Raw genomic sequence first — 55,008 nt, forward strand, 5'->3', positions numbered from 1 at the left:
GCACCCTGGTCGAGGGCGACCAGCCGGCCTTGGAAATTCCAGTTGAAGGGTTGCGCCGTCATGGTTCGATGGTCCCCATGGAATTCGGTTGAAAAGACTAGGGTAGGGCGGTTGGGCCCTCGGCGATGCGTGAAGAACAGGCCCCGGGTGGGGCCTGTTCCGCTTACCGCGGTTACTGCAGCAGCGACAGCATTTGCTGCGGGGTGGAGTTCGCCTGGGCCAGTACCGAGGTACCTGCCTGTTGCAGGATCTGGGCGCTGGTCATGGCCGATACTTCAGTGGCGTAGTCCACGTCTTCGATGCCCGAACGTGCCGAGGTCAGGTTGGTTTCGGTGGTGGAAATGTTGGAGATCGCCGAGTCGAACCGGTTTTGCACCGCACCCAGGTCCGAACGCATCGAGTCCACGGTGTTCAGGGCCGAGTCCAGAGTGGTCAGCGTGTTGGTAGACTTCTTGGTCACTTCGTTTTCGGTATCGACGCTCACCGCCACAGTGGCAGTGGAGCCGCTGCCGGTGACTGTTACGTCGGCGGCGTAGTAGGTGGCGCTCGAACCGCTGCCCACTTGCAGGAAGTAGTCGCCGTCCTCGTCCTGTACCAGCGTGCCACCGGTGCTACCGCTGCCGTAGCTGATGGCGGTGCCCGACTTGTCAGTGATGGTTGTGTTGGTGCTCGACAGCGACAGGGAGCTGCCGGCTTCGTCTTCTACCGAGGCTGCGCTGACGGAACCGTCGTAGCCGTTGACGTTGAAGCCGCTCAGGCCCAGGGTCGAGCTGTTGATTTCGCTTAGCTTGATGTCGATGGTCTCGCCATCGTTGGCGCCCACCTGAATGGTGATGGTCTGGTCGGAGTCCAGTACGCTCACGCCGTTGAACGCGGTTTGCGAAGAGATACGGTCGATTTCGTCCAGGCGCTGGGTGATTTCATCCTGGATCGACTGCAGGTCGGACTGCGAGTTGGTGCCGTTGGCAGCCTGTACCGACAGCTCACGAATACGCTGCAAGTTGTCGTTCACTTCGTCCAGCGCGCCTTCAGTGGTCTGCGCCAGGGAGATACCGTCGCTGGCGTTGCTGCTGGCCTGGTCCAGGCCAGTGATCTGCGAGCTCATGCGGTTAGCGATGGCTTCGCCAGCGGCGTCGTCCGACGCGCTGTTGATTTTCAGGCCCGAGGACAGGCGCTCGATGGAGGTGCTCAGGGAGCTTTCCGACGAGCTCAGGTTCTTCTGAGCGATCATGGACGTAATGTTGGTATTGATGACGGACATGCTGCACTTCCTTCTTGGTGGTGGCCTGGGGCCCAGGTCTTTGGCGGCCTGGGCCTTTTAACCGCGAAGATCGGCAACACCCTGGTCAGCTTTAGAAAACCACCGGATTTTTTTCAGGTGTCGCGGCGGTCGGCGGATTTCGATAGGGAAACGCCTTGTGTTAGGGCCTTTGAAACGCCCGCGCGCGCGTTATAAAACCCGCTGCCGCTGTTCACTTCCCGGAGCCTGTGATGAATCCCTCGACCCTGATCGGCCTGCTCTCTGGCCTGGTCCTGCTGGCCTTGCTGCTGTTGTTCTCGGCGCAGCACCCCCTGATGTTCATCGACCTGCCAAGCCTTGGCATCGTGCTGATCGGCACGTTTGCCGCCACCTGCCTGAGTTACCCGCTGGCCGAAGTGCGCCGGGTGCTGGGGCTGTTTGCCACGGTGATGCGCAAGGAGTCGGCACACGCCCATGACGATATCGAGCAATTGGTGACCATGGCACGGTTGTGGCTGGACGATGACTTGCGTGCGGTGGAAAAGGCCCTGGAAACTACCCGCAACCCCTTCCTGCGCTCCGGCGTGCAACTGGTGATCGACAAGACCGCGGAGGCCGAGATCATCGAGCTGCTGCAATGGCGCATCGTGCGCATGCGTGCCAAGGAGCGCGCCGAGGCGCAGCTGTTTCGGGTCATGGCCAGCTACGCGCCAGCGTTCGGCATGCTCGGCACGCTCGTGGGGCTGGTGAACTTGATGTTCGTGCTGGGCGACGGCGACATGGTCACTATTGGCCACCAGATGTCGGTGGGCCTGATGACTACCCTTTACGGCGTGCTGCTCGCCAACCTCGTGCTCAAGCCGGTGGCGGTGAAACTGGAGCGTCGTACCGAACAGCGAGTGCTGCAGATGAACATGCTGATCCAGGGCGTTTCGATGATGTGCAACAAGCGCGGCCCGGGCCTGATTCGCGAAACCCTGAGCACGTTCGTCGCTCACCACGCCGACGAGATCCGTGAGCCGCTGCGCATTACCCCGCGCCTGAACGGGCGCGTCGGGCCATGAGCCGGCCCCTGGAAGCCCTGGGCCGCCTGGCCGTGGAAGGCGACGAAGACAGCTGGATGATGACCTACCTGGACATGATGACCCTGCTGCTGGTGGTGACCATGGCGATGCTTGCCATCAGCACTCGCCTGCACAGCACCGTGCCGCCGCCACCGCCACCATCTTTGCCCTTCATGGGCCAGGGCCTGTTGCCCCACGGGCTGGCCCTGCTGGGTCGGCCCCAGGTGGTGAAACCGGTGGTGGCCACGACGGCTGCGGTCGAGCCACCAGCGCCCACCCCGCCGACACCGCCAGCCCCACCGGGCCCGGATGAGTTGGCGAAAAATCTGGGCCTGGATGCCTTGGGCAAGGACATCGAAGTGGATATCTCGCAGAAGACCGTGAGTTTTCGCCTGAGCAGCGAATTGCTGTTCGAATCGGGGCAGGCTGACCTGAGCCTTGCGGGCATCAATGCGCTGAAGCCGTTGCTGGCGGTGCTGGGCAAGAACAGCCAGCCGATCCTGGTGCAAGGCCATACCGATGCCGAGAAGATCCAGAACCCGCGCTTCCCGTCCAACTGGGAGCTGTCCAGTGCCCGAGCGGCGACCGTGGTGCGCTACCTGCAAGCCAATGGCGTCGATGGCCAGCGCTTGCGAGCGGTCGGGTTCGGCGATACCCACCCGCTGGCTGGCAACGAGTCGGCCACCGGGCGGGCGAAGAACCGCCGGGTGGAAGTGGTGCTGGAGGCTGTCGCCAGCCCTCTGCCTCAGTGACCGTGGCTGCGGCCCACGTGGGAGTGTTCAGCTTCCGGGGCCGTGACCGCGCCATTGACCTCAAGGCGCTGAAGGATGCCGCACTGGTCGTTGCTGCCCGCCGTGCCGCAGCGCTGGCGCAGCTCCAGCAGTTGTGCCTGCAACGCTACCAGGCCGTCGATGCGCGCACGCACGTGGTGGATATGCTCGTCGATCAGGGCATTGACGCTTTCACACTGGTCGCGCGGACTGTCGCGCAGGGTCAGCAGGCTGCGGATTTCGTCCAGGGTCATGTCCAGGGTACGGCAGTTGCGGATGAACGTCAGGCGCTCCACGTGGGCCTGCGTGTACAGCCGGTAATTACTGTCGGTGCGGGCCGGTGGCGGCAATAACTGCTCACGCTCGTAGTAACGGATAGTCTCGACCTGGCAGTCGGTGGCCTTGGCCAATTCCCCGATTTTCATGCTGCGCCCTCCAAAGGTGCTTGACCCTATAGTGGCTACAGGGTGTTCACTTGGCAATAGGCACTTCTACGGACCTGACCAATGAGCCAGCCCACACACAGCCACAAGCACGACCACAAACACGACCATGAGCATGAGCATGAACACGCCCATGCTGCCGTGAGCCTTCACGCCAGCCATGACCATGGTGGCTGTTGCGCCAGCGAGGCGCCGGCCACTGTGCGCCTGGGCGCCAAGGCCAGCGCCGATGCGCGGCTCAGCCGGTTCCGCATCGAGCAGATGGACTGCCCTACCGAGCAGACACTGATCCAGAACCGCCTGGGCAAGCTGGCCGGGGTCGAGGAACTGCAGTTCAACCTGATCAACCGGGTGCTGGGTGTGCGCCATGCCCTGGCCGATGACAAAGCGATCGTCGCGGCTATCGCCGACCTGGGCATGCAGGCCGAACCATTGGACGGCGAAAGGGCCGGCGCTGCCAGCATCCCCGTTCGCAAGCCCTGGTGGCCGCTGGCCTTGTCCGGGGTGGCGGCGGTTGCGGCCGAGGCTGCCCATTTCAGCGGCATGGTGCCGCAATGGGGGATCGCCGGGCTGGCCTTGCTGGCCATCGTCAGCGGTGGCCTGGGTACCTACAAGAAGGGCTGGATTGCCCTGAAGAACCGCAACCTGAACATCAACGCCCTGATGAGCATCGCCGTGACGGGTGCATTGCTGATCGGCCAGTGGCCCGAGGCGGCCATGGTGATGTTCCTGTTCACCGTGGCCGAATTGATCGAAGCTCGCTCCCTGAGCCGGGCGCGCAACGCCATCGGCAGCCTGCTGCAACTGACCCCCGAGCGGGCCACGGTGCGCCAGGCGGACGGTCAATGGGCCGAACAGCAAGCCAAGGATATCGCGCTGGACGCCGTGGTGCGGGTACGCCCCGGCGAGCGCATCGCCCTGGATGGCGAGGTGGTGACGGGGCAATCCAGTGTCGATCAGGCCGCCATCACCGGTGAAAGTCTGCCGGTGGAGAAAACCGTGGGCGACAAGGTGTTCGCCGGTACCATCAACCAGGCGGGCGCCTTGGAGTACCGGGTAACCGCGTTGGCGGATAATTCGACCCTGGCGCGCATCATTCACGCCGTGGAACAGGCCCAGGGTGCCCGGGCGCCGACCCAGCGCTTTGTGGATAACTTCTCCCGCTACTACACGCCCGCGGTATTCGCCCTGGCGTTGGCCGTGGCGGTGCTGCCACCGTTGTTTATGGCCGGTACCTGGTTCGACTGGATCTACCGCGCGCTGGTGCTGCTGGTGGTCGCGTGCCCGTGCGCCCTGGTCATCTCGACGCCGGTGACCATCGTCAGCGGCCTGGCCGCGGCGGCGCGCAAGGGCATCCTGATCAAAGGGGGGGTGCACCTGGAAGGGGGGCACCGTCTGGACTACCTGGCGCTGGACAAGACTGGCACCTTGACCCATGGCAAGCCCGTGCAGACCGATTTCGTACCCCTGAAGGCTGCATTCGCCACGCATGCCGAGCAGATCGCCGCCAGCCTGGCCGCGCGCTCCGACCATCCGGTGTCCCAGGCCATAGCCCGGCCGGCGCTGGAGGCGGGTGACGCGTTGCTGGAAGTGGCCGACTTGCAGGCCCTGACTGGCCGCGGCGTGCGGGGCAGCATCGAGGGCCAGGTCTACCACCTGGGCAACCATCGCCTGGTGGAAGAGTTGGGCCTTTGCTCGCCGGCACTGGAAACGCAGCTCGACAGCCTGGAGCGTCAGGGCAAGAGCGTGGTGGTGCTGCTGGACGCCAGCGGCCCACTGGCCTTCTTCGCCGTGGCCGATACCGTGCGCGACACCAGCCGTGAGGCCATAGCCCAGCTGCATGCCCTGGGCATCAAGACGGTGATGCTGACCGGGGACAACCCGCACACGGCCGAGGCAATCGCCGCCCAGGTGGGCATCGACGAAGCCCGGGGCAACCTGTTGCCAGCCGACAAGCTGCAGGCCATCGAAGCCCTTTATGCCCAAGGCCACCGCGTGGGCATGGTTGGCGATGGCATCAATGACGCGCCGGCCCTGGCCCGTGCCGAACTGGGCTTTGCCATGGCCGCGGCGGGCACCGACACCGCCATCGAGACGGCCGACGTGGCGCTGATGGACGACGACTTGCGTAAAATACCCGCGTTCGTCAGGCTCTCGCGCCAGACTCGGGCGATACTGATGCAGAATATCGTGCTCGCCCTGGTGATCAAAGCCGTGTTTCTGGGCATGACCTTCGCGGGTCTGGCGACGATGTGGATGGCGGTGTTCGCCGACATGGGCGTCAGTCTGCTGGTGGTTTTCAACGGTTTGAGGCTGTTGCGCAAGTAAGAGGGTGGTGATGCTCAGTGCCGAGCTGAAGGCGTTCTACATGGTGGCCCGGCTGGGCAGCATTACCCTGGCGGCGAAGAAGCTGGGGCTCAGCCAGCCGACGGTGACCACCCAGATCCGCCATCTGGAGAGCCAGTACGCGGTAGAGCTGTTCTACCGCGGTGGCAGGCGCCTGACCCTCAGCGACGACGGCGTCCGGCTGTTGCCGATGGTCAAGACACTGTTGCAGCAGGAAGCCGACATCGAGTTCTTCCTGCGCAACAGTGGGCAGGCCGAAGGCGCGCTGCGCATCGCTGCCACGGCGCCGTACTACATCCTCGACCTGGTGAAGATATTCCGTCAGCGCCTGCCGCAGGTGGAGGTGTCCATGGAAATCGGCAACTCCCAGCAGGTGCTGGAGATGCTGGAAGACTACCGGGTCGATATCGCCGCCTCGTCCCAATTGCTGGAAGACACCCGCCTGGTGCGCCGGGTGCTTGGCACCGACCCGCTGGTGCTGGCCGTGCACCGCAGCCACCCACTGGCCGTGCACGGCCAGGTGCCCCTGAGCGCCCTGGCCGGGCAGTGCCTGCTGGTGCGTGAGCGCGGCTCGACCACCCGGAGCCTGACCGAGGCGTGGTTGAAAAACGAACAGGTCAACTACGGCACCTTGCTGGAGATCGGTAGCCGCGAGTCCATTCGTGAAGCGGTGCTGCGCAACATCGGCATCAGCCTGATTGCCCGCCACGAAGTGCCGCACAACCCCGACCTCAAGGTGTTGACCATCGACAATGCGCCGGTGATGCACGAGTACCTGTACTGCCTGAAGGAACGCCGTCAGGCGCGCTTGCCTGCGGCCTTTCTGGGTTTGGCGCAGGAAGTATCGGCGCTCTGATCCGCACGCAGCTGCTTCACTCGCGGGGGACAGCGCCCGGTCACGGCTACAACCCAAATCCGCCAATACCACTATCGGCAGCTTTTGCCTTACTGCCACAGCAGGTTAGCAATCGCTGCCTAGGATGAGCCCATCTGCTCGATGAGGTCCGTCCATGAACACTATCAACACCCCCGGCGCCCGCATGGCCGTGCGCGGCATTCACAAGCGTTTCGGGGCTTTCACGGCGCTCGACGACGTGTCCCTGGACGTCGCCGCCGGTGAACTGGTGTGCCTGCTGGGGCCCTCGGGTTGTGGCAAGACCACGCTGCTGCGCTGCATCGCCGGCCTGGAGCGCCAGGACCGAGGCCAGTTGTTCATCGGCGACCGCGACGTCTCCCTGTTGCCGCCCCAGGCCCGGGACTACGGCATTCTGTTCCAGTCCTACGCACTGTTTCCCAACCTCAGCGTGGAAGCCAACATCGCCTATGGCCTGGCGGGGCTGAGCCGTGAGGAAACCCGCAAGCGCGTGGGCGATATGCTGGAACTGGTGGGCCTGCTGGGCAGCGAAAGGAAATTCCCCGGCCAGTTGTCCGGCGGCCAGCAACAGCGCGTGGCGCTGGCTCGCGCCTTGGCGCCGGCACCATCGTTGCTGCTGCTGGATGAACCGATGTCGGCGCTGGACGCTCGAGTCCGCGAGCACCTGTGCACCGAGCTGCGCCAGTTGCAGCGCCAGTTGGGTATCACCACGCTGATGGTTACCCACAATCAGGACGAGGCCATGCTGATGGCCGACCGCATTGCCGTGATGAACAATGGTCAGGTCGAGCAATACGCCAGCGCCCAGGAAATCTACGACAAACCCGCCACCCCGTTCGTCGCCGAGTTCGTCGGGCAGGGCAACTGGCTGCCATTCCAGCGCAGCAGCGACAGCCATGCACGTGTCGGCGGCATGGACATGCGCCTGGCCCCGGATGCCAGCCGCGCCCATAGCGGCCGGCTGTTCTGTCGCCCGGAAGCCATCAGCGTGAACCCCACCGTGCACGAGGAAAACCTGTTCCCGGCCCGCGTGCGGGAAATCACTTTCCTGGGCAACCGCTGCCGCATGAGCTTTGAGTTCAACCAGTTCCCCGGCCATGCGCTGCTGGCCGAAGTGGCGCCCGAATCAATGCCGCGCCTGGGTAGCCCCGACATCTGGGTAGCCTTGCCACCGCGCAGCCTTCAGGTGTTTGCCTGAGATGGCCGCGCCAATGAGCCTGCCAGTGGCCAATGCCAAGGTGCCGGCGCAGTCGTCCTCGGGCGCGCTGGGTGACCGGTTGTTCGTGGTCGGCGGCAAGTTGCTGTTGCTGGCCTTCCTCTGCGTCGCGGTTCTGATGCCGTTGCTGGCCATTTTCTGGCGTGGGTTTACGCCGGTCGCTGGCGGCGGATGGATGGCGGCGAAGGAACTGCTGGCCAGTGATAATTTCCACTGGTTGTTGGGCAACAGCCTCAAGGTTTCTTTCAGTGTGGCTGGCATTGTGGTGCCGGTCGCCTACCTGTTCGCCTACGCCCTGCAGCGCACATTGATCCCCGGCAAGGCCGTATGGCGCGGCATCTCCCTACTGCCGCTGCTGGCCCCATCGATGCTCCCGGGCATCGCGCTGGTCTACCTGTTCGGCAACCAGGGCTGGCTGCGCGGGCTGGTAGCCGACAACATCTACGGGTTCTGGGGGATTGTGCTGGGGGAGGCGATCTACACCTTTCCCCATGCGCTGATGATCCTGCTGTCGGCGCTGTCACTGGCCGATGCCCGGCTGTTCGATGCCGCTTCCAGCATGGGGGCCAGCCCGTGGCGTGCCTACCGCAGCATTACCTGGCCGGCCACCCGCCAGGCAGTGTTCGCAGCGTTCTGCCTGGTGTTTACCCTGACCATCACTGACTTTGGTGTGCCGGTAGTGGTGGGGGGCGACTACCAGGTGCTGGCACTGGAGGCCTACAAGGCCGTGGTCGGGCAGCAGCAGTTCGGCCGCGGTGCGCTGATCGGTATGGTCCTGCTGTTGCCCGCGCTGTTGAGCTTTGCGGTTGACGCCTGGCTGCGCCGCCGCCATGGCGAGGCCATGAGCGGCCGCGCCCAGGTGTTTCGCCCGGCGCCATCGAGGCTGCGCGACGGCTGCTACCTGGCCTTGGTGTTGCTGGTCTGCGCTGCCTTGCTGCTGGTGGTGGGCATGGCGGTGTACTCGTCGCTGGTGAAGTTCTGGCCCTACAACCTGTCGCTGTCGCTGGTGCATTACCGGTTCGATACCACCGCCGGCGGTGGCTGGCTGGCCTACAGCAACAGCGTGAAGATGGCCCTTGGCACAGCCTTGATCGGCAGCGCGGTGATCTTCACCGGCGCCTACCTGATGGAAAAAACCCAGGGCCTGCGCCGCCTGAACCTGCTGCTGCGCCTGCTCAGTTTCGTGCCGATGGCCGTGCCGGGCCTGGTACTGGGGCTGGGCTACGTCTTCTTCTTCAACCTGGGCGGCAACCCGCTGCACGTGTTCTACGGGACCATGACCCTGCTGGTGGTGTGCACCATCGCCCATTACATGACCACCGCGCAGATGACCGCCACCACTGCCCTGCGCCAGCTGGACGGCGAATTCGAAGCGGCGGCGCTGTCGCTCAAGGCGCCGCTGTACCGGCACTACCTGCGGGTGACGGTGCCGATCTGCCTGCCGGCGCTGCTGGACATCATCCGCTACCTGTTCGTGTCGGCGATGACCACGGTGTCGGCGGCCATCTTCCTCTACAGCCCCGACACCATCCTGGCAGCGGTGGCGGTACTGAACATGGACGACGCCGGCAATGTCGGCGGCGCGGCGGCCATGTCCACTTTGATCCTGCTGACCTCGGCGGCGGTGTCCGTGCTGCTGGCCTGGGCCTCACGCGGCCTGTTGCGCCGCTCCCAGGCCTGGCGCCAGGGCGCACCTGGCCACTGATCGATTGCTGCAAACCACACTGACCTCCACTGACTCAGGAAACGCACCATGTTCAAGCCACTTGCTCTTGTCGCTGCCGTTGTTGCCGCTTTCAGCCTGCAGGCCAGCGCAGCCAATACCCAACTGACCGTATACACGGCCCTGGAGCCAGAGCAACTGACCACCTACAAAGAGGCATTCGAGAAGGCCAACCCGGACATCGAGATCAAGTGGGTGCGTGACTCCACCGGCATCGTCACTGCCAAACTGCTGGCTGAAAAGGACCGGCCGCAGGCTGATGCCGTGTGGGGCCTGGCGGCTTCCAGCCTGGCGATTCTCGACCAGCAGGGCATGCTCCAGGCTTATTCGCCCCGGGACCTGGGCAAGATCGGCGCGAACTACCGCGACGCCGCCAACCCGCCGAAGTGGGTGGGCATGGACGTATGGGCCGCCACCATCTGCTTCAACACCGTGGAAGCCGAGAAGCAGGGCCTGCCCAGGCCGGTGAGCTGGCAGGACCTGACCAAACCCGAGTACAAGGGCAAGATCGTGATGCCCAACCCGGCGTCCTCGGGCACCGGTTTCCTGGACGTGAGCGCCTGGTTGCAGACCTACGGCGAGCAGCAGGGCTGGGCATACATGGATGGGCTGCACCAGAACATCGGCCAGTACGTTCATTCCGGCTCCAAGCCATGCAAGCTGGCGGCTTCGGGTGAGTTTCCGATTGGCATCTCGTTCGAATACCCCGCCGTGCAGCTCAAGCGCCAGGGCGCGCCGCTGGACATCATCCTGCCCAAAGAAGGCCTGGGGTGGGAGATCGAAGCCACGGCGGTGATCAAGGGGACGCCGCATGAAGAGGCGGCAAAGAAGCTGGCCGACTTCTCCGCCAGCCCCGCGGCCATGGCGCTGTACAAGGAAAACTTCGCCGTGCTGGCCCAGCCGGGCATCGCCAAGCCGCAGACCGAACTGCCCGCCGACTATGAGCAACGCCTGATCAAGAACGACTTTGGCTGGGCCTCGAAAAACCGCGACAGCATCCTCGCTGAATGGCGCAAGCGCTACGACGGCAAGTCCGAGAAGGTTGCCGCCCAATAACTCGCCTTGTGGGCCGGCACACAGGTGATCCCTGTGTGCCGTACATGCGGTACGTCTTCATGCAAGGAAAGGACATGACTCAACACAGCGACATGCTCATCGTCGGTGCCGGCATCCTGGGCCTGTCCCATGCCTACGCCGCCGTCAGGCGCGGCCTGAAGGTGCGGGTATTCGAGCGCAGTTCGACGCCCCTGGGCGCTTCGGTGCGCAACTTCGGCCAGGCGCTGGTCACCGGCCAACCCGTGGGCCAGATGCACCAGTTGGCCAAGGCCAGCCGTGGCCTGTGGGCGCACTGGGCCGAACAGGCCGGGTTTGCCTTGAAGCGCCACGGCTCGCTGCTGTTTGCCCGCAACGCGCTCGAACACCAACTGCTGGAAAGCTTCTGCGCCGAACGTGCCGAGCAGCACGGTTACAGGGTCGAGCTGCTGCAAGGTGAGGCGCTGAACAAGCTGTACGGCGGGCAATTCCGCCACCACCACGCGGCGCTGCTAGGGCTGGACGACCAGCAGCTGTATTCGCGCGAAGCCATCCCTGCACTGGTGGCGTTCCTGCGCGGGCAAGGCGTGGAGTTTCACTTTTCCACCCTGGTGCGCGATGTGGAGCCGGGGCGTCTGCGCAGTACCGCCGGCACCTTCACCGGTACGCACATCGTGGTGTGTTCGGGGCACGACTACCAGACCCTGCTCAGTGACGCCATGGCCGCCCTTGAACCCCAGGTGTGCCGCCTGCAGATGCTGCGCGTACGCCCGCAGTTCGAGCTGGACCTGCAACAGTCCGTGCTCACCGGCCTGAGCTGCCTGCATTACGGCGCTTTCGACGGCCTGCCGGAGACCGAAGCGCTGCGGGCGCAGGTCCGCAGGGACACGCCTCACCTGGTCGAGCAAGGTATCCACCTGTTGGTCAGCCCCACGCCATACCGCGAATTGATCATCGGCGACTCGCACCACTATGGCCGTGACGCCTCGCCCTTCAACGCCGAACAGGTAGACGACTGGATGATTGAACTGGCCGAACAGACCCTGGGCGGCAGACTCAAGGTGGTCGAGCGTTGGCAGGGCGTGTACGGCGCCAAGGGCCGCCGACCGTTTTCGCTGCTGCGGGTAGCGCCGGGCCTGAGTTCGGCCCTGATGCACACTGGCGTGGGCATGAGCGTGGGCCCGGCGCTGGGCGAGCGGAACGTCGCCGACCTGCTGGGCGAAGCGCCCCATGGCCTGCAGGTACTGGAATGACCCGTGCCGAACAGCGAGTACGGGACGTGTTCGCACTGTATGAGCGCCATGGTGACAGCGACTACATTGGCGAACCGGTGTCGCAGCTCGAACACATGTCCCAGGCGGCGCAGCTGGCCATGGCCGAAGGCTTCGATGATGAAGTGGTGCTAGCGGCTTTTTTTCACGATATAGGGCATATCTGCGCCGATCAGGTGGAGAACATGGGCGGTTACGGCGTGGTCAGCCACGAGCGCCTGGGCGCTGATTATCTGCGCCGCCAAGGCTTCAGTGAGCGCCTGGCGAAGCTGGTGGAGTACCACGTCCAGGCCAAGCGTTACCTGACCCTGCGTGAATCGGGCTATTACCAGCGCCTGAGCGAAGCCAGCCGGCGTACCCTGGAGTATCAGGGTGGTGTAATGAGCACTGAAGAGGCCGACGCCTTCGAACGCGACCCGCTGTGCCAGGCCAGCCTGCGCTTGCGACACTGGGACGAAGCAGCCAAGCGCCCCGATGTACCGGTGCTGGACCTGGAGCTGCTGAAGGCCAAGGCCACCACCCTGCTCAATGGCCCGTAGCAGCGGACTTGGCCGCGTCACGAACGCCGCGCAGCATCAGGCCTACCTCCGTACCGCCGACATGGCCCGGAATGGCCCGGACCGCTGCTACAGCTGCGCGGCCAGGCGTTCGAGCTGTTCCTGGCGCTCTGCCTGGTTCAGGCGTGGGTGGGGGTTCAGAGACGACCACTGCGGGTGGGCGCGGGCCTTGCTCAGTGCGTCAGGCAGCTTACCCTCGCGCCAGGTCTGGTCCTGGGGCGTGGCCACTTCGATGCTGCCCATGGCGGCGTGGCCGCGGTTCTCCAGAGCCTGCAGCAACTGGCGTTGACGCAGGGCCAGCAGGCGCAGCACGTTATCGTCCACGGTCAGCTCGCGCTGGCCTTTGAGTTTGCCCAGCAGTCGCCCGCCATAGCCACGGCTGGTCTGCAGCAAGCCACCGGCGATGGCACCCGCCAAGGCGGCCAGGCCCAGGGTGATACCGCCCGCCAGCAAGTCCACCCCGGCCCCGGCGGCCGCGCCGGCCGCTATGCCGCCACCCACCTTTACCCCCAGTTGCTTGAGGGTTTCCGGGTTGAACAGGTCATCGCCCCAGCGTCCGTCCAGTAGCGGCAGGTTGCTGGCCGTGGCGTCCTCCTGGCGGAACGCATAGCGCTTGAGCAGCGCCTGCACGCACTTCTGCTCGCGCTGGCGCACGGCTTCGCGCAGCTGTTGAATGGCGTCGTGTGGCTCACCGGCCACGCTGCGCCGGCACGCGGCGCAGTCGATCAGCAGTTCAGCGATCAGGCGCAGGGCCGCCTGCTGACGCGCGAGGCGCTGTTTGCGCTGGTCTTCGATCAGGCGTTGCAGGGCCGGCCGGGCGTGTTCCAGCAACAGCGCCAGGCTTTCATACAGGCGCTGTTCGCCATCCTGCGGCGGCGCCACGCTATCGAAACGTACCAGTGCATGCAGCCCCAGGCGTGCCAGTGCCTCGCGCCACTGGGCTTCGCGATGGCCGGGACTGCTGACGAAGTTGAGCACCGGCAGCAACGGTTTGCCGCAACCGTTGAGCACCTCCAGTTCATCGCGGTACTTGGCCAGTACCGGTTCACGGGCGTCGATCACATACAGGCCGGCGTCGCTGGCCAGCAACTGGCGCAGCACCTTGGCCTCCTGTTCGAAACGCTGGCGCGCTTCGCTGCCCTGCAGAAAACGCTCGGTGCGCGCCGGGCCGTCCAGCCGTTCACCGGGGCGGTCCAGGCGTTCCAGGTAATCGAGCAGGGCGATGGCGTCTTCCAGGCCTGGGGTGTCGTAGAGTTCCAGCAGCGGTTCGCCGTCCACCGACAGCCGCGCACCTTCCACATGGCGGGTGGTGCTGGGGCGGTGCGACACCTCGCCGAAGCCCGCGTCGCGGGTCAGGGTGCGCAGCAGCGAAGTCTTGCCGACATTGGTGTGGCCGACCACGGCCAGCTTAAGAGGCTTGGTCATGGCCAGTCTCCAACCAGTTCAGGGGCGCGTGCTCCACCACCGGCAGGCCCAGGGCATCCAGCGCGTGATGCCAGTCGGCCAGGCGGTGGGCGTCCAGTTGCTGCCCAGGTGGCGCAGGCAACAGCCAGACCCGGGTGCGCCCGGCGCTGCGTGCCAGTTCGGCAATCAGGCCCAGGCTGCCACGGTCAGGGGAGCGACGCGGGTCGCAGGCAATCGCCAGGCGCGCGGCCGGGTAGCGGGCAAGCTGGTCCAGCAGGCGGCGTCGGGATTCGCGGCTGTCGAGGATACCGGCATTACCGACAGTGGCCGGCAGGGCGGGCGGCCAGGGTTGCTGGTCATCCAGCTCCAGGCCGACCAGCAGCGCGCCATCGGTATGTTCCCCGGTGTGGGCGGCGGTGACCTGGTGCAACTGTTCCGGGGCTTGATCGTTGACGCCCAGGCGCTCGCTGCTGGGCATCAGTTGTTCGCGCAGGTCACTGTAGCCAGGCAGGGTCAGGTCCAGATCCAGATGAGCGCGGCCCAGGCGCCACCGCGCCCAGCACGCCACAGCCAGCAGCAGTCGCGGTGCAATGCCGAACACCAGCAATACCCCTACCAGCCAGCCTGCCCAGGCCTGGCGGGCGCTGTCGATGGCCAGCGCACTGTCGCCGCTGGCGCGAATGGTGGCGACGTCCGGCACGTTGAAGCCGAGCAGGGCGGGCAGGGTGCCCAAGCCACGGGTCAGGGCCACGAAGGTGTCTGCGCTGAGGATAGTGGTTTCCCAGACGAAGCCGTAGCGCCGTGTGGCCAGCATCAGCAGCAGCACCACCAGGGCACTGCTCAGGGCCAGCAACCACAGGCCGTTGACCAGGGCACCCAGCACCCAGCGGTTGAGGCGCCGGCGTTGCAGCAGCAGAATGAGTGCCGGGCCCAGGTGTACAGCGTTGGCATCACGGGCCAGGCGGGAACTGAGCCACATCCACAAGCGGCCAAGGCTGGCGCTGTGCTCGCCCGCCAGCAGCAACCCGCTGGCCCAGCCCAACAGCAGTAGCCAGTTCAGGCCCAGCAGGCTGCCCAGCGCCCAGAACACATTGACCGGGCCGCTGCCCAGGGCGGCGAACGCCAGCCCTGCGCCGCTGACCACGACCAGCACGGCCAGCAGCATGACACTCAGCCGCGCACCCTGCTTCCAATGCTTCAGGGCCGTCAGCAGGCCGTCGCGCTCCGCCAGCCACAGCGCTCGATGTTCTACCCGCGCCGCAAGCTCGCCACCTTGCTGACGGGCGCGGCGGTTGGCCTCCTGGTCGTCCAGGGGGCCGGCCTGCTCTTCGCGCAGGCGTATGGCTTCGGTGAGCCAGAGTCTGTCCAGTGCTGTCACGCCACCATCCATTGATCGAACCAGCCAAGAGCATAACCCAGCCAGGCCCTGGGCTCTGCTATCCTCGCGGCATGAAAAACACACTCCCCCTCAGCCTGATCGCGGCGCTCGCCGAGAACCGCGTCATCGGCATAGACAACACCATGCCCTGGCACCTGCCGGGTGATTTCAAATACTTCAAGGCCACCACCCTGGGCAAGCCGATCATCATGGGCCGCAAGACCTGGGATTCTCTCGGCCGGCCACTGCCGGGGCGCCTGAACATCGTGGTCAGCCGCCAGGCCGGGCTGGTGCTGGAAGGCGCCGAGGTGTACCCGTCGCTGGAGGCCGCCATCGAGCGCGCCGAGGCGTGGGCCCAGGCTAACGGTGCGCAGGAACTGATGTTGATCGGGGGGGCGCAGTTGTATGCCCTGGGCCTTGAACAGGCCGACCGCCTGTACCTGACCCGCGTGGCCGCGCGCCCCGAAGGCGATGCGTTCTTCCCTGAATATGACCAGAGCCAGTGGCTGCTGGCGTCCAACACCGAAAACCCTGCCGTGGGCGACGCCCCGGCCTACGCCTTCGAAGTCTGGGACCGCCGCTGAGCCCCTGACGCGTTGCAAGCCACACACCTCGTGGCAGCGGACCTGGCCGCGTCGGCGTTCGTGGCGCGGCCAGTTGTTCAGCGGTGAGCGAGCTCGGCGTGTTCGTCGGTGTCCAGCACGGCACGGTCGGTCTGCTTGAGCACCTGGCTGGCAATGGTGCCAGCGGTCATCGAGCCACTGACGTTCAACGCCGTGCGGCCCATGTCGATCAGCGGCTCTACCGAAATCAGCAACGCCACCAGTGATACCGGCAAGCCCATGGCCGGCAGCACGATCAGCGCGGCGAAGGTCGCGCCGCCGCCCACGCCGGCCACGCCGGCCGAGCTCAGGGTCACGATGGCGACCAGGGTAGCGATCCACAGCGGGTCCAACGGGTTGATGCCCACGGTGGGCGCGACCATCACCGCCAGCATTGCCGGGTACAGGCCCGCGCAACCGTTTTGGCCGATGGTGGCGCCAAATGATGCAGCAAAGCTGGCGATCGATTGCGGGATGCCCAGGCGCAAGGTCTGCGCTTCGATGCTCAACGGGATCGAAGCAGCGCTGGAGCGGCTGGTGAACGCGAACGTCAGCACTGGCCACACTTTGCGGAAGAACCGCAGGGGGTTGACCCCGGCGATGCTCAGCAGCAGACCGTGAACCATGAACATCAGCGTCAGGCCGATATACGACACCAGCACAAAGCTGCCCAGCTTGATGATGTCCTGCAGGTTGGAGCTGGCAACCACCTTGGCCATCAGCGCGAGCACGCCATAGGGTGTCAGCTTCATCACCAGGCGCACCAGGCGGGTGACCCAGGCTTGCAGGGTTTCGATGGCCGTGACCACGCGAGCGCCTTTGTCGGCGTCATCCTTGAGCAATTGCAGCGCGGCGACGCCCAGGAACGCGGCGAAGATCACGACGCTGATGATCGAGGTGGGCTTGGCCCGCGCCAGGTCGGCCACCGGGTTCTGCGGCACGAACGACAACAGCAACTGCGGGATGCTGAGGTCGCTGACCTTGCCCACGTAGTCGTTCTGGATCGCCTGCATGCGCGCGGCTTCCTGGGTGCCTGCGACCAGGCCGTCGGCGGTCAGGCCGAACAGATTGGTCAGGCCCACGCCGATCAGCGCGGCGATCAGGGTGGTGAACAGCAGCACGCCAATAGTCAGGAAGCTGATCTTGCCCAGGGAAGAGGCGTTGTGCAGCCGCGCCACGGCGCTGAGGATCGAGGCGAAGATCAGCGGCATGACGATCATCTGCAGCAACTGTACGTAGCCGTTGCCCACCAGGTCGAGCCAGGTGATGGTGGTCTTGAGCAGTGGGTTGCCCTGGCCGTAGATGGCGTGCAGGGCGCTGCCGAACAGCACGCCCAGCACCAGGCCGATCAACACTTTTTTGGCCAGGCTGAACGAGGTACGAGCGGTTTGCGCCAGGCCCAGCAGCAGGGCCAGGAACACCAGCAGGTTGAGAAGCAAGGGCAGATTCATTGAAGCTCCAGGTGAAAGGTTTCCAGGCGAGTGCGCCTCTGGTGGGCGCTGGCCAACCCGAAACTCTAACACCCTGAATTTTCTGTCATTTATACCAAGTTCGCATGTGCATAGTCGTTTCTGGAATAAGCCAGGGTCGTTCATGGGTAAGCCCATGGCGCGATTCAGTGCCTGGCGGTCGCCTGCAGGCGAGATCTGTCATGAGTATTTGCTACGGTCCACCGGATCTCACTGGGGAGCACCACCGATGAAGCCACTGCGCAACCTGCTTGCCGTCACCCTTGGCCTGGCGCTGGCCAGCCCTGTCTTCGCCACCGACCTCAAGCACTGGCCCGCGGCACAGGCCAAACAGCTCGACGCAATGATTGCCGCCAATGCGAACAAGGGCAATTACGCGGTGTTCGACATGGACAACACCAGCTACCGCTACGATGTGGAAGAATCCCTGCTTCCTTACCTGGAAAACAAGGGGATTCTGACCCGCGAGAAGCTCGACCCATCGCTGAAGCTGATTCCCTTCAAGGACACCGCCGAGCACAAGGAAAGCCTGTTCAGCTACTACTACCGCCTGTGTGAAGTCGACGACATGGTCTGCTACCCCTGGGTGGCCCAGGTGTTTTCCGGTTTCACCCTGCAGCAGCTCAAGGGCTACGTGGATGACATGATGGCGTCAGGCAAACCCATTCCGACCACGTATTTCGATGGTGACGTGGTCAAGAAGATGGATGTCGAGCCGCCCAAAGTCTTCACCGGTCAGGCCGAGCTGTACAACAAGCTGATGGAAAACGGCATCGACGTGTACGTGGTGACGGCTGCTTCCGAGGAGCTGGTGCGCATGATCGCTGCCGACCCCAAGTACGGCTATAACGTAAAGCCGCAGAACGTGATTGGCGTGACCACTTTGCTCAAAGACCCCAAGACCGGCGAGTTGACCACCGCGCGCAAGCAGATCGCAGCGGGCAAGTATGACCCCAAGGCGAACATGAGCCTGGAAGTGACGCCGTACCTGTGGACCCCGGCCACCTGGATGGCGGGCAAGCAGGCAGCGATCCTGACCTATATCGACCAGTGGAAAAAGCCGGTGCTGGTGGGGGGCGACACTCCGTCGAGCGACGGCTACATGCTGTTCCACAGCGTGGACGTGGCCAAGGGCGGTGTGCACCTGTGGGTGAACCGCAAGGCCAAGTACATGGACCAGCTCAATGGCATGATCAGCCAGAACGCGGCAGCGCAGGCCAAGGAAGGGTTGCCGGTGACGGCGGACAAGAACTGGGTGATCGTAAAGCCTGAGGAAATCCAGTAACCCTCGCTCCACGCGATCCCTCGCGGGACCGGGTGAAGCTCGGGCAGGCTGGTATTACGCGGTATCTGCTTCCCGAGTTTCGCCCGGTCCCACAGGGGGATGGCTAACGCTTACAGCCCGTCGAGCATTGCCTTGTTGCGCACCGCACCCTTGTCGGCACTGGTTGCCAGCAGGGCGTAGGCCTTCAGCGCGGTGGTCACCTTGCGTGGGCGCACTTCAACAGGCTTCCAGCCTTTCTTGTCCTGCTCGACGCGGCGGGCCGCCAGTTCTTCGTCGCTGACCAACAGGTTGATCGAGCGGTTCGGAATGTCGATCAGCACCTTGTCGCCATCCTGCACCAGGCCGATGGCACCGCCCGCGGCGGCTTCCGGCGAGGCGTGGCCGATGGAGAGGCCCGAGGTACCACCCGAGAAACGGCCGTCGGTCAGCAGGGCACAGGCTTTGCCCAGGCCCTTGGACTTCAGGTACGAAGTGGGGTACAGCATTTCCTGCATGCCCGGGCCGCCTTTCGGGCCTTCGTAACGGATGATGACTATGTCACCGGCTTTCACCTCGTCGGCCAGAATGCCGCGCACGGCGCTGTCCTGGCTTTCGAAGATCTTGGCGTTGCCTTCGAACACATGGATCGACTCATCCACGCCAGCGGTTTTCACCACGCAGCCGTCCAGAGCGATGTTGCCGTACAGCACGGCCAGGCCGCCTTCCTTCGAATAAGCGTGCTCGAAACTGCGGATGCAACCGTTTTCGCGGTCGTCGTCCAGGGTCTCCCAGCGGGTCGACTGGCTGAAGGCGGTCTGGGTCGGGATACCGGCCGGGCCTGCCTTGAAGAAGTGGTGCACCGCTTCATCGCTGGTCTGGGTGATGTCCCACTTGGCGATGGCTTCTTCCATGCTGCGGCTGTGCACGGTGGGCAGGTCGGTGTGCAGCAGGCCACCACGGGCCAGCGAACCGAGGATGCTGAAGATGCCACCGGCACGGTGCACGTCTTCCATGTGGTACTTCTGGATGTTCGGCGCCACCTTGCACAGCTGCGGCACGCTGCGGGACAAGCGGTCGATGTCACGCAGGTCGAAGTCGATCTCGGCTTCCTGGGCGGCGGCCAGCAAGTGCAGGATGGTGTTGGTGGAGCCGCCCATGGCGATGTCCAGCATCATGGCGTTTTCGAACGCCTTGAAGTTGGCGATATTTCGCGGCAGTACCGACTCGTCGTTCTCGCCGTAATAACGCTGGCACAGCTCGACGATAGTGCGGCCGGCCTGCAGGAACAGCTGCTCGCGGTCGCTGTGGGTGGCCAGGGTGGAACCGTTGCCCGGCAGGGCCAGGCCCAGGGCCTCGGTCAGGCAGTTCATGGAATTGGCGGTGAACATGCCGGAGCACGAACCACAGGTAGGGCAGGCGCTGCGCTCGTACTCGGCGACCTTCTCGTCAGAAGCGCTGGAGTCGGCGGCGATGACCATGGCGTCTACCAGGTCCAGGCCGTGGCTGGCCAGTTTGGTCTTGCCGGCTTCCATCGGGCCGCCGGATACGAAGATCACCGGGATGTTCAGGCGCAGGGCGGCCATCAGCATGCCGGGGGTGATCTTGTCGCAGTTGGAGATGCACACGATGGCGTCGGCGCAGTGGGCATTGACCATGTATTCCACGGAGTCGGCGATGATCTCGCGGCTCGGCAGGGAGTACAGCATGCCGTCGTGGCCCATGGCGATGCCGTCATCGACCGCGATGGTGTTGAATTCCTTCGCCACACCACCGGCGCGTTCGATCTCGCGGGCAACCAGCTGGCCCAGGTCCTTCAGGTGCACGTGCCCCGGGACGAACTGGGTGAACGAGTTGGCGATGGCGATGATCGGCTTCTTGAAGTCGGCATCCTTCATCCCCGTGGCGCGCCACAGGGCGCGAGCGCCGGCCATGTTGCGGCCGTGGGTGGATGTTTTCGAACGATAGTCAGGCATGGAACACTCCGGGCGGCTAATCAGGTATCAGTAAGGGAGTGAGCTTCTCTTGTCCTTTGCAGCGGCGACAGGTAGCTGCCGTTGCGGATGAGGTCGGTGACGCCACAGGATCGCTGCGCGCTCGACCGGAGCTCATAAACCCGCCGGGGGATGATTGGCGATGAATAGGCCGATTCTACACCGCTGGCGGCGGGATGGAATGCCGAGACCGATCAGGGGCGGGCTTGTAGGACATTTCTGAATTTGCGTCAGTGGCTATTTTTGCCGCTGCACGCTGGCTACTATCCCTGCGCCGCATGTGCGGCCGACGAGAAATCACCCAATGGACCACCCCAGTTCAAGTTCCTTCGAGAACCCGATCCTGGCACCGACCGCAGCGGCGGCGGGCCTGCCTGTGAGCTGACGCGTCCGCTCGCCAGGCAGCCCTGCGCCGCCTGGAGAGACTCAATGACTACCTTCGACCTTGCGCAACACGATGCATCCCTGGCCCACCTGTCCGCCGCCGACATCGCGGCCCACCTGCAGGCGCTGCCCGAAGACAAGCGCGCCGACGTCCTCAGCCGCCTCGAAACGGAGGCCGCGGTGGAAGCCACCGAGGACTTCCACAAAGGCGCGCTGATATCCACGCCCCTGGGCAACCTCAGCACCGCCACTATCGGCCTGCTGTACCGCAAGCGCGTGCTGTGGCTGGTATTGCTGGTGTTCGGCAACCTGTTCTCCGGCGCCGGCATCGCTGCCTTTGAAGACGTGATCGCCGCCAACATCGTACTGGTGTTTTTCCTGCCTCTGCTGGTGGACAGCGGCGGTAACGCCGGCGCCCAATCGGCGACCCTGATGGTGCGCGCCCTGGCCACGGGTGAAGTGGTGATGAAAGACTGGCTGCGCCTGCTCTGGCGCGAATGCTCCGTGGCCCTGGCCCTGGGGGTGACCATGGCGGTGGCCGTTGCCTTGCTGGGCGCAGTGCGTGGCGGCTGGGACATTTCTTTCGTGGTTGCCAGCAGCATGCTGGTGATCGTGCTGGTGGGCAGCGTCATCGGCATGAGCCTGCCTTTCCTGTTCAGCCGCCTGAACATGGACCCGGCCGTGGCCAGCGGGCCGTTGATTACCTCGATTGCCGATGCGGCGGGGGTGTTGGTGTATTTCGGGATTGCTTCGGTGGTTTTGCAGTTGTGACCTAGGTATTGGTCCCGACTGTAGGCGCAGCCTGCGGCAGCGGCTCTCGAATTATTCCCGAGCCACGACCCATGAGATGCTTCTGGTCGTCGGCGATTTTCAGCAGGGCGAACGGTTACGCTGCTTTACAGAACCGGGCAGTCCCTGCCAGCCCTGCCATGCTCAACAGCATAAAAGCCGTCCCCAACACTCGCTCGAAATCCTCCGCCACCACACTGATCGCCGCACTCCCCACCCCGCCCGCCACCAGCACCAGCGTATTCAGCACTGAAGCCGAGGCACCGGCGCTCCCTGGCACACACTCCATCGCTCGGGAAGTGGCGGCGGGGCGGGTGATGGTGGTGCCTGCGGTGCAAATCATCATGGGCAGCAAGACGGTCGTCACACTGCGCTCGGTGAGCAAAGTCAATGCCAGCATCGTCACGCCGGCCAGCCCAATGAGCGCAAGGCCTGCGCATAGTTGCTGACGGTAGCTGACGCTGCGGCTCATGCGGCTGGCGATCAGGCCGCCCAGTACGTAGGCGGCGCCGTAACTGAGCAGGGTCAGCCCGAATTGCAGTTGGCTGAGCTGGAAGTGGTCGAGGAAGATCAGCGGCGAGATGGCGATAAAGGCGAAGTGGCAGGTGAAGGCGATGGCCACGATCAGCGAGAAACCCATGAAGGCAGGATTGAGCAGCAGTTCAAGGTAGGCACTGATCAAGCCTTTGGCCTGGCGATTGGCGCCGCAGGTAGGCGGTAGGATGCGGATGGCTTGAATCAGTACCATCAGCGCGATCAGGGAGAATAGGTAGAAGCTTGCCTGCCAGCCGGCCAGGTGCTGCAGCAGGGCACCAACCAGCGGTGAGGTGGAGATGAATACGCCGCTGGCGCTGGTGACCAAGATGCGGGTACGGTCCCGTTCGGTGCCGGCGAACAGATCTTGGACCAGGGCGTTGAGCAGCACGAAGCAGCCGCAGCCGATGGCTTGCAGGGTGCGGAAGAGCATGAAGGTCATGAACTGCGTGGCATTGGCGCAGCCGATAGCGCCGAGGATGGAAACAGCCAGTCCCATCACCAGCAGGCCCTTGCGGCCGATTCGGTCGGAAAGGGGGCCCAGGAAGAACTGCGAGATGGCAACGCCCAGTGCGAACAGGCTGATGGAGAGGGCTATTTCGCTTGAAGGTGTGGCGAAATGCTCGGACAGGGCGGGAAAGGAGGGAAGGATGACGTCGAGGGGAAAGACGCCGAGCAGCACCATGGCCAGGAGCAAGGTGAGTATGGAACGTTTCGGTAGGGCGGACATGAAATGAGCCTTTTTGGAACAAGGCTACGGTGTTGCGCGATTGGAGGCGATAGCGGCCAGTTAGCGAAATTTCCTAAATTTTTGTAGGAGTTATCGTAGCCGCTACCGCAGGCTATGCAGGCCCGTCTGCACACTGGATATCTCCAGCGAGGCATGGGGCCAGCAAAACACGGCGGCAGCGGCTGCAGGTCTGGACTTACCTTAGCTATTCGGCAACAACCGGCACGTAATGCTCTTGATGTAGCGCGTCTCCGGGATAGCTGGGTGCACCGGGTGGTCCGGGCCCTGGCCGCCGCGTTCCAGCAGCTGGATGTTGCGGTCCAGGTGGCGGGCGCTGGTCAGCAGGATGTTCTGCAGGTCGTCTTCGGGCAGATGCATGGAGCACGAGGCGCTGACCAGGATGCCGTCCTTGCTGAGCAGGCGCATGGCTTGCTCGTTCAGGCGGCGGTAGGCGCCTTCGCCGTTTTTCAGGTCTTTCTTGCGCTTGATGAAGGCGGGCGGGTCGGCGACGATCACGTCGAAGCGCTCTTCCGAGGCCTTGAGTTGCTTCAGGGCTTCGAACACGTCGCCCTCGACGCAGGTGACTTTCTCGGCGAAACCGTTCAGGGCGGCGTTGCGCTCGACACCGTCCAGGGCGAAGCCCGACGCGTCGACGCAGAACACTTCGCTGGCGCCGAATGCGCCGGCCTGCACGCCCCAGCCACCGATGTAGCTGAACAGGTCCAGCACGCGCTTGCCCTTGACGTAAGGGGCCAGGCGGGCGCGGTTCATGCGGTGGTCGTAGAACCAGCCGGTTTTCTGGCCTTCCATGACCGGAGCCTGGAATTTCACGCCGTTCTCTTCCAGGTCGACCCACTCCGGGACCACGCCGAAGGCGGTTTCCACGTAGCGTTCCAGGCCTTCGGCATCACGGGCGGCCGAGTCGTTCTTGAACAGGATGCCGCTGGGCTTGATGACCTGGATCAGCGCGGCCATGACGTCGGCCTTGTGCTGTTCCATGGTGGCCGAAGCCAGTTGCACGACCAGGATATCGCCGAAACGGTCGACCACCAGGCCTGGCAGCAGGTCGGAATCGCCGTAGACCAGGCGGTAGAACGGCTTGTCGAACAGACGCTCGCGCAGGGACAGGCAGACGTTGAGGCGGTGTACCAGCAGCGACTTGTCCAGTGGCAGCTTGGCGTCGCGCGACAGCAGGCGGGCGCAGATCAGGTTGTTGGGGCTCATGGCGACGATGCCCAGCGGCTTGCCACCGGCGGCTTCCAGCACGGCTTGGTCGCCGGCCTTGAAACCATGCAGTGGCGTGGCGGCTACGTCGATCTCGTTGCTGTAGACCCACAGGTGACCGGCGCGCAGGCGGCGGTCGGCATTGGCTTTGAGGCGAAGGCTGGGCAGGGACATGAAGTCGCTCCGGGGAAAAAAGAGCGGGAGTATAGCGTGGAACGCTGCCCGATGGCCCGGGTGAGGATCCGCGGTCCTGCTTTTGCAGGCGCTGGCAATCCGGGTCTCACAGGCACAGAGCCGCGGATCATGAAGAAATAGCTAGCGGTTGTGTGCGCTGCGCCTCGGAAGGGTTAAAATCGCGCCTCAGCCCAGAGTAAGTACTTATGTCCCAAGAGTTATCCGAAGAGCAGATCCAGCAAGCCTTGCAAGGGATCAGCGTGCCGCCCCAACCGCAGATCATGGTCGACCTGCAGATGGAGCAGTACATGCCCGACCCGGACCTGGAAGTGATCGCTCGCCTGATAGCGCAGGACCCAGGCTTGTCTGGCGCATTGTTGAAGATCGTCAACTCGCCTTACTACGGGCTGACGAACAAGATCGCTTCCATCCAGCGCGCCGTGAACCTGTTGGGCAGCCGTTCGGTCATCAACCTGATCAACGCGCAGTCGATCAAGGGCGAGATGAGCGACGAGACCATCGTCACCCTCAACCGCTTCTGGGACACCGCCCAGGACGTGGCCATGACCTGCCTGACGCTGGCCAAGCGCATCGGCTCCCAGGCCGTGGACGAAGCCTACGCCCTTGGCCTGTTCCATGACTGCGGCATTCCGCTGATGCTCAAGCGTTTTCCCGACTACATGAGCACCCTGGAACAGGCGTACGCCAACGCAGGGCCCGAGTCGCGCATCGTCGACACCGAGAACCAGGTGTACAACACCAACCACTCGGTGGTGGGGTATTACACCGCCAAATCCTGGCGCCTGCCCGAGCACCTGGGCAACGCCATCGCCAACCACCACAATGCCCTGGCGATCTTCAGCGACGACTCCAACCGCAACAGCCAGTTGAAAAATCTGCTGGCGATCCTGAAGATGGCCGAACATATCTGCTCGTCCTACCGCGTGCTGGGCAACCAGAACGAAGACCACGAGTGGAATACCATCAGCCATCTGGTGCTCGATTATGTGGGCCTGTCGGACTACGACTTCGAGAACCTGAAGGAATCCATCCGCGAACTAGGCGCCCGCTGAGGTCGTCCATTTCCCAGCGTCGAGTCATCCATGCCTGAATTGCCTGAAGTCGAAACGACCCGCCGAGGTATTGCGCCGCACCTGGAAGGGCAGCGGGTCAGCCGTGTGATCGTGCGTGACCGGCGGCTGCGCTGGCCGATCCCCGAGGACCTGGACACGCGCCTGTCGGGTCAGTTGATCACCGGGGTGGAGCGGCGGGCCAAATACCTGCTGATCAATGCCGAAGTGGGCACGCTGATCAGCCACCTGGGCATGTCTGGCAACCTGCGCCTGGTGGAAGTGGGCCTTCCGGCGCTCAAGCACGAGCACGTGGACATCGAGCTGGAATCGGGCCTGGCCTTGCGCTACACCGACCCCAGGCGGTTCGGCGCCATGCTCTGGAGCCTGGACCCGCTCAACCATGAGCTACTGGTGCGCCTGGGCCCGGAACCCCTGACGGCGCTGTTCGACGGTGAGCGGCTGTTTCAGCTGTCGCGAGGCAAGAGCATGGCGGTGAAGCCGTTCATCATGGACAACGCCGTGGTGGTGGGGGTGGGCAATATCTACGCCACCGAAGCGCTATTCGCCGCGGGCATTGACCCGCGTCGCGAGGCAGGGGGTATTTCCCGTGCGCGTTACCTGAAGCTGGCGATCGAGATCAAGCGCATCCTGGCCATGGCCATTGAGCGCGGCGGCACTACACTGCGTGATTTCATCGGCGGTGACGGCCAGCCGGGGTACTTCCAGCAGGAGCTCTTCGTGTACGGGCGTGGGGGCGAGATGTGCAAGGTGTGCGGCAGCACCCTGCGCGAGGTGAAGCTGGGCCAGCGGGCCAGCGTGTATTGCCCGCGTTGCCAGAAGTAAGTGGTTACGGCTCAGGCCTGACAAGGGCGCGCCGCCTGATATAGTTAATAGTCAACCGGGGTGCGCCGCCAAAGACAGGTGTTCGCCACAGCACCCATCAACAGCCCGTGAAAGGACTTGCGCCATGAATTGCTTCCGCTCCCTCGCTCTGTTCCTGACGCTTTGCCTGGGCTTGCAGGCCATGCCCAGCCTGGCGGATGACGAGCAGATCGCCAGTGGCAGCGGTGACCCCGTGTACCAGGTGCAGAGCCCTCCGGCGTATTCGATGATCGCCGACCTGGTGATCGCCCGGCCGTTTCTGGTAGCCGCCACGGCGGTCGGCGCGGTGGTCTTCGTGGTGTCTCTGCCCTTCACTGCGCTGGGTGGTAACGTCAAGGATGCCGGCAAGGCACTGGTGGTGGACCCAGGCAAGGCGGCGTTCGTGCGCTGCCTGGGTTGCACCGGTGACGGCTACGGCAAGCGCGAGTAACGCCCTACTGGCGCGGCATCACTTCCGAGACCCCTACGCCGCGGGGGTCGCTGGCAGCTTCCACCTGACCGTCGTCCTTGTGCCATAGCAGCACTTGCTGGTTGCCGTAGGCCCGCCCGGTTTCCTTCACGCTGTAACCGCGGGCCTTGAGTTCGGCCAACTGCGGTGCAGTGAACGCGCCGGGTTCGTACTCCACCACGTCGGGCAGGTACTGGTGGTGGTAGCGCGGAACTGCGGGCCAGGTGGGCACAGGCTGGCCATCCAGGTATTGCAGCATCGACAACAGCACCATGCTGGGAATGCGGCTGCCACCGGGCGTGCCAAATGATGCGAATTGCGTAGGGCTTTCGATGAAGCTGGGGCTCATGCTCGACAGCGGCCGCTTGCCGGGCGCCACGGCGTTGGCCTGGCTGCCGGCCAGCCCATAAGCGTTGCTGCCGTGGGGGTCGGCCGCGAAATCGTCCATTTCATCATTCAGCACCACCCCGGTGCCGGCGGCGGTGAAGGCGGAACCAAATGGCAGGTTCACCGATAGCGTGGCCGCCACGGCGTTACCCTGGTTGTCGAGGACGGTGAAGTGAGTGGTGTGCTCGCCTTCGTGGGAGGCCGGCGCTGGTGGCAGCGCGGAACTCGGCGTGGCCTGCCGAGGGTCGATACTGGCGCCCAGGCTTTTCAGGTAGTCCGGTGCCAGCAGTGCGTTGATCGGGTTGTTGACGAAGTCCGGGTCGCCTAGCTGGCTACGGTCGCGGTAGGCGCGACGCAGCACCTCCACCACGTAATGCACCCGTTGCACGGGTTCAGCCTGTTGCCATGGCAATTGTTGCAACATGGCCAGCGATTGCGCCAGGGCAACGCCGCCGGCAGAGGGCGGTGGCGTGGTGATCAGCTCATGCTGGCCGGCCAGCGCGAAGCGCAACGGTGCGCGGGTGGCAACCTGATAGTCGGCCAGGTCCTTCAGGGTCCAGATACCGCCACTGGCCCGCACGGCCTTGACCAGCGCCTGGGCCGTGGCGCCGGTGTAGTAACCGTCATGGCCTTTTTGCGCAATCAGAGTCAGGGTTTGCGCCAGTTCTGGTTGGTGCAGCACTTCGCCGATGGCCGGTACCTCGCCGTTGCGCAAGAACAGGCGGGCGGTTTCCGGGTCGTCGCGCATGGCCGCCAGGCGGGCCGTGGCCCAGGCGCGGTACACGCGGTCGACGGCAAAACCTTTGTTGGCCAGGCGGATGGCTGGGGCCAGGGAGTCCTTCAGCGGCAGGGCGCCGTAATGGGCCGCCAGCTCTACCAGCGCGGCCGGCAGCCCGGGGATGCCGCTGGCCAGGGCGCCCGTGGTCGACAATCCGGGCACTTCCTTGCCGTCGCGCAGGTACATGTCGCCCGTGGCAGCCAGGGGGGCCTTTTCGCGGGCATCGAGGAACCGGTAGCTGACAGGCGTACCGGCCTGGCGCAGCAGGAAATAACCGCCGCCACCCAGGCCCGAGGCATAGGGCTCTACGACGGCCAGGGCAGCACTGATGGCGATGGCGGCGTCGAAGGCATTGCCACCTTCGGAGAGTACCTTCTGACCGGCGGCGGTGGCCTGGGGGTGCGGGCTGGCGATGGCCGCGGCGGTTGGCAGCGGTTGTGCGTCGGCCAGGGTGGCGCAGCACAGCAGCAGGGCGCTGAACAGTAATGAATAGGGTTTCGACATCGCTTCCTGCCTTGTCTGAAAAGTCCGCGGTTACCGGCCTGCGTCAACCCTGTTGGATCGGGGCCTTGCCCCAATCCGAGAATCAGGCCTTGCCGGTGATCTGGCGGTACTTGGCCATCAGTTGCTCTTCGGTTTCCGGGTGCGCTTCATCCAGTGGGATGCAGTCGACCGGGCACACTTGCTGGCACTGGGGCTCGTCGTAATGGCCGACACATTGGGTGCACAGGTTCGGGTCGATCACGTAGATCTCCTCGCCCTGGGAAATGGCGGCGTTCGGGCACTCGGGTTCGCAGACGTCGCAATTGATGCAATCGTCGGTGATGATCAGGGACATGGGTACTCCGGCCGGGGCCTTGGCCCGGGCATATGAACACTAATGTGCGCAATTGTGCCGCATAAGCGCGCGCAGTGCACGCTTATGGGGGCGGCCGGAGTTTACTTCTTGAAGCGCTGGGTCAAGGCCTCGGCCACCGCAGGGTGCACGAACTTGGTGATATCACCGCCCAATGCCGCTATTTCCCGGACCAGGGTCGAGGAAATGAACGAATAACGCTCCGACGGGGTAAGGAACAGGCTTTCCACGTCCGGGGCCAGCTGGCGGTTCATGTTGGCCAGCTGGAATTCATATTCGAAGTCCGACACGGCGCGCAGGCCACGCAGCAATACATTGGCTCCCTGCTCCTTGGCGAAGTGCGCCAGCAGTGTGGAAAAGCCGACCACCTCGACGTTGGGCAGATGCTTGGTGACCTCGCGCGCCAGTTCAACTCGTTGTTCCAGCGGGAACAGCGGGTTTTTCTTGGGGCTGGCGGCCACCGCAATGACCACGTGGTCGAACAGGCGCGAGGCGCGTTCGACCAGATCGCCGTGACCCTTGGTGATGGGGTCGAAGGTACCTGGGTACAACACTCGGTTCATCGCGTCGTCCTGGCGGGAATCCGTTGGGGACTGGGATGGTATCGCAGCAATCCCGGTCGGCCAAGTCGGTGTTCAGGGTATAAGGGACTATAGACACCTTTGCGCCAACCTGATTGCTAGCTCTTGCTCGCAGGCGCTGGCTTGCCGGCGAGCTTTTCCCAAGGCCCGGCAAAACCCTTGGGCCTACCGGATAAACAACCGGTAAACCAGTTTCTGCAGTGCTTTCCCATAGGGTGGGTAAATGACCTTGGCGGCATTGAACCGCTGCTTTGCCAGCACGCCCTTGGCCTTGCTGAAGGTCAGAAAACCTTCATGACCATGATAGTGCCCCATGCCCGATGGCCCCACGCCGCCGAAGGGCAGATCATCCTGGGCCACGTGCAGCAGCGTGTCGTTCAGGCAGACCCCGCCGGAATGGGTATGTTCGAGCACCCGCTGCTGCTCGCCCTTGTCATAGCCGAAGTAGTAAAGCGCCAGGGGGCGCGGGCGGGCGTTGACGTAAGCCAGGGCCTCGTCGAGGTGCTGATAGGGAACGATGGGCAACAAGGGGCCGAAAATCTCGTCCTGCATCACCGTCATCTCTTCGTTCACGCCCAGCAGCACCAGGGGTGCCAGGCAACGCCCGGGATGCTGCTGCGCTGGGTACAGGTCAACGACCTGGGCGCCCTTGTCGCGGGCGTCATCCAGATAACGGTTGAGGCGAGCCAGTTGTCGGTCGTTGATGATCGAGGTGTAGTCGGGGTTGCCCTGTACCTGTGGGTAAAAACTCAATACTGCCTGGCGATAGGCCTCCACGAACGCGTTCACCCGCTCGCGGGGTACCAGCACATAGTCGGGCGCCACGCAGGTCTGCCCCGCGTTCAGGGTCTTGCCGAAGGCGATGCGTTCGGCGGCATCCTTGAGCGGTACCTCGTGGCTGACGATGGCGGGGGACTTGCCGCCCAGCTCCAGGGTCACCGGGGTCAGATTGTCGGCGGCAGCCCGCATGACCTGCCGGCCGATGCTGGTGGCACCCGTGAACAGCAAATGGTCGAACGGCAGGCGCGAGAAGGCCATGCCTGTGTCAGCCTCACCCAGCACCACGCACACCAGATCGGTGGGGAACACGCGCTCCAGCAAACGCTTGAGCAACAGGCCGGTGGCGGGCGTGGCTTCACTGAGCTTGAGCATCACCCGGTTGCCGGCCGACAGCGCGCCAACCAATGGGCCCATCGCCAGAAACAGTGGGTAATTCCACGGTACGATCACGCCCACCACGCCCAGTGGCTGATACACCACCTTGGCCGAGGCCGGCTGGAATGCCGGGCCCACCTTGCGCCGCGAGGCTTTCATCCAGCCTTTGAGGTGGCGGCTGGCGTACTGGATGCCTTGCAGGCTTGGCAGCAGTTCGGCCAGAAGCGTCTCGTCGGCGCTGCGGTTGCCGAAATCGCTGCGCAGGGCCTCGATCAACGCCTGCTGCTCGCTGACCAACAGTTCGCGCAGGCTTTTCAGCCATTGGCGACGTTGGGCGGCAGGGGGCATCGGGTTGCTGGCGAAGGCCTGGCGCTGGTCCAGGAACAAGGGCTCCAGCAAGGCGAAGGCATCGGGCTGTTCGTGCAGTCGGGCCGACATGGAAGGCTCCATTTCTGTTCTGATTCTAGAGTTTATACTCTAGATTATTGAACTGTTACACTGGTGGCATCATTCAAGACCATGGCCAGGAACTGCACATGGCTGCACGCCCCAAGACCCGCGAGCGCATCGTTCAGCACAGTCTGGAGTTGTTCAACCAGCAAGGCGAGCGCAGTGTCAGTACCAACCATATTGCTGCGCATATGGAAATTTCGCCCGGCAACCTCTACTACCATTTCGCCAACAAGCAGGAAATCATCAGCGTACTCTTCGACCAGTACCAGACGCTGGTGGACGGCTTCCTGCGGCCGCCGGCCGGGCGCTCGGCTACGGTGGAAGACAAGGGCCGCTACCTGCGGGCCGTGCTGGCGGCCATGTGGAACTACCGCTTCCTGCACCGTGACCTGGAGCACTTGCTGGACAGCGACCCGGAGCTGGCGGAACGCTATCGGCGTTTTTCCCAACGCTGCATGGTGCAGGGACAGCTCATCTACAAGGGTTTCGTCGAGGCCGGCATCCTGCGCATGAACGATGCCCAGATCGAAGCGGTGACCCTCAACGCCTGGATTATTCTCAGCTCGTGGGTGCGCTTCCTGTGCACCACGCGGGAAAACGCCACGCATTTGAGCGAAGAAGCCGTGCGTCGTGGTGTCTATCAAGTACTGGTGCTGGAACTCGGGTACGTGGCACCGCCTTACCAGGCGGCCGTGGATGCCTTGTGCGGCGAGTTTCATGTATCACTGAACCAGGCGCTGGAACAGCCGGACTAAGCTGCCAGCCCACACGTCTTTTCGTTCATGATTCCAGGGAGGCTGCCATGCCCATCGCGCAATTGATCACCCCCCAGCAACTGGCTGCTCAGCGTGAGCAGCCCTCGCTGGTGGTACTGGATTGTCGTTTTTCCCTTGAAGACCCCGACTACGGCCAGCGCAGTTATGCCGAAGGGCACATCGCCGGCGCGCATTTCGCCGACCTGGAGCGTGACCTCAGTGGCCGAGTGGTGAAAGGGGTGACCGGGCGCCACCCTCTGCCCGAGCCGGGCCGCCTGCTGGAGCGCTTCCAGCATTGGGGCATCAACGCCGACAGTAACGTGGTGCTGTACGACGACGGCCCCGGTGCTTTCGCGGCCCGCGCCTGGTGGTTGCTGGCATGGCTGGGCAAGCGCAGCGGTGTCGCGATTCTCGATGGTGGCCTGAAGGCCTGGCATGCGGCTGGCTTGCCCTTGAGCCTGGATGCCCCGGGTAACACCGCGGGCCACCTGCATGGCAAGCCGGACCCCAGCCTGCTGGTAACCGCCAGGCAGTTGCAGGAGCGCCTGGGCCAGGCCGACCTGACGTTGCTCGATGCTCGGGCATTGCCGCGTTTCCGGGGTGAAGTGGAACCCATCGACCCGGTAGCCGGGCACATTCCGGGCGCCCAGTGCGCGGCATTTACCGACAACCTGGGGGCCGATGGGTGCTTTCTGCCCGTGGACGAGCTCAAGCAGCGCTTCGCAAGCAGATTGGCCGGGCGGCCGGTGGAATCGCTGGTGGCCTATTGTGGCTCCGGGGTGACGGCCTGTCATAACCTGTTCGCCCTGTGCCTGGCGGGCTACCCGCTGGCGCCGCTGTACGCCGGTTCCTGGAGCGAGTGGATCACCGACCCTCAGCGCCCACTGGCTACCGGCGACTGACCCCCGGCGTCACGGTAGGCTCGGGGGCCCACCCCGTAGACTTTCTTGAATTGCCGGCTCAGGTGGCTCTGGTCGGCGAACCCCAGTTGCACGGCCACCTGCACCGGCAGGCAGCCGTCGCGCAGCAAGGCGCGGGCGCGGGCTATGCGCTGTTGCATCAGCCAGGCGTGGGGCGGCAGGCCAGTGGCCTTGCGAAAACAGCGGGCGAAGTGGAACGGTGACAGGTGCACGGCCTCGGCCAGTGCTTCAAGTGAAGGTGGCTCGGCCAGATGCGTCAGCAGCAGCTCCTTTGCCCGGGCGATCGCCCTGGGCTCGCGGCCTGCTTCGCCGGGCAGGCGCAGCTTGGCGTGACGGGCGAACAGCGCCAGCATCATTTCCCGCCACAAGGTCTGCTGTTCCAGCGCTTCGCTTCCGTTTTCCAGCAGCCGGTGCAGGTGGTGGAAACCGGCGACCAGGTCGGGGTCGCGGTACAGGGTTTCACTGAACGCGTGGGTAGCGCAGGTGCTGATGTCCAGCTCTTGCATCAGGCTGTCGAGCCGGGTGTTATGCGGGTAGAAAGCCCGGTACAGCCAGCCTTGGTCGTGGCCCTTACTGCCGGTGTGCACCTCATCCGGGTTGATCAGCACCAGAGTACCCCGTGGTGCAAGGTGGTCGGCGCCGCGATAGCGATAGCGCTGGGCGCCGTCGACGATCATGCCGATCACGAAGCCGTCATGCACATGGGGCACGAAGCGTTGTTCGATGTAGCGTGCCGACAGCAACTCCACACCCGCCAAGGGGGGTGCCTGCCAGAAGTGGATGGATTCACCTGCCTTGCCGGTCATCACGCCAGCCCCATCAGCCACTGCGGGATACGCCGTTCCAGGTAGTAACCCGGCTTGCCCAGGCGCCCGTCGACAAAGCCCACATGCCCGCCGTGCTCATGCAGCTCGAAGGTGGTGCTGGCGGACAACTCGCCCGGCTGCGGCAGGCTGTGACGGAACACGAAGGGATCGTCTTCGGCTTGGATGATCAGCGTTGGCGTCTGGTTTTGCGCCAGGTAGTAACCGCTGGAAGAACGACGGTAGTAGTCGTGGGCATCAGTGAAGCCGTTGAGCGGCGCGGTGACCTTGCCGTCGAAGTCCCAGAAGGTACGCAAATTCTTCAGCGGGCCCAGGTTGCTCAGCGTGGCCAGGCCGTCCTGCTTGCCGTCGTGCTGGAAGCGTCGCTGCTTGTCTTTCACATAGGCGAGCATCTCGCGCATGAAATGCGCCTGGTAGACCTTGGAAAAACCCAGCCCGATACGGTCCGCGCACTGGTCCAGGCGGAAAGGTACTGACACTGCCACGGCGCCTTGCAGCTGGCTGGCGCCGCCCGCTTCGCCCAGATGCTTGAGCAGAATGTTGCCGCCCAGGGAATAGCCGACGGCGAACAGCGGCGCCATGGGGCGATGGCGGTGCAGGTGGTCGATCACTTCGGCCAGGTCTTCGCTACTGCCGGAGTGGTAACTGCGCGCCAGCAGGTTGGGCTCGCCCGAGCACCCACGCCAGTTGACCGCCACGCTCGCCCAGCCTTGCGCGGCCAGTGCACGTTGCAGGCCCACCACGTAGTGAGAGTTGGAAGAGCCGGTCAGGCCATGCAGTACCAGTACCAGCGGGCTATCGGGGCTGTGGGGGCCATGCCAGTCCAGGTCCATGAAGTCGCCGTCGGCCAGCCACAGGCGTTGACGTTCGCGCGCCAGTGCAGGCTGGCGGCGCAGTGTGGGGCCCCAGAGCGTCTGCAGGTGCGGGTTGCCGAAGCCCCGGGCGGGGCGGAAAGGCGCAACGGGTTGCGCGGTAGACGTGTCCACGGGTGTTTCTTCCTCCAATTACTGGCGTAGGGTGCCATGATTGGAGGAAGGTGTGTCGGGGATTTTGCGGGCAGCGCTGACTGCGTTTCAGCCACGCTGCCAGAGCGCGTAGTACACCTGGCCAGCCTTCTTCTCCCGATGCAGCCGCCAGTTCTGCGGCAGCCCCGATGCCGAAGGCGGCGTTTCGCTCTCGGTGTACACCCAAGCCCCTTCGCTCAACCAGCCACGGCTTTCCAGCAATTCGCACGCTGGCGCCAGCAGGTTCTGGTGGAACGGTGGGTCGAGGAAGACCAGGTTGAAGGCGTTGGCCGCCTGGGTTTCCAGGTAGCGCAGTGCATCGCTTTGCAGCAACTGGCCAGTACCGCACTTGAGCAGGTCGAGGTTGCTGCGCAAGCTGGCGATGGCCTGGGCGTTGCTGTCCAGGGCCAGGCCCATGCTGGCGCCGCGCGACAGGGCTTCCAGGTACAGGGCGCCGCTGCCGCAGAACGGGTCCAGCACCTTGGCGCCTTCGACGTGGGGGGCCAGCCAGTTGAACAGGGTTTCACGCACCCGGTCTGGTGTCGGGCGCAGGCCCGGGCCGTCGGGGAAGCTCAGCTTGCGGCTGCGCCATTGGCCGCCGATGATGCGCAGCTGGCCCTGGCCGTTGTGTTTCACAGGTTTTGCAGAAGGATTGGCCATTAATGCTCCGGAACGCCCATGGGTTGTTCCTGGGGTTTGTCTGTAGGGGGTGGCAATGGCTTCTGGGGCACGGTGGGGCCGGCGGTGACGATCACCAGCTTGTCGGCGTCCAGGTGGCGGTTGAGCGCCGCCTTGACCTGTTCGACCGTCAGGCCCTGCGACTGCTGCATGAAGTCTTCCAGAAAGCTCAGGGGCAGATTATAGAAGCCAATGGCCCCCAATTGCCCAACGATGCTCGCGTTGCTGGCGGTGGAGAGCGGGAAACTGCCGGCCAGCTCGCGCTTGGCGTCGTCCAGTTCCTGCTGCGTCGGGCCGTTTTTCAGGTAGTCGCGCAGGATGTCCTGCACCAGCCCCAGGGTGCCCTCGCTGAGTTCGGCGCGGGTTTGCAGGCTGATGGAGAAGGGGCCGCGGGCCTGCATCGGGGTGAAGCCCGAGTAGATGCCGTAGGTCAGGCCGCGCTTCTCGCGCACTTCGCTCATCAGGCGTGTACCGAAGGTGCCGCCACCGAGGATCTGGTTGCCCAGCGACAAGGCGGCGTAGTCCGGATCGTCACGCTGGATGCCCAGTTCGGCCAGCAGCATGGTGGTTTGCTTGGAAGGGAATTCGATATGCGTCAGGCCAGCCTTGGGGGCCTGAGGATCGGGCATGTGGGGCAGCGCCGGGCCTTTGGGCAGCGCCGAAGACACTTGTTCGGCGATTTTCGCCGCCTCGTCCCGGGACAGGTCGCCGACGATGGCGATCACGGCATTGCCCGCCGCGTAGGCGCGGTTGTGGAAGGCCCGGAGCTGTTGAGCGTTAATGGCGGCGATGGACTTGGCGTCGCCGTCGCTGGGGTGCGCGTACGGGTGGTCGCCGTAGAGGCGGCTGAACAGCTCATTGCCCGCCAGTTTCCCAGGGTTCTGCTTCTGGTACTGGAAGCTGGCCAGCAACTGGTTCTTGATGCGTGCCATGGAGTCGGCGGGGAAGGTCGGCTTGCCCACCACCTCGGCGAACAGCTTGAGCGCCGGTTCGCGCTTGTCGCTGGCGCTCAGGCTGCGCAGCGAGGCCACGGCCATGTCGCGGTAGGCGCCATTGCCGAAGTCGGCGCCCAGGCCTTCGAAGCCCTGGGCGATGGCCTCGACGTTCTTGCCGGCCACGCCCTCGTTGAGCATGGCGTTGGTGAGCAGGGCGATGCCGGGGCTCTTCTGGTCCTGGCTGCTGCCCGCTGCGAAGGTCAGGCGCAGGTCGAACATGGGCAACTGCCGGGCCTCGACGAACATCACCTTGGAGCCGGCGGCGGTCTGCCAGGTCTGGATGTCCATCATCCGGTGGCTGGGCGCCTTGGTGTCCATTTCCTTCAGGGTCTGCAGCTTGTCCAGCGGCTGGGCAGGCGCGCTGGCGGTGTCGGCCATGGCTTGGCCGGCCATCAGCGCCGCCATCAGCGCGGCGCCCAGCAGGGCACGGCGGGGTTGAATGCGCTTATTCATGCGCCGATTCCTCTGGCAATACGTGGGCGACGCTCAGGCGTGACCGGGTGAAATAGGTGCGGGCAGCGTTCTGGATGTCCTGGGGGGTGACGCTCTTGATGTCATCCAGTTCGGTGTCCATCAGCTTCCACGACAGGCCCACGGTTTCCAGTTGGCCGATGGTGGTAGCCTGGCTGCTGATGGAGTCGCGCTCGTAGACCAGGCCGGCAATGACCTGGGCGCGCACGCGTTCGAGTTCGTCAGCGGTCGGCGGCTTGGTCTTGAGTTCGTCCAGCAGGCGCCAGAAGCCTTTCTCGACGTCGGCCAGGGTCTTTTTCTTCTGGGTATTGGGCGTACCCGATAGCATGAACAGGCTGTCGCCGCGGGTGAACGGGTTGTAGCTGGCCGAAGCGCCGGTGACCAGTTCTTCACCGCGTTCCAGCTGCGTGGACAGGCGCGCGCTGTAACCGCCGTCCAGCAGCGCCGAGATCAGGCGCAGGGCCTGGGCGTCGCGGGGGTTGGTGGCGGTGGCCAGGCCTGGCACGTTGAAACCGTAGACCACGCTGGGCAGTTCGGTTTTCACGTGCACGGTGATCTGCCGCTCGCCCGGCTCTGCCAGTTCCAGCGGGATCTTGCTCGGCGGCGTGGCACGCCGGGCGATACCGGCGAAGAAACGCTGGGCCAGCGCCTTGACCTGGTCGGGGGTGACGTCGCCCACCACGACCAGCGTGGCGTTGTTGGGCACGTACCAGGCCTTGTACCAGTCGCGCAGTTCTTCGATCTTCATGCGGTCCAGGTCAGCCATCCAGCCGATGGTCGGCGTGTGGTAGCCGCTGGCCGGGTAGGCCATGGCCTTGAACAGCTCGAAGGCCTTGGCATTTGGCTTGTCGTCGGTGCGCATGCGCCGCTCTTCCTTGATCACCTCGATCTCGCGGCTGAATTCGTCGGCCGGCAGTTTCAGGGTGGCCATGCGGTCGGCTTCCAGCTCCATGGCCACAGGCAGGCGGTCTTTGGCCAGCACCTGGTAGAAGGCGGTGTAGTCGTCGCTGGTGAAGGCGTTTTCCTCGGCGCCCAGGTCGCGCAGCACCCGCGAGGCTTCGCCCGGGCCGAGTTTCTCGCTGCCCTTGAACATCATGTGTTCCAGGGCGTGGGACAGGCCGGTCTGGCCAGGGGTTTCGTAACTGGAACCGACCTTGTACCAGATCTGCGAAACCACCACCGGCGCCCGGTGGTCTTCGCGCACCACGACCTTCAGGCCGTTGTCCAGGGTGAACTCGGTGGTGGGTTGGGGATCGGCGGCGAGGGCTGCAAAAGGCAGACAAACCGAGCTGAGCAGCAGGCCGGCGGCACGGCGGGCTAGAGCATTCATTCGTTTTTTAACCTGTCGGACTGCCCGCTTGGTCTTAGCGTCCACGGGCGAGGAGGTGCTAGGATACTGATCCGGTTACCTGGCGACCATGCCTGGTTGCAGAGAATGGCCTGCGGGCTCTCTACAAAATGTTGCGCATGAACGAGCCGGGAAAAATACAGTCTGTTCTGCGTTATTAGAATTTCCTGAGGCGCCGCATTGGCGCGTCGCTACCTTGAGATAGCCGTCCTCCATGTTTGGTTCCAACGACGACAAAAAGTCCCCCGAGAAGAAAGGCCTGTTCGGCTGGCTGCGCAAAAAGCCGCAGCAAGAAGCGGTCGAGCAGCCCAAAGCCCCTGAAACCGTGGCTCCCGAGCTCCCCGTCGAGGTAGCACCCGAGCCAGCGCTGGCGCCTGCGCCTCAGGCAGTGGCCGAGCCCGAGCCAACTGCCGCACCCGCGCCGGCCGGCCTGGTGCTGCCAGTGCCGGAAGAGCCGGTGGCCCTGGTGCCAGACCTGGAACCCCACGCACCCCCGCCGATCGCGCCGGTAGCGGAAGTGGTGGCCCCTGTCGTCGAGCCGGTCATCGAGCCCGTTCTCGAACGGGCCGAGCCGGTGGTCGCGCCCGTTGTGGTCCCTGAAACGGTCCCTGCGCCTGTCGTCGCCGAGCCCGAGCCGGCGCCAGTTCATGCGCCCGTTGCCGAAGTGCTGCCGCAGCCCATTCCAGAGCCTGCCCCGGCGCCAGTGGCCGCTGCCCCAGCCCCAGTGGCGGTGCCCGCGCCGCAGCCAGCCCCCGAGCCTGAGCACCAGCCAGAAGCCGCTGGCCAGGCTGACGCCGGCAACAAGGTCGGCTTCTTTGCCCGCCTCAAGCAAGGCCTGGCCAAGACCAGCGCCAGCCTGGGCGAGGGCATGTCGTTCCTGTTCCTGGGCAAGAAGAACATCGATGACGACCTGCTCGAAGAGATCGAGACCCGCCTGTTGACCGCAGACGTCGGCGTTGAAGCGACCTCGCTGATCGTGCAGAACCTGACCCAGAAGGTTGCCCGCAAGCAGCTGGCCGATGCCGACGCGCTGTACAAGTCGCTGCAGGGCGAGCTCACCGACCTGCTGCGCCCGGTCGAGCAGCCATTGAAGATCGCCTCGCAGAACAAGCCGTTCGTGATCCTGGTGGTAGGCGTCAACGGTGCCGGCAAGACCACCACCATCGGCAAGCTGGCCAAGAAGCTGCAACTGGAAGGCAAGAAAGTCATGCTGGCCGCCGGCGATACCTTCCGTGCCGCCGCCGTGGAACAGTTGCAGGTGTGGGGCGAGCGCAACAAGATTCCGGTCATCGCCCAGCACACCGGCGCCGACTCGGCCTCGGTGATCTTCGACGCCGTGCAGGCCGCCAAGGCCCGTAACATCGATGTGTTGATCGCCGACACCGCTGGCCGCCTGCACACCAAAGACAACCTGATGGAAGAGCTGAAAAAGGTTCGTCGCGTCATCGGCAAACTCGACGCCGACGCGCCTCACGAAGTGCTGCTGGTGCTCGACGCCGGTACCGGCCAGAACGCCATCAACCAGGCCAAGCAGTTCAACCAGACCGTGGCCCTGACCGGCCTGGCGCTGACCAAGCTGGACGGCACCGCCAAGGGTGGGGTGATCTTCGCCCTGGCCAAGCAGTTCGGCCTGCCTATTCGCTATATCGGCGTGGGCGAAGGCATCGACGATTTGCGTACCTTTGAAGCAGAACCCTTTGTCCAGGCATTGTTTGCCGAGCGGGAGCGTTCATGATTCGTTTCGAACAGGTCGGTAAGCGCTATCCGAACGGACACGTCGGCTTGCATGAGCTGAGCTTTCGAGTACGTCGTGGCGAGTTTCTGTTTGTCACCGGCCACTCCGGTGCCGGTAAAAGTACCCTACTGCGCCTGCTGCTGGCCATGGAACGTCCCACCTCCGGCAAGCTGCTGCTGGCCGGCCAGGACCTGGGCCAGATCAGCAATGCGCAGATCCCGTTCCTGCGCCGCCAGATCGGCGTGGTGTTCCAGAACCACCAGTTGCTGTTCGACCGTACGGTGTTCAACAACGTCGCCCTGCCGCTGCAGATACTCGGGCTGTCCAAGCCCGAGATCGCCAAGCGCGTGGATTCGGCGCTGGAACGCGTGGCCCTGTCCGACAAGGCCGAGCTGTTCCCTGGTGACCTGTCCACCGGCCAGCAGCAGCGGGTCGGTATCGCCCGGGCCATCGTCCACCGGCCAGCCTTGCTGCTGGCGGACGAGCCGACCGGTAACCTCGACCCACGCCTGGCTGCGGAGATCATGGGTGTATTCGAAGACATCAACCGGCTGGGCACCAGTGTGCTGATCGCCAGCCACGACCTGGCCCTGATCGCGCGCATGCGCCATCGCATGCTGACCTTGCAGCGTGGCCGCCTGATCGGTGACGGGGAGGCCGCGCAATGACTGGTACCCGTAGCCCCAAGGTGGCAGACCGCGTCGCCCCGAAGAATGCCGACCCGTTGCCGCCGAAGAAGAAACCCCACGAGGAAGACGACGGTCCGGACTTCGCCACGCTGTTCAAGGCCTGGCTGGAAAGCCACCGGGCCAGCCTGCTGGACAGTCTGCGACGCCTGGGCAAGCAGCCCATCGGCAGTTTCTTTACCTGCCTGGTGATGGCGGTCGCCCTGAGCCTGCCCATGGGCCTGTCGCTGTTGCTCAAGAACGTCGAGCGCCTGGGCGGTTCATGGCAGCGCGCGGCACAAATTTCCCTGTACCTGGACATGAATGCCAGTGACCGCGACGGCGAGGCCCTGGTGACCCAGATCAAAGGCCTGAGCGGCGTCGCCGATGCCGAGTTCATCAACAAGGACAAGGCCCTCACCGAGTTCCAGCAGCAGTCCGGCCTGGGCGAGGCGCTCAAGGAGCTGCCCGACAACCCGCTGCCGGGCGTGGTGGTGGTGACCCCGCTGGAGATCGACAAGGCCGCGCTGGAGGCCCTGCGCGGTCAATTGGCCGAGCTGCCCAAGGTGCAGCAGGCGCAGTTGGACCTGATGTGGGTGGAGCGCCTGGCGGCCATCCTCAAGCTGGGTGACCGCTTCGTGTTCGGCCTGACCGTGCTGTTGGTATCGGCGTTGCTGCTGGTGGTGGGCAATACCATTCGTCTGCACATCGAGAACCGCCGCACGGAAATCGAGGTCATCAAGTTAGTGGGCGGCACTGACGCCTACGTGCGTAGGCCGTTTCTGTACATGGGGGCGATTTACGGTTTGGGCGGTGGGGTTTTCGCCTGGGGCGTGCTGGCATTCGGCCTGAATTGGCTGAACGACGCCGTGGTAGGGCTCTCCGGGCTGTATGGCAGTGACTTTGCCCTGGCCGGGGTGCCATCATCCGATGGTCTGTCCCTCTTGCTTGGGGCCCTGTTGTTGGGGTATATCGGTGCGTGGATCGCAGTGGCGCGCCATTTGCGCGAGCTGGCTCCACGGTAATTTTTGGTAATATTTTTTTGCCAGCATTGACCTTTGGTGAAATTAACTTTAGGGAACTTGTTTCGCGGTTCCCGGTCTATGCGTCTGTGCTTTAATGCACAAATTCGTGAGTCGGAGGTTTTTTCGTATGACCACTTCTTTGCAACCTGCGTATGCCTTGGTCCCGGGTCAGAACCTGGAAGCCTATGTGCACACGGTGAACAGCATTCCACTGCTGACGCCGGAGCAGGAGCGTGAACTGGCCGAGAGTCTCTACTATGAGCAGGATCTTGGGGCGGCTCGGCAGATGGTGCTCGCCCACCTGCGTTTCGTCGTGCATATCGCACGCAGCTATTCGGGGTATGGCCTGGCACAGGCCGACCTCATCCAGGAAGGCAACGTCGGCCTGATGAAGGCCGTGAAGCGTTTCAACCCGGAAATGGGCGTACGCCTGGTGTCCTTTGCGGTGCACTGGATCAAGGCGGAAATCCACGAGTTCATCCTGCGCAACTGGCGCATCGTCAAGGTCGCGACCACCAAGGCCCAGCGCAAATTGTTCTTCAACCTGCGCAGCCAGAAGAAGCGCCTGGCCTGGCTGAACAACGAGGAAGTCCACCGTGTGGCCGAAAGCCTGGGCGTGGAGCCGCGTGAAGTGCGCGAGATGGAAAGCCGCCTGACCGGTCAGGACATGGCCTTCGACCCGGCTGCGGAAGCGGACGACGACAGTGCCTTCCAATCGCCAGCCAACTACCTGGAGGACCACCGTTACGACCCGGCGCGTCAGCTGGAGGACGCCGATTGGAGCGACAGCTCCAACAGCAACCTGCACCAGGCCCTGGAAGTACTGGACGACCGCAGCCGTGACATTCTCTACCAGCGCTGGCTGGCCGAGGAAAAAGCCACGCTGCATGAGCTGGCCGAGAAGTACAACGTGTCGGCCGAGCGTATCCGCCAGCTGGAAAAAAGCGCGATGAACAAGCTGAAGGTGTCCATCGCCGCCTGATCAGCCCGTTGAAACGAAAAGCCCTGGCCAAGTGCCGGGGCTTTTTACATTCACGGCACGCCTGAAGTCGCGCCGACTAACCTGTAGCAACGGACCCGGCCGCGTCCCACTCGCCGCGCAGTATCAGGCACCCCCGCAGGCGCGATTGATAGGGAATGCGGTCACATCGCCCAAGGCGTTGCACTGCGCGAGTGGTTGAGGTCGGTCAGGTACGCATCACCGCCCAACTGCCCCATCTGCTTGCGAATCCACCCGGCCCGGCGGGCCACGTAGTTGCTTGGGTGGCTGGCGCTCCATACCCGGGGGTTGGGCAGCACGGCGGCCAGCAGGCTGGCCTGCTGTGCCGACAGGGCGCCAGCGCTTGTGCCGAAGTGGTGGCGCGCCGCCGCTTCGGCGCCAAACACGCCGTCGTCCCATTCCACACTGTTGAGGTACACCTCCAGAATCCGCTGCTTGGACCAGAAGGTCTCGATCAGGGCGGTGAACCAGGCTTCCAGCGCTTTGCGAAAATAGCTGCGGCCGGACCACAGGAACAGGTTCTTGGACACTTGCTGGCTGAGGGTGCTGGCGCCGCGAATGGAACCGCCGCGTTCGTTGTGCAGGAACGCCGCCTGCATGGCGTCGAAATCAAAACCCCAATGCTGGGCAAAGCGCTGGTCTTCGCCGGCAATGACGGCGATCTTCAGCGAATCGGAGATTTCCCCGTAAGGCCGCCAACTGCGTTGCAGGTCGATGGGCTCGCCGTCCACCCAGGACTCGATCTTGCGCTCCACCATCAGCATCGTCCCGGGCGGCGGCACGAAGCGAAACAGCACCACCAGCAGGATGCTGCCGACGATGAACCAGAGTGCCACTTTGCGCAGCAGGGTGAAAATCGAACTCAGCATGGATGACTTGGCCGGATGCAGTGAGCGGGCCATTATACAGACCCTGTGCTATCGAACCGGAGTTCGTCAATGCTGCGACAATTTCTCATGCTGGCTGCCTTTTTCGGGTTTACCGGGGTAGGGCTTGGCGCGTTCGCCGCCCATGGCCTCAAGGACCGTTTGAGCAGCGATTACCTGGCAGTGTTCCACACCGGCGTGAACTATCAGCTGATTCACGCCCTGGCCTTGCTGGCAGTGGCGGTCTTGAGCGTCCAAGTGCCGGGCCGGCTGGTGAATGCCGCAGGGGTGATGTTCTGCATTGGTATCGTGCTGTTTTCCGGCAGCCTCTATGCGCTCACCCTCAGCGGCGTGCGCTTGTTCGGTGTGATCACCCCGTTTGGCGGCCTGGCGTTCCTGGTGGGTTGGGCCTGCCTGGGCATGGCGGCATGGAACCTGGGCAAGGCCTGAGACGAATGGGCCGGGTTTGTGTTGGTGGCGGGCGGCGAACGGGCTAGAATGCTGGCCCCCTTTGAAATGATGGCTGCTGCCTGCATGCACATTCAGTTGAACGGTGAACCCTTTGAATTGCCCGACGGCGAAACCGTCGCGGCGCTGCTGACCCGCCTCGAGCTGACCGGCCGGCGGGTCGCGGTAGAGCTGAACCTGGACATCGTGCCGCGCAGCCAGCACGAAGCCACTGCCCTGCGCGAAGGCGACCAGGTTGAAGTGGTCCATGCCATTGGCGGCGGCTAGCCTGCGGCGCACCGCCTGCTGTACCCCTTCAACCCTCGAGAGGAATGACGATGAGCAATCTGCCTAGCGACAAGCCGTTTATCCTGGCCGGCCGTACCTTCGAATCGCGCCTGCTGGTCGGTACCGGCAAGTACCGCGACCTGGAAGAAACCCGCCTGGCCATCGAAGCCTCGGGGGCCGAGATCGTCACCGTGGCCGTGCGCCGCACCAACATCGGCCAGAACCCTGGCGAGCCCAACCTGCTAGACGTGCTGCCGCCTGACCGCTACACCATTCTGCCCAACACCGCCGGCTGCTACGACGCGGTGGAAGCCGTGCGCACCTGCCGCCTGGCGCGTGAACTGCTGGACGGCCACAACCTGGTGAAGCTGGAAGTGCTGGCCGACCAGAAAACCCTGTTCCCCAACGTCATCGAGACCCTCAAGGCCGCCGAAGTGCTGGTCAAGGACGGTTTCGACGTGATGGTGTACACCAGCGACGACCCGATCATCGCCCGCCAGCTGGCCGAAATCGGCTGCATCGCGGTGATGCCGCTGGCCGGCCTGATTGGCACCGGCCTGGGTATCTGCAACCCCTACAACCTGCAGATCATTCTGGAAGAAGCCAAGGTACCGGTGCTGGTGGATGCCGGCGTGGGTACCGCGTCGGACGCTACCATTGCCATGGAACTGGGCTGCGAAGCGGTGCTGATGAACTCGGCCATCGCCCACGCACAGAACCCGGTGCTGATGGCCCAGGCCATGAAGCACGCCATTGTCGCCGGCCGCATGGCCTACCTGGCCGGGCGCATGCCGAAAAAACTCTATGCCAGCGCCTCATCGCCGCTGGATGGTCTGATCAAGTAAGAGCCACCATGACTGAACCGCAAGATACCCCGACCCCTGAAAACGACGACGTGCAGGGTGAGGGCGAACAGCGCCAGCACCGCGCTATCAAGAGCTTCGTGATGCGCGCCGGGCGCATGACCGAAGGCCAGCAGCGCGGCCTGGACCAGGGCGCGTCCCTGTTCGTGCTGCCGCTGGCCGACGCACCCGTGGACTATGACCAGGTGTTTGGTCGCAGCGCCCCGCGCACCGTGGAAATCGGCTTCGGCATGGGCCATTCGCTGCTGGAAATGGCCGCGGCCGCACCGGAGCACGACTTCATCGGCATCGAGGTTCACCGCCCGGGTGTGGGTGCACTGCTCAATGGCGTGCTGACCCAGGGCCTGAAGAACCTGCGGGTCTACGACACCGACGCCATCGAAGTGCTCAAGCGCTGCATCGCGGACAACAGCCTCGACCGCCTGATGCTGTTCTTTCCGGACCCGTGGCACAAGAGTCGCCACCACAAGCGTCGCATCGTCCAGCCGGCGTTCGCCGAACTGGTACGCAGCAAGCTGAAAGTGGGTGGTGTGCTGCACATGGCCACCGATTGGGAGCCCTATGCCGAGTACATGCTGGAAGTGATGAAAGTGGCGCCGGGTTACCGCAACCAGGCCGAAGACGGCAAGTGCGTGCCGCGCCCCGCCGAACGCCCGATCACCAAGTTCGAACGCCGCGGCGAGCGCCTGGGCCATGGCGTGTGGGACCTGAAGTTCGAAAAGGTCGATTGATGACCTGCGTCTCGCACGCTTGCTGTGGGACCGAGCCTCGCTCGGTCCCACAGGGGGCGGCGGATTATTTGCGGTCGGCGACCACGCCGATCAGCACCAGCACCACCAGCAACACCGGCGCCAGGCTGTAGTTGTTGAACTGGCTCAGCCCGCGCACCACCCACGGCGTGGCATAGATCAACGCCGCGCCGCTGCCAATGCAGCACACCAGCGCCATCACTGGCACCCGCAACGCCCCCGCCATGCCGCCCACACGCTGATCCAGCCAGGCCTTGATGTCGGCCCCAAACAGCACCAGCAGGCAACCCACCAGCGCCAGGGCAATTTCCGAGAGGTTCCCGCGGCTCCAGCGCGATGCGGTAGCAAGCAGGTTCAACACTAATTCCATGGCCAATCCTTAAATCAAGAAATACTGCAGCAGGTCGTTGAGAAACAACTGGCCCTGAGGCGTGGCAACCAGGCGCGACGGTTCGACCTGCAAAAGGCCCTTTTGTTCGGCTTGGCGGCGGCCTTCACCCAGGCTTTCCAGGGTCAACCCGGTGCGCTGTGGGTAAAGTCGTGCTTCCACACCCTGGGTCAGGCGCAGGGCGTTCATCAGGAACTCGAAGGGCAGTTCGTCCAGCGCCAGCAGCTTCTCGCCTGCCTGGAAGGGCTTGGCCGGGTTCAGGTAGTCCTTGGGCAGCCGGGTTTTCCAGGTGCGCACGATGCGCCCGTCCGGGTGGCTGAGCTTGCCGTGGGCACCCGCGCCGATACCGATGAAATCGCCGAAGCTCCAGTAATTGAGGTTATGCCGCGCCGCCTTGCCGGGCTGCGCATACGCAGACACTTCATACTGGGCGTAACCGTGCTCGGCCAGCAAGGCCTGGCCGGCTTCCTGGATGTCCCACAGGGTATCGTCCTCGGGCAGCACGGGCGGCTGGTTCCAGAACACCGTATTGGGCTCCAGCGTCAGCTGGTACCAGGACAGGTGCGTGGGCTGGAGGGCGATGGCCTGGCGCAGGTCGTCCAGTGCTTCGTCCAGGGACTGGTCGGGCAGGCCGTGCATCAGGTCCAGGTTGAAGTTGTCGAACCCTGCCTGGCGGGCCATGTCGGCAGCACGTACCGCTTCGCTGCCGGTATGAATACGGCCCAGGGCTTCGAGCTTGGCTTCCTGGAAACTCTGGATACCGATGGACAGGCGGTTGATGCCCAGCTTGCGGTAGGCGCTGAATTTTTCCTGCTCGAAGGTACCCGGGTTGGCCTCCAGGGTGATCTCGATGTCCGCAGCGAATGGGATGCGCTGTTCCACGCCTTCCAGCAACCGCCCCAGGGCTTTCGCGCTGAACAGGCTGGGGGTACCCCCGCCGAAGAAGATAGAGCTCAGCGGGCGACCGTAAGTGGCCGGCAGGTCATTGTCCAGGTCGGCCAGCAGGGCGTCTACGTACTCCTCTTCCGGCAGAACAGGGCTGGCGGCGTGGGAGTTGAAGTCGCAGTACGGGCATTTGCGCACGCACCAGGGAATATGGATGTACAGCGCCAGGGGTGGCAGCACGGGCAATGGCGCCCGCGGCGCGACCGAGGAGAAACCATCCTCGCCCGCGAACAGCGTGGTGGTGGTCATGCCAGGCCCAGACGTTGACGCAGAATGGCCATGGCGCGAGCACGATGGCTGAGCTGGTTCTTTTCCACAGGGCTCAGCTCGGCGCTGGAGCAGTCGCGCTCCGGCACCCAGAACAGCGGGTCGTAGCCAAAGCCGTGTTCGCCACTGGCGGCGGTCAGGATACGGCCGTGCCACAGGCCTTCGCACAGAATCGGCAACGGGTCATCGGCGTGGCGCACCAGGGCCAGCACGCAGACGAACTGGGCACCGCGTTCGGCTTCGGGCACGTTCTTCAGCGCATCGAGCAGCTTGGCGTTGTTGGCTGCGTCGCCCTGGCCGTCGGCATAGCGTGCCGAATAGATGCCTGGGGCGCCGCCGAGAAAGTCCACCGACAGCCCCGAGTCGTCGGCCAGTGCCGGCAAGCCGGACAGGCGGGACGCGTTGCGGGCCTTGAGGATGGCATTTTCGACGAACGACAGGCCGGTCTCTTCCGGCTCTACCTGGCTGAATTCGCCCACCGAGCGCAGCTGTACGCTGCCGCCCAGCATGGCCTGGAGTTCCTTGAGTTTGCCGGCGTTATGGCTGGCCAGCACGAGTTGCGTGAAGTTCATGAGTCGCCCGGAAAGAGTTCTTGGTCGAAGCTCAGGCGGTTGGTGTCACCGGCCGCCTTGATGCTGAGGTCAAAGGTATAGGTCGCGTCCTGCGGAATCTGGAACTGTGTAACGTAGGAAACGGCGCCCTGCTCGGTCACCTGGGTGAAGGTCAGGTCTTCCTTCTTGCCCTCAGGCCCGGTCACGGTGCCGCTGATGGCAGCAGGAAAGGACTTGCCGGCCTTTTCCACCGCCACGTTCAGCACACCCAGGTTCTTGCTGCGCAGAAGCCCCGCGGCCTTGGCGATGCCTGGCTGCAGGATGCTCGATGTGATCGCATTGTAATGCACGGTCAGCTCGCCCAGCTGCTCCTGGCGGTTGCCCTTGGCGGCCTCGGCCCCCACGGCGGGAAGGGCGAGGCACAGGGCGAACAGGAAGGCAGCGAACTGGCGCATGGTCGTTCTCCGTGGGTAGGCAGGTTCACACCGCCAGACGGTGCTCCTGCAGGCCCGGGCTGTTGACCCGGTAAATGCCGATCTCACCCAACAGATTAGGCCACAGTTTGCTGGCCCAGCCATGCCTGTGCTGGTGGTCGACCGCCAGACGGTCGAGTACCTGGGCCTGACGCTCCTGGCACAGCTCTTCAAAGTCCTTGAAGGTGCAGAAGTGGATGTTCGGCGTGTTGTACCAGGTATACGGCAGGAATTCCGACACCGGCATGCGGCCGTTGCGCGCCAGGTACCAGCGGCAACGCCAGTGGCCGAAGTTGGGGAACGTGATGATGCACTGGCGGCCCACGCGCAGCATCTCATCGAGGATGCGGTCCGGGTATTCCACGGCCTGCAGGGCCTGGGTCATGACCACCACGTCGAAGCTGTTGCTGGCGAAGTTGCCCAGGCCCTTGTCCAGGTCCTGCTCCACCACGTTGACGCCCTTGCGCACGCACTCGTTGATGTTGTCAGCGTCGATTTCCAGGCCGTAGCCGGTCACCTGCTTGTGGTCGCGCAGCCAGGCCAGCAATTCGCCGTTACCGCAACCGAGGTCGAGCACGCGGCTGCCGGCCGGGATCCAGTCCTGGATGATTTCAAGATCGGCTCTCATGGCTTCCTCAGATCGCAATTCGGTTCATATAGCTGCTGAACGCCTTCAGGTACCGTGGGATCGGGATCAGGAAGGCGTCGTGGCCCTGCGGTGCATCGATTTCCAGGTAGCAGACGTTTTTGCGTGCAGCCATCAGCGCATCGACGATTTCCCGCGAGCGGGCCGGGGAGAAGCGCCAGTCGGTGGTGAAGGACATCACGCAGAAATCGGCCTTGGCGCCCGCGAAAGTCCTGGCCAGGTCGTCGCCATGGTTGGCGGCCGGGTCGAAGTAGTCCAGTGCCTTGGTCATCAGCAGGTAGGTGTTGGCGTCAAAGCGCCCGGAAAACTCCTCGCCCTGATAGCGCAGGTAGCTCTCCACCTGGAATTCCACGCTGTGGAAGTCGTAGTTGAGCTTCTCGCTCTTGAGGCCCCGGCCGAATTTCTCGCCCATGGAGTCGTCCGACAGGTAGGTGATGTGGCCCACCATGCGCGCCAGCATCAGGCCGCGCTTGGGGATCACGCCCATTTCCTGGAACGAACCGCCATGGAACTCGGGGTCGGTGAGGATGGCCTGGCGTGCCACTTCGTTGAAAGCGATGTTCTGCGCCGACAGCTTGGGTGCCGAGGCAATGGCCAGGCAGTGGCGAACGCGGTCCGGGTAGGTGATGGTCCACTGCTGGGCCTGCATGCCCCCCAGGCTGCCACCGACCACGGCCGCCCACTGGGTGATGCCCAGGTAATCGGCCAGGCGGGCCTGGCTGTGCACCCAGTCCTCCACGGTGAGCACCGGGAAGTCGGCGCCGAACGGTTTGCCGGTTTCCGGGTTGAGGCTGCTGGGGCCGGTAGAACCGTTGCAGCCGCCGAGGTTGTTGAGGCTGACCACGAAGAAACGGTTGGTGTCGATTGGCTTGCCGGGGCCGATGCAGCTATCCCACCAGCCCGGTTTGCGGTCGTCGACCGAGTGGTAGCCGGCGGCATGGTGGTGGCCCGACAGGGCGTGGCAGATCAGCACCGCGTTGCTGGCGGTTGCATTGAGCTGGCCGTAGGTTTCGTAGACCAGGTCATAGGCATTGAGCGACCGGCCGCAGGCCAGGGCCAGGGCCTCGCTGAAATGGGCAACTTGCGGTGTGACTAAACCGACGGAATCTTCGGGGAAGACAGTGGACATCGACCCTGCTCTCGCATAAATGAGGCGTAAGTCTAAAGAGCGGGGGGGCTAGCGGCAAGCGATGGAATGCTGTCGCCTTTTTCCCGAGCGTCGCCCGTTCCCGCAGGGGGCGATCAACACCTCTTGCGGGAACGGGCGAAGCTCGGCAACGGCGTTACACCGACGTCAGATCAAACGCCAGAGCACATCGGGCATCTGCGCCATTTCAGCCAGCTTGGGCATGAAGAAGCTCTGCATGACCTGGATGGCCAGGAAGGCAAAGATCGGCGAGATATCCAGGCCGCCCAGGTTCGGCAGCATGCGGCGGAACGGCGCCAGGATCGGCTCGGCGATCTGGTAGGCCAGTTCGGCGGCCGGGTTGTGGGTGCCCGGGGCGATCCAGGAGACGATCACCATGACGATCATCGCTACCCAGAAAATCTTCAGGAACAGCGAGAACACCCCCAGCAGCGCCCAGATCAACAGGTGCGGCAGGTCCAGGATGGTGCCGTAGGTGAGCATCATCACGAAGGCCATCAGCAGCGCCTGAATGACGATGGCCAGCAGCAGGGATGAGGTGTCCAGGCCGGCGATGCTTGGCACCACCTGGCGCAGCGGCTTGAGCAGCGGCTGGGTGGCCTTGACCGCGAACTGGCTCAACGGGTTGTAGAAGTTGGCCTTGACCAGTTGCAGCACGAAGCGCAACAGCACGATGGCCAGGTAGAAACTGACCAGGGTTTGCACCACGAAGATCGTGGCGCCGGAAATCGCATTCATGCAGTGCTCCTTATTTGCCCAGTTGTTCGGCAAGTTCCGCCGAGCGATGTGCCGCGGCGCCCAGCGCCTTTTCAACCAGGGCTTCGAAACCGTTGGCCTGGAACGACTTGATGGCGGCCTCGGTGGTGCCGGCCGGTGAGGTGACGCGGCGGCGCAGTTCAGCGGCATCGACATCGCTGGCCACAGCCATGTGCGCAGCGCCCAGGGCGGTCTGCAGGGTCAGCTTTTCCGCGGTTTCACGGGGCAGGCCCAGCTTCTCGCCGGCGGCGGTCATGGCTTCCATCAGCAGGAAGAAATAGGCCGGGCCGCTGCCGGACACGGCGGTGACGGCATCCAGTTGCTGCTCTTCGTCCAGCCACAGTGCCAGGCCCACGGCCGATAGCAGTTGCTCGGCCTGGCCGCGCTGTTCTTCATTGACCAGGGCGTTGGCGTACAGGCCGCTGGTGCCTTGGCGCAACAGTGCGGGGGTGTTGGGCATGCAGCGCACGATAGGGCGTTCGCCCAGCCAGGCGGCCATGCTCGCGCAGGTGATACCGGCGGCGATGGAGACAACCACCTGGGACTGGGTGAGGGCAGGGCGCAGGGCCTCGCACACGGCCTTCATGGCCTGGGGCTTGACAGCCAGCACCACCACGTCGGCACCATCGACCGCCTGGGCGTTGTCGGCGAAGGTTTCGATGCCGTGCTCGGCGCTGATTTTCGCGCGGGTGTCGGCACCCGGGTCGCTGGCACGGATCAGCGTCGCGTCCAGGCCCTGGGCACGCAGGCCGCCGATCAGGCTGGCGGCCATGTTTCCGGCGCCGATAAAGGCAATACGAGTTTTGCTCATGACAGGTCCTTGAGAGGTTGCGGTGGAACCCGCGCTAGGGCTGTTGGCCATAGTCGCGGGCGCCGAACAGGGCAGTGCCGATACGAACCCAGGTGGCGCCTTGTGCGACAGCGGCCTCCAGGTCGTGGCTCATGCCCATGGATAAAGTGTCCAGTGGCAGGTTCAGGCTTTCTTGCAAGGTGCGAACGGTGGCAAAGGCCGCGTCTTGTGCCGCGCGGTCCTCAGTGGGTTCTGGAATTGCCATCAGCCCGCGCAGCTTCAGGCGTGGCAGCGCGGCAATCGCCGTGGCCAGGGCCGGCAGGTCGGCTGGGGTACAGCCGGACTTGCTGGCTTCGCCGCTGACGTTGATCTGAATGCAGATGTTGAGCGGCGGCAGGTCGGCCGGGCGTTGCTCCGACAGGCGTTGGGCAATTTTCAGGCGGTCCACGGAATGCACCCAGGCAAAATGCTCGGCAATGGCGCGAGTCTTGTTTGACTGAATGGGGCCGATGAAATGCCAAGTCAAGGGCAGGTCGGTCAATTGGGCCTGTTTGCCCAACGCCTCCTGCAGGTAATTTTCGCCGAATTCTTCGATTCCGGCGGCGAACGCCTCGCGAACAGCCTCGGCTGGCTTGGTCTTGCTCACCGCCAGCAGGCCGATGCTGGCCGGGTCGCGCTGCACGGCCCGTGCGGCGTCGTGAATTCGGGCGCTTACCCGTAAAACGTTGTCTGCTATCGTGGACATTAATTTGCGCCAGCGGGTCTTGGGGGCCGGGGCATTCTACCTGCTTGTCTGTATTTGGGGAGTCTCATGGACATTACTGAGTTGCTGGCTTTCAGCGCCAAGCAAGGCGCATCGGACCTGCACCTGTCGGCCGGCCTGCCACCGATGATCCGCGTGGACGGTGATGTGCGGCGCATCAACCTGCCCGCGCTGGACCACAAGGCCGTTCACGAGTTGATCTACGACATCATGAACGACAAGCAGCGCAAGGACTTCGAGGAATACCTGGAAACCGACTTTTCTTTCGAAGTACCGGGGGTGGCACGCTTCCGGGTCAACGCCTTCAACCAGAACCGTGGCGCCGGCGCGGTGTTTCGTACCATTCCCTCCAAGGTGCTGACCATGGATGACCTGGGCATGGGGGATGTGTTTCGAAAGATTACCGACGTGCCGCGGGGCCTGGTACTGGTCACCGGCCCCACCGGTTCAGGCAAGTCCACCACCCTGGCGGCGATGATCGACTACCTGAACAACAACAAGCACCACCACATCCTCACCATCGAGGACCCGATCGAATTCGTCCATGAATCGAAGAAGTGCCTGGTCAACCAGCGTGAAGTGCACCGCGACACCCAGAGCTTCTCCAACGCCCTGCGTTCGGCCCTGCGCGAAGACCCGGACGTGATCCTGGTGGGTGAAATGCGCGACCTGGAAACCATTCGCCTGGCCTTGACCGCCGCCGAGACCGGCCACCTGGTGTTCGGTACCCTGCATACCACCTCCGCGGCCAAGACCATCGACCGTGTAGTGGACGTGTTCCCCGCCGAGGAGAAGTCCATGGTTCGCTCCATGCTCTCCGAGTCGCTGCAGGCGGTGATCTCCCAGACCCTGCTGAAGAAGATCGGCGGCGGCCGGGTGGCGGCCCACGAGATCATGATCGGTACCCCGGCTATCCGTAATCTCATCCGCGAGGACAAGGTGGCGCAGATGTATTCCTCCATCCAGACCGGTGGGGCCCTGGGCATGCAAACCCTGGACATGTGCCTGAAGGACTTGGTCAGCCGGGGCCTGATTGGCCGTGACGCCGCCCGCGAGAAGGCCAAGGCGCCGGACAACTTCTGACCGGCTGCCTGGGCACCCCGGCCAGCCGCGACTAGGCTGACGGGGGAGCGGTTTTTCCAGGACGCGAGGGCGGGGCATGGAGTTCGAGAAGCTGTTGCGCTTGATGGTCGACAAATCCGGCTCCGACCTGTTCATCACCCCTGGCCTGCCGCCCTCGCTCAAGGTGCACGGCAGGATCATGCCCGTCACCCGTACCGCCATGAGCCCCGAACAGGTACGCGAGGCGGTGCTGGGGCTGATGAGCGAAGCCCAGCGCGTGGAGTTCACCGAGCGCCGGGAATGCAACTTCGCCATTCATGCCCGGGATATCGGCCGCTTCCGCGTCAGCGCGTTCTTCCAGCGTAGCTTGCCGGCCATGGTGCTGCGGCGCATCGAGAGCCGCATTCCAACCTTCGACGATCTCAAGCTGCCCGACACCCTGCGCGGCCTGTCGATGCTCAAGCGGGGCCTGATATTGGTGGTGGGCGCTACCGGCACCGGCAAGTCCTCGACCCTGGCGGCGATGATCGACCACCGCAGCAAGCACAGTACCGGCCACATCATCACCATCGAAGACCCCATCGAGTTCCTGCACGAGCACCAGAGCTGCATCGTCACCCAGCGCGAGGTGGGCATCGATACCGAGTCGTTCGAGGTAGCCCTGCGCAACACCCTGCGTCAGGCCCCGGATGTGATCATGATCGGCGAGGTGCGCAGCCGCGAGACCATGGGGCAGGCCTTGGCGTTCGCGGAAACAGGCCACCTGTGCGTGGCCACCTTGCACGCCTCCAACGCCGACCAGGCGCTGGAGCGGGTCATCAACTTCTTCCCCATGGACCGCCACGTGCAGGTGTGGATGGAGCTGTCGTTGAACCTGCGGGCGATCATTGCCCAGCAACTGATTCCCTCGGCTGACGGCGCCGGCCGCCGCGCCGTGGTGGAGATACTGGTGAACACGCCACTGATGGCCGAGCGCATTCGCCGGGGCGAAGTGCCAGGCCTGAAGACGTTGATGAGCCGCACCAATGATCAGGGCATGCGTACCCTGGACCAGGCGCTATATGAACTCTATCGGGAAAAGGCGATCAGTTATCAGGACGCGCTGGCCTATGCCGATTCGGCGAACGACCTGCGGTTGATGATCAAGCTTGAGTCGAGCACGGGCACAGAGGCCCGGGAGGGGATGCACCTGGCGCCGGACAAGGGGCCGACGCCAGGTTCACGGTGAAATCAGCGCTGTGTCAGACGCAGGGTCTGGTCCTTGGGCAGGACGCGCTTGGCAACAACGTAGTGTTCCTGCCAGTAAGGCTTGTTCAGTGTATCGATGCTCACCGCCTTGCCGCGCCGTGGCGCGTGGATGAAGCGGTCGTTGCCCAGGTAGATGGCGACATGGTTGACCCGGCGGCTCTTGATGTTGAAGAACAGCAGGTCGCCGGGCTTCAGGTCCTTCTGGTCGACCTTCTGGCCGTGGCCAGCGGCCATGGCGTTCGACGTG

At 64.1% G+C, this 55,008-nt stretch carries 56 protein-coding genes (2 of these 56 only partly in view); 27 read left to right on the forward strand and 29 right to left on the reverse strand.

The genetic code is table 11. The features are described from left to right. Window positions 1–62, reverse strand: the 5' portion of a protein-coding gene (locus QBK88_RS00570; protein WP_277960488.1) for a hypothetical protein. 817 nt of this gene lie to the left of the window's left edge; only the first 62 of its 879 coding nucleotides appear in the window; its start codon is at window positions 60–62; its stop codon lies off the left edge, out of view. Window positions 63–172: 110 nt separating this feature from the next. Next, window positions 173–1,261, reverse strand: coding sequence for a FliC/FljB family flagellin (locus tag QBK88_RS00575; protein WP_268147354.1), 1,089 nt, complete (start codon window positions 1,259–1,261; stop codon window positions 173–175). 230 nt (window positions 1,262–1,491) lie between these two features. On the opposite strand from QBK88_RS00575, the gene QBK88_RS00580 reads away from it, so the two are divergent. Further along, on the forward strand, window positions 1,492–2,304 hold the full coding sequence (locus QBK88_RS00580; protein ID WP_277960489.1) for a MotA/TolQ/ExbB proton channel family protein: 813 nt from the start codon (window positions 1,492–1,494) through the stop codon (window positions 2,302–2,304). Beyond that, complete coding sequence (locus QBK88_RS00585; protein WP_277960490.1) at window positions 2,301–3,056, forward strand: OmpA family protein; 756 nt, start codon at window positions 2,301–2,303, stop codon at window positions 3,054–3,056. Before QBK88_RS00580 ends, QBK88_RS00585 begins: the two co-directional genes overlap by 4 nt. Here the strand turns inward: QBK88_RS00585 and cadR are convergent. Then, window positions 3,050–3,499, reverse strand: a complete 450-nt coding sequence (cadR, locus tag QBK88_RS00590; RefSeq protein ID WP_277960491.1) for a Cd(II)/Pb(II)-responsive transcriptional regulator — start codon at window positions 3,497–3,499, stop codon at window positions 3,050–3,052. The genes QBK88_RS00585 and cadR overlap by 7 nt on opposite strands. An 81-nt stretch (window positions 3,500–3,580) precedes the next feature. On the opposite strand from cadR, the gene QBK88_RS00595 reads away from it, so the two are divergent. The 7 genes from QBK88_RS00595 to QBK88_RS00625 all read left to right on the forward strand — a co-directional run bounded on the left by QBK88_RS00595 (window position 3,581) and on the right by QBK88_RS00625 (window position 12,518). Further along, complete coding sequence (locus QBK88_RS00595) at window positions 3,581–5,845, forward strand: heavy metal translocating P-type ATPase (RefSeq protein WP_277960492.1); 2,265 nt, start codon at window positions 3,581–3,583, stop codon at window positions 5,843–5,845. A 10-nt stretch (window positions 5,846–5,855) separates the two neighbouring features. Continuing rightward, on the forward strand, window positions 5,856–6,719 hold the full coding sequence (locus QBK88_RS00600) for a LysR family transcriptional regulator (RefSeq protein ID WP_268147367.1): 864 nt from the start codon (window positions 5,856–5,858) through the stop codon (window positions 6,717–6,719). A gap of 154 nt (window positions 6,720–6,873) precedes the next feature. After that, entirely contained in the window at window positions 6,874–7,935 is a 1,062-nt protein-coding gene (locus QBK88_RS00605; protein ID WP_277960493.1) for a putative 2-aminoethylphosphonate ABC transporter ATP-binding protein, read from the forward strand. A 13-nt stretch (window positions 7,936–7,948) separates the two neighbouring features. Continuing rightward, window positions 7,949–9,658 (forward strand): putative 2-aminoethylphosphonate ABC transporter permease subunit, encoded by a 1,710-nt coding sequence (locus tag QBK88_RS00610; protein ID WP_445764874.1) that lies wholly within the window; start codon window positions 7,949–7,951, stop codon window positions 9,656–9,658. Between the two features lie 48 nt (window positions 9,659–9,706). Further along, entirely contained in the window at window positions 9,707–10,732 is a 1,026-nt protein-coding gene (locus QBK88_RS00615) for a putative 2-aminoethylphosphonate ABC transporter substrate-binding protein (RefSeq protein ID WP_277960495.1), read from the forward strand. A gap of 74 nt (window positions 10,733–10,806) precedes the next feature. Continuing rightward, on the forward strand, window positions 10,807–11,961 hold the full coding sequence (locus QBK88_RS00620) for a TIGR03364 family FAD-dependent oxidoreductase (protein WP_277960496.1): 1,155 nt from the start codon (window positions 10,807–10,809) through the stop codon (window positions 11,959–11,961). After that, a complete protein-coding gene (locus QBK88_RS00625; protein WP_277960497.1) occupies window positions 11,958–12,518 on the forward strand; it encodes a phosphonate degradation HD-domain oxygenase in 561 nt (186 codons plus the stop codon). Before QBK88_RS00620 ends, QBK88_RS00625 begins: the two co-directional genes overlap by 4 nt. A gap of 87 nt (window positions 12,519–12,605) precedes the next feature. Here the strand turns inward: QBK88_RS00625 and QBK88_RS00630 are convergent, their stop codons facing one another. Both QBK88_RS00630 and QBK88_RS00635 read right to left on the reverse strand, forming a co-directional pair. Next, complete coding sequence (locus QBK88_RS00630) at window positions 12,606–13,961, reverse strand: DUF3482 domain-containing protein (protein WP_277960498.1); 1,356 nt, start codon at window positions 13,959–13,961, stop codon at window positions 12,606–12,608. Further along, on the reverse strand, window positions 13,945–15,318 hold the full coding sequence (locus QBK88_RS00635) for a DUF2868 domain-containing protein (protein WP_277960499.1): 1,374 nt from the start codon (window positions 15,316–15,318) through the stop codon (window positions 13,945–13,947). Before QBK88_RS00635 ends, QBK88_RS00630 begins: the two co-directional genes overlap by 17 nt. Before the next feature lie 71 nt (window positions 15,319–15,389). On the opposite strand from QBK88_RS00635, the gene QBK88_RS00640 reads away from it, so the two are divergent. After that, window positions 15,390–15,902 (forward strand): dihydrofolate reductase, encoded by a 513-nt coding sequence (locus tag QBK88_RS00640; RefSeq protein ID WP_268147383.1) that lies wholly within the window; start codon window positions 15,390–15,392, stop codon window positions 15,900–15,902. Between the two features lie 77 nt (window positions 15,903–15,979). On the opposite strand, the gene QBK88_RS00645 is transcribed toward QBK88_RS00640, so the two are convergent. Beyond that, window positions 15,980–17,371 (reverse strand): L-cystine transporter, encoded by a 1,392-nt coding sequence (locus tag QBK88_RS00645; RefSeq protein ID WP_268147385.1) that lies wholly within the window; start codon window positions 17,369–17,371, stop codon window positions 15,980–15,982. 247 nt (window positions 17,372–17,618) lie between these two features. Here QBK88_RS00645 and QBK88_RS00650 point away from each other — a divergent pair, with 247 nt between their 5' ends. Continuing rightward, window positions 17,619–18,674 carry a haloacid dehalogenase-like hydrolase gene (locus tag QBK88_RS00650; protein WP_277960500.1) on the forward strand — a complete coding sequence of 352 codons (1,056 nt, stop codon included), beginning with the start codon at window positions 17,619–17,621 and terminating at the stop codon, window positions 18,672–18,674. A 110-nt stretch (window positions 18,675–18,784) separates the two neighbouring features. Here QBK88_RS00650 and ilvD read toward each other — a convergent pair whose 3' ends face one another. Then, entirely contained in the window at window positions 18,785–20,626 is a 1,842-nt protein-coding gene (ilvD, locus tag QBK88_RS00655) for a dihydroxy-acid dehydratase (protein WP_277960501.1), read from the reverse strand. Window positions 20,627–21,073: 447 nt separating this feature from the next. On the opposite strand from ilvD, the gene QBK88_RS00660 reads away from it, so the two are divergent. Further along, the gene (locus QBK88_RS00660; protein WP_268147391.1) at window positions 21,074–21,799 is read left to right on the forward strand and encodes a magnesium transporter; all 726 of its coding nucleotides are present in this window, start codon (window positions 21,074–21,076) and stop codon (window positions 21,797–21,799) included. Between the two features lie 115 nt (window positions 21,800–21,914). Here the strand turns inward: QBK88_RS00660 and QBK88_RS00665 are convergent, their stop codons facing one another. Together QBK88_RS00665 and QBK88_RS00670 are read right to left on the reverse strand one after the other, a co-directional pair. Then, a complete protein-coding gene (locus QBK88_RS00665) occupies window positions 21,915–23,036 on the reverse strand; it encodes an MFS transporter (protein ID WP_277960502.1) in 1,122 nt (373 codons plus the stop codon). Window positions 23,037–23,282: 246 nt separating this feature from the next. After that, window positions 23,283–24,479, reverse strand: a complete 1,197-nt coding sequence (locus QBK88_RS00670) for a class I SAM-dependent rRNA methyltransferase (RefSeq protein WP_008364826.1) — start codon at window positions 24,477–24,479, stop codon at window positions 23,283–23,285. Between the two features lie 260 nt (window positions 24,480–24,739). Between QBK88_RS00670 and QBK88_RS00675 the strand changes: the two genes are divergently transcribed. The 3 genes from QBK88_RS00675 to QBK88_RS00685 all read left to right on the forward strand — a co-directional run bounded on the left by QBK88_RS00675 (window position 24,740) and on the right by QBK88_RS00685 (window position 26,864). Further along, window positions 24,740–25,552: an HDOD domain-containing protein gene (locus QBK88_RS00675; RefSeq protein WP_277960684.1), complete on the forward strand. Its 813-nt coding sequence runs from the start codon at window positions 24,740–24,742 to the stop codon at window positions 25,550–25,552. 30 nt (window positions 25,553–25,582) lie between these two features. Continuing rightward, entirely contained in the window at window positions 25,583–26,395 is an 813-nt protein-coding gene (gene mutM, locus QBK88_RS00680; protein ID WP_277960503.1) for a bifunctional DNA-formamidopyrimidine glycosylase/DNA-(apurinic or apyrimidinic site) lyase, read from the forward strand. 124 nt (window positions 26,396–26,519) lie between these two features. Next, complete coding sequence (locus QBK88_RS00685) at window positions 26,520–26,864, forward strand: multidrug transporter (protein ID WP_268147397.1); 345 nt, start codon at window positions 26,520–26,522, stop codon at window positions 26,862–26,864. Between the two features lie 4 nt (window positions 26,865–26,868). Here QBK88_RS00685 and ggt read toward each other — a convergent pair whose 3' ends face one another. The 4 genes from ggt to QBK88_RS00705 form a co-directional block, all read right to left on the reverse strand. Continuing rightward, complete coding sequence (gene ggt, locus QBK88_RS00690; RefSeq protein ID WP_277960504.1) at window positions 26,869–28,551, reverse strand: gamma-glutamyltransferase; 1,683 nt, start codon at window positions 28,549–28,551, stop codon at window positions 26,869–26,871. Window positions 28,552–28,633: 82 nt separating this feature from the next. Beyond that, window positions 28,634–28,885, reverse strand: coding sequence for a YfhL family 4Fe-4S dicluster ferredoxin (locus QBK88_RS00695; RefSeq protein ID WP_020295838.1), 252 nt, complete (start codon window positions 28,883–28,885; stop codon window positions 28,634–28,636). Between the two features lie 101 nt (window positions 28,886–28,986). Beyond that, complete coding sequence (gene coaD / locus QBK88_RS00700) at window positions 28,987–29,466, reverse strand: pantetheine-phosphate adenylyltransferase (RefSeq protein ID WP_158153421.1); 480 nt, start codon at window positions 29,464–29,466, stop codon at window positions 28,987–28,989. 183 nt (window positions 29,467–29,649) lie between these two features. Continuing rightward, the gene (locus tag QBK88_RS00705; protein WP_277960505.1) at window positions 29,650–31,077 is read right to left on the reverse strand and encodes a coniferyl aldehyde dehydrogenase; all 1,428 of its coding nucleotides are present in this window, start codon (window positions 31,075–31,077) and stop codon (window positions 29,650–29,652) included. A 98-nt stretch (window positions 31,078–31,175) separates the two neighbouring features. On the opposite strand from QBK88_RS00705, the gene QBK88_RS00710 reads away from it, so the two are divergent. Then, window positions 31,176–31,847 (forward strand): TetR/AcrR family transcriptional regulator, encoded by a 672-nt coding sequence (locus QBK88_RS00710; RefSeq protein WP_277960506.1) that lies wholly within the window; start codon window positions 31,176–31,178, stop codon window positions 31,845–31,847. Between the two features lie 47 nt (window positions 31,848–31,894). Next, the gene (locus QBK88_RS00715) at window positions 31,895–32,749 is read left to right on the forward strand and encodes a sulfurtransferase (RefSeq protein WP_277960507.1); all 855 of its coding nucleotides are present in this window, start codon (window positions 31,895–31,897) and stop codon (window positions 32,747–32,749) included. Here QBK88_RS00715 and QBK88_RS00720 read toward each other — a convergent pair. The 5 genes from QBK88_RS00720 to QBK88_RS00740 all read right to left on the reverse strand — a co-directional run bounded on the left by QBK88_RS00720 (window position 32,722) and on the right by QBK88_RS00740 (window position 38,069). Next, complete coding sequence (locus tag QBK88_RS00720; protein ID WP_277960508.1) at window positions 32,722–33,573, reverse strand: AraC family transcriptional regulator; 852 nt, start codon at window positions 33,571–33,573, stop codon at window positions 32,722–32,724. The two genes, QBK88_RS00715 and QBK88_RS00720, sit on opposite strands and share 28 nt — an antisense overlap. Further along, window positions 33,573–34,577 carry a hydrolase gene (locus QBK88_RS00725; RefSeq protein WP_277960509.1) on the reverse strand — a complete coding sequence of 335 codons (1,005 nt, stop codon included), beginning with the start codon at window positions 34,575–34,577 and terminating at the stop codon, window positions 33,573–33,575. Before QBK88_RS00725 ends, QBK88_RS00720 begins: the two co-directional genes overlap by 1 nt. Window positions 34,578–34,664: 87 nt before the next feature. Further along, window positions 34,665–35,255 (reverse strand): 16S rRNA (guanine(966)-N(2))-methyltransferase RsmD, encoded by a 591-nt coding sequence (gene rsmD, locus QBK88_RS00730; protein ID WP_277960510.1) that lies wholly within the window; start codon window positions 35,253–35,255, stop codon window positions 34,665–34,667. Beyond that, window positions 35,255–36,661 carry a M16 family metallopeptidase gene (locus tag QBK88_RS00735; protein ID WP_445764877.1) on the reverse strand — a complete coding sequence of 469 codons (1,407 nt, stop codon included), beginning with the start codon at window positions 36,659–36,661 and terminating at the stop codon, window positions 35,255–35,257. The genes rsmD and QBK88_RS00735 overlap by 1 nt, the downstream gene beginning before the upstream one ends. Window positions 36,662–36,713: 52 nt before the next feature. Beyond that, window positions 36,714–38,069, reverse strand: coding sequence for a M16 family metallopeptidase (locus QBK88_RS00740; protein ID WP_277960512.1), 1,356 nt, complete (start codon window positions 38,067–38,069; stop codon window positions 36,714–36,716). Between the two features lie 232 nt (window positions 38,070–38,301). Here QBK88_RS00740 and ftsY point away from each other — a divergent pair, with 232 nt between their 5' ends. The 4 genes from ftsY (at window position 38,302) to rpoH (ending at window position 42,494) form a co-directional block, all read left to right on the forward strand. Then, on the forward strand, window positions 38,302–39,822 hold the full coding sequence (gene ftsY, locus QBK88_RS00745; RefSeq protein ID WP_277960513.1) for a signal recognition particle-docking protein FtsY: 1,521 nt from the start codon (window positions 38,302–38,304) through the stop codon (window positions 39,820–39,822). Continuing rightward, window positions 39,819–40,490: a cell division ATP-binding protein FtsE gene (gene ftsE, locus QBK88_RS00750; RefSeq protein WP_277960514.1), complete on the forward strand. Its 672-nt coding sequence runs from the start codon at window positions 39,819–39,821 to the stop codon at window positions 40,488–40,490. Before ftsY ends, ftsE begins: the two co-directional genes overlap by 4 nt. Beyond that, a complete protein-coding gene (gene ftsX, locus QBK88_RS00755; RefSeq protein ID WP_277960515.1) occupies window positions 40,487–41,512 on the forward strand; it encodes a permease-like cell division protein FtsX in 1,026 nt (341 codons plus the stop codon). Before ftsE ends, ftsX begins: the two co-directional genes overlap by 4 nt. Window positions 41,513–41,639: 127 nt before the next feature. Further along, window positions 41,640–42,494, forward strand: coding sequence for an RNA polymerase sigma factor RpoH (rpoH, locus tag QBK88_RS00760; protein WP_268147417.1), 855 nt, complete (start codon window positions 41,640–41,642; stop codon window positions 42,492–42,494). 161 nt (window positions 42,495–42,655) lie between these two features. On the opposite strand, the gene mtgA is transcribed toward rpoH, so the two are convergent. Then, the gene (gene mtgA / locus QBK88_RS00765; protein WP_158153439.1) at window positions 42,656–43,381 is read right to left on the reverse strand and encodes a monofunctional biosynthetic peptidoglycan transglycosylase; all 726 of its coding nucleotides are present in this window, start codon (window positions 43,379–43,381) and stop codon (window positions 42,656–42,658) included. 69 nt (window positions 43,382–43,450) lie between these two features. On the opposite strand from mtgA, the gene QBK88_RS00770 reads away from it, so the two are divergent. From QBK88_RS00770 to trmB, 4 genes are all read left to right on the forward strand, one after another. Then, window positions 43,451–43,828 (forward strand): DUF423 domain-containing protein, encoded by a 378-nt coding sequence (locus tag QBK88_RS00770; RefSeq protein WP_277960516.1) that lies wholly within the window; start codon window positions 43,451–43,453, stop codon window positions 43,826–43,828. An 84-nt stretch (window positions 43,829–43,912) separates the two neighbouring features. Beyond that, window positions 43,913–44,113 carry a sulfur carrier protein ThiS gene (gene thiS, locus QBK88_RS00775; protein WP_008364873.1) on the forward strand — a complete coding sequence of 67 codons (201 nt, stop codon included), beginning with the start codon at window positions 43,913–43,915 and terminating at the stop codon, window positions 44,111–44,113. A gap of 50 nt (window positions 44,114–44,163) precedes the next feature. Next, window positions 44,164–44,958 (forward strand): thiazole synthase, encoded by a 795-nt coding sequence (locus tag QBK88_RS00780; protein ID WP_158153408.1) that lies wholly within the window; start codon window positions 44,164–44,166, stop codon window positions 44,956–44,958. Between the two features lie 101 nt (window positions 44,959–45,059). Next, the gene (trmB, locus tag QBK88_RS00785) at window positions 45,060–45,707 is read left to right on the forward strand and encodes a tRNA (guanosine(46)-N7)-methyltransferase TrmB (RefSeq protein ID WP_277960685.1); all 648 of its coding nucleotides are present in this window, start codon (window positions 45,060–45,062) and stop codon (window positions 45,705–45,707) included. A 64-nt stretch (window positions 45,708–45,771) separates the two neighbouring features. Here trmB and QBK88_RS00790 read toward each other — a convergent pair whose 3' ends face one another. The 9 genes from QBK88_RS00790 to QBK88_RS00830 form a co-directional block, all read right to left on the reverse strand. Next, entirely contained in the window at window positions 45,772–46,095 is a 324-nt protein-coding gene (locus tag QBK88_RS00790) for a DUF3392 domain-containing protein (RefSeq protein ID WP_158153406.1), read from the reverse strand. A gap of 9 nt (window positions 46,096–46,104) precedes the next feature. Further along, on the reverse strand, window positions 46,105–47,307 hold the full coding sequence (hemW, locus tag QBK88_RS00795; protein WP_277960517.1) for a radical SAM family heme chaperone HemW: 1,203 nt from the start codon (window positions 47,305–47,307) through the stop codon (window positions 46,105–46,107). Next, a complete protein-coding gene (gene rdgB / locus QBK88_RS00800) occupies window positions 47,304–47,897 on the reverse strand; it encodes an RdgB/HAM1 family non-canonical purine NTP pyrophosphatase (RefSeq protein ID WP_277960518.1) in 594 nt (197 codons plus the stop codon). Before rdgB ends, hemW begins: the two co-directional genes overlap by 4 nt. After that, window positions 47,894–48,331, reverse strand: a complete 438-nt coding sequence (locus QBK88_RS00805; RefSeq protein WP_277960519.1) for a DUF4426 domain-containing protein — start codon at window positions 48,329–48,331, stop codon at window positions 47,894–47,896. The genes rdgB and QBK88_RS00805 overlap by 4 nt, the downstream gene beginning before the upstream one ends. Before the next feature lie 25 nt (window positions 48,332–48,356). Beyond that, entirely contained in the window at window positions 48,357–48,977 is a 621-nt protein-coding gene (gene metW, locus QBK88_RS00810; RefSeq protein ID WP_158153402.1) for a methionine biosynthesis protein MetW, read from the reverse strand. Between the two features lie 7 nt (window positions 48,978–48,984). Continuing rightward, window positions 48,985–50,124, reverse strand: a complete 1,140-nt coding sequence (gene metX, locus QBK88_RS00815; protein WP_277960520.1) for a homoserine O-succinyltransferase MetX — start codon at window positions 50,122–50,124, stop codon at window positions 48,985–48,987. A 165-nt stretch (window positions 50,125–50,289) separates the two neighbouring features. Continuing rightward, window positions 50,290–50,880, reverse strand: a complete 591-nt coding sequence (locus QBK88_RS00820; RefSeq protein ID WP_268147429.1) for a YggT family protein — start codon at window positions 50,878–50,880, stop codon at window positions 50,290–50,292. 10 nt (window positions 50,881–50,890) lie between these two features. Then, complete coding sequence (gene proC, locus QBK88_RS00825; protein ID WP_277960521.1) at window positions 50,891–51,709, reverse strand: pyrroline-5-carboxylate reductase; 819 nt, start codon at window positions 51,707–51,709, stop codon at window positions 50,891–50,893. 34 nt (window positions 51,710–51,743) lie between these two features. Next, complete coding sequence (locus QBK88_RS00830) at window positions 51,744–52,433, reverse strand: YggS family pyridoxal phosphate-dependent enzyme (RefSeq protein ID WP_158153398.1); 690 nt, start codon at window positions 52,431–52,433, stop codon at window positions 51,744–51,746. 66 nt (window positions 52,434–52,499) lie between these two features. On the opposite strand from QBK88_RS00830, the gene QBK88_RS00835 reads away from it, so the two are divergent. Both QBK88_RS00835 and QBK88_RS00840 read left to right on the forward strand, forming a co-directional pair. After that, window positions 52,500–53,534, forward strand: coding sequence for a type IV pilus twitching motility protein PilT (locus QBK88_RS00835; RefSeq protein WP_158153397.1), 1,035 nt, complete (start codon window positions 52,500–52,502; stop codon window positions 53,532–53,534). Window positions 53,535–53,610: 76 nt separating this feature from the next. Then, window positions 53,611–54,741 carry a PilT/PilU family type 4a pilus ATPase gene (locus QBK88_RS00840; protein ID WP_277960522.1) on the forward strand — a complete coding sequence of 377 codons (1,131 nt, stop codon included), beginning with the start codon at window positions 53,611–53,613 and terminating at the stop codon, window positions 54,739–54,741. Window positions 54,742–54,743: 2 nt separating this feature from the next. Here the strand turns inward: QBK88_RS00840 and QBK88_RS00845 are convergent, their stop codons facing one another. Further along, window positions 54,744–55,008, reverse strand: partial view of a C40 family peptidase gene (locus QBK88_RS00845; protein ID WP_277960523.1) — the final stretch only. The gene runs 413 nt beyond the window's last position; the window shows 265 of its 678 coding nt (coding positions 414–678); the start codon falls outside the window, past its right edge; it ends in the stop codon at window positions 54,744–54,746.

Origin of the sequence: Pseudomonas sp. RIT-To-2 (assembly GCF_029623465.1) — a bacterium.
Classification (GTDB): domain Bacteria; phylum Pseudomonadota; class Gammaproteobacteria; order Pseudomonadales; family Pseudomonadaceae; genus Aquipseudomonas; species Aquipseudomonas silvicola.

Bases quoted from the DNA above. Each gene is read 5' to 3' on its own strand.
- rdgB (WP_277960518.1), bottom strand. From the start codon at position 47,897: ATGAACTTCACGCAACTCGTGCTGGCCAGCCATAACGCCGGCAAACTC.
- ftsX (WP_277960515.1), top strand. From the start codon at position 40,487: ATGACTGGTACCCGTAGCCCCAAGGTGGCAGACCGCGTCGCCCCGAAG.
- QBK88_RS00710 (WP_277960506.1), top strand. From the start codon at position 31,176: ATGGCTGCACGCCCCAAGACCCGCGAGCGCATCGTTCAGCACAGTCTG.
- QBK88_RS00770 (WP_277960516.1), top strand. From the start codon at position 43,451: ATGCTGCGACAATTTCTCATGCTGGCTGCCTTTTTCGGGTTTACCGGG.
- QBK88_RS00605 (WP_277960493.1), top strand. From the start codon at position 6,874: ATGAACACTATCAACACCCCCGGCGCCCGCATGGCCGTGCGCGGCATT.
- QBK88_RS00715 (WP_277960507.1), top strand. From the start codon at position 31,895: ATGCCCATCGCGCAATTGATCACCCCCCAGCAACTGGCTGCTCAGCGT.
- QBK88_RS00840 (WP_277960522.1), top strand. From the start codon at position 53,611: ATGGAGTTCGAGAAGCTGTTGCGCTTGATGGTCGACAAATCCGGCTCC.
- QBK88_RS00625 (WP_277960497.1), top strand. From the start codon at position 11,958: ATGACCCGTGCCGAACAGCGAGTACGGGACGTGTTCGCACTGTATGAG.
- QBK88_RS00835 (WP_158153397.1), top strand. From the start codon at position 52,500: ATGGACATTACTGAGTTGCTGGCTTTCAGCGCCAAGCAAGGCGCATCG.
- QBK88_RS00720 (WP_277960508.1), bottom strand. From the start codon at position 33,573: ATGACCGGCAAGGCAGGTGAATCCATCCACTTCTGGCAGGCACCCCCC.
- QBK88_RS00660 (WP_268147391.1), top strand. From the start codon at position 21,074: ATGACTACCTTCGACCTTGCGCAACACGATGCATCCCTGGCCCACCTG.
- QBK88_RS00735 (WP_445764877.1), bottom strand. From the start codon at position 36,661: ATGGCCGGCCAAGCCATGGCCGACACCGCCAGCGCGCCTGCCCAGCCG.
- mutM (WP_277960503.1), top strand. From the start codon at position 25,583: ATGCCTGAATTGCCTGAAGTCGAAACGACCCGCCGAGGTATTGCGCCG.
- ftsY (WP_277960513.1), top strand. From the start codon at position 38,302: ATGTTTGGTTCCAACGACGACAAAAAGTCCCCCGAGAAGAAAGGCCTG.
- coaD (WP_158153421.1), bottom strand. From the start codon at position 29,466: ATGAACCGAGTGTTGTACCCAGGTACCTTCGACCCCATCACCAAGGGT.
- hemW (WP_277960517.1), bottom strand. From the start codon at position 47,307: ATGACCACCACCACGCTGTTCGCGGGCGAGGATGGTTTCTCCTCGGTC.
- QBK88_RS00740 (WP_277960512.1), bottom strand. From the start codon at position 38,069: ATGAATGCTCTAGCCCGCCGTGCCGCCGGCCTGCTGCTCAGCTCGGTT.
- QBK88_RS00705 (WP_277960505.1), bottom strand. From the start codon at position 31,077: ATGTCGGCCCGACTGCACGAACAGCCCGATGCCTTCGCCTTGCTGGAG.
- QBK88_RS00580 (WP_277960489.1), top strand. From the start codon at position 1,492: ATGAATCCCTCGACCCTGATCGGCCTGCTCTCTGGCCTGGTCCTGCTG.
- ggt (WP_277960504.1), bottom strand. From the start codon at position 28,551: ATGTCGAAACCCTATTCATTACTGTTCAGCGCCCTGCTGCTGTGCTGC.
- QBK88_RS00640 (WP_268147383.1), top strand. From the start codon at position 15,390: ATGAAAAACACACTCCCCCTCAGCCTGATCGCGGCGCTCGCCGAGAAC.
- QBK88_RS00650 (WP_277960500.1), top strand. From the start codon at position 17,619: ATGAAGCCACTGCGCAACCTGCTTGCCGTCACCCTTGGCCTGGCGCTG.
- QBK88_RS00685 (WP_268147397.1), top strand. From the start codon at position 26,520: ATGAATTGCTTCCGCTCCCTCGCTCTGTTCCTGACGCTTTGCCTGGGC.
- QBK88_RS00620 (WP_277960496.1), top strand. From the start codon at position 10,807: ATGACTCAACACAGCGACATGCTCATCGTCGGTGCCGGCATCCTGGGC.
- QBK88_RS00575 (WP_268147354.1), bottom strand. From the start codon at position 1,261: ATGTCCGTCATCAATACCAACATTACGTCCATGATCGCTCAGAAGAAC.
- trmB (WP_277960685.1), top strand. From the start codon at position 45,060: ATGCGCGCCGGGCGCATGACCGAAGGCCAGCAGCGCGGCCTGGACCAG.
- QBK88_RS00595 (WP_277960492.1), top strand. From the start codon at position 3,581: ATGAGCCAGCCCACACACAGCCACAAGCACGACCACAAACACGACCAT.
- proC (WP_277960521.1), bottom strand. From the start codon at position 51,709: ATGAGCAAAACTCGTATTGCCTTTATCGGCGCCGGAAACATGGCCGCC.
- QBK88_RS00695 (WP_020295838.1), bottom strand. From the start codon at position 28,885: ATGTCCCTGATCATCACCGACGATTGCATCAATTGCGACGTCTGCGAA.
- ilvD (WP_277960501.1), bottom strand. From the start codon at position 20,626: ATGCCTGACTATCGTTCGAAAACATCCACCCACGGCCGCAACATGGCC.
- QBK88_RS00645 (WP_268147385.1), bottom strand. From the start codon at position 17,371: ATGAATCTGCCCTTGCTTCTCAACCTGCTGGTGTTCCTGGCCCTGCTG.
- QBK88_RS00780 (WP_158153408.1), top strand. From the start codon at position 44,164: ATGAGCAATCTGCCTAGCGACAAGCCGTTTATCCTGGCCGGCCGTACC.
- QBK88_RS00805 (WP_277960519.1), bottom strand. From the start codon at position 48,331: ATGCGCCAGTTCGCTGCCTTCCTGTTCGCCCTGTGCCTCGCCCTTCCC.
- metW (WP_158153402.1), bottom strand. From the start codon at position 48,977: ATGAGAGCCGATCTTGAAATCATCCAGGACTGGATCCCGGCCGGCAGC.
- ftsE (WP_277960514.1), top strand. From the start codon at position 39,819: ATGATTCGTTTCGAACAGGTCGGTAAGCGCTATCCGAACGGACACGTC.
- QBK88_RS00820 (WP_268147429.1), bottom strand. From the start codon at position 50,880: ATGAATGCGATTTCCGGCGCCACGATCTTCGTGGTGCAAACCCTGGTC.
- QBK88_RS00665 (WP_277960502.1), bottom strand. From the start codon at position 23,036: ATGGTGCTGCTCGGCGTCTTTCCCCTCGACGTCATCCTTCCCTCCTTT.
- QBK88_RS00585 (WP_277960490.1), top strand. From the start codon at position 2,301: ATGAGCCGGCCCCTGGAAGCCCTGGGCCGCCTGGCCGTGGAAGGCGAC.
- cadR (WP_277960491.1), bottom strand. From the start codon at position 3,499: ATGAAAATCGGGGAATTGGCCAAGGCCACCGACTGCCAGGTCGAGACT.
- QBK88_RS00790 (WP_158153406.1), bottom strand. From the start codon at position 46,095: ATGGAATTAGTGTTGAACCTGCTTGCTACCGCATCGCGCTGGAGCCGC.
- QBK88_RS00830 (WP_158153398.1), bottom strand. From the start codon at position 52,433: ATGTCCACGATAGCAGACAACGTTTTACGGGTAAGCGCCCGAATTCAC.
- QBK88_RS00600 (WP_268147367.1), top strand. From the start codon at position 5,856: ATGCTCAGTGCCGAGCTGAAGGCGTTCTACATGGTGGCCCGGCTGGGC.
- rsmD (WP_277960510.1), bottom strand. From the start codon at position 35,255: ATGGCCAATCCTTCTGCAAAACCTGTGAAACACAACGGCCAGGGCCAG.
- QBK88_RS00615 (WP_277960495.1), top strand. From the start codon at position 9,707: ATGTTCAAGCCACTTGCTCTTGTCGCTGCCGTTGTTGCCGCTTTCAGC.
- rpoH (WP_268147417.1), top strand. From the start codon at position 41,640: ATGACCACTTCTTTGCAACCTGCGTATGCCTTGGTCCCGGGTCAGAAC.
- QBK88_RS00630 (WP_277960498.1), bottom strand. From the start codon at position 13,961: ATGACCAAGCCTCTTAAGCTGGCCGTGGTCGGCCACACCAATGTCGGC.
- QBK88_RS00670 (WP_008364826.1), bottom strand. From the start codon at position 24,479: ATGTCCCTGCCCAGCCTTCGCCTCAAAGCCAATGCCGACCGCCGCCTG.
- QBK88_RS00610 (WP_445764874.1), top strand. From the start codon at position 7,949: ATGAGCCTGCCAGTGGCCAATGCCAAGGTGCCGGCGCAGTCGTCCTCG.
- metX (WP_277960520.1), bottom strand. From the start codon at position 50,124: ATGTCCACTGTCTTCCCCGAAGATTCCGTCGGTTTAGTCACACCGCAA.
- thiS (WP_008364873.1), top strand. From the start codon at position 43,913: ATGCACATTCAGTTGAACGGTGAACCCTTTGAATTGCCCGACGGCGAA.
- mtgA (WP_158153439.1), bottom strand. From the start codon at position 43,381: ATGCTGAGTTCGATTTTCACCCTGCTGCGCAAAGTGGCACTCTGGTTC.